Annotated in this window: 57 protein-coding genes (1 of these 57 cut by a window edge); 20 read left to right on the forward strand and 37 right to left on the reverse strand. The window is 66.9% G+C overall.

Annotation, left to right across the window (positions count from 1 at the left end; all coding sequences use genetic code 11):
• The 4 genes from ACK4E3_RS11790 to rpsL all read right to left on the reverse strand — a co-directional run.
• On the reverse strand, positions 1–121 hold a 121-nt coding region (locus ACK4E3_RS11790; protein ID WP_293535829.1), incomplete at its 3' end, for a GTP-binding protein.
• Between the two features lie 114 nt (positions 122–235).
• Positions 236–2,314, reverse strand: coding sequence for an elongation factor G (gene fusA, locus ACK4E3_RS11795; protein WP_409701303.1), 2,079 nt, complete (start codon positions 2,312–2,314; stop codon positions 236–238).
• Between the two features lie 118 nt (positions 2,315–2,432).
• Entirely contained in the window at positions 2,433–2,906 is a 474-nt protein-coding gene (gene rpsG / locus ACK4E3_RS11800) for a 30S ribosomal protein S7 (RefSeq protein ID WP_409701306.1), read from the reverse strand.
• Between the two features lie 80 nt (positions 2,907–2,986).
• Entirely contained in the window at positions 2,987–3,361 is a 375-nt protein-coding gene (gene rpsL, locus ACK4E3_RS11805; RefSeq protein ID WP_409701309.1) for a 30S ribosomal protein S12, read from the reverse strand.
• A gap of 417 nt (positions 3,362–3,778) precedes the next feature.
• Here rpsL and ACK4E3_RS11810 point away from each other — a divergent pair, with 417 nt between their 5' ends.
• From ACK4E3_RS11810 to ACK4E3_RS11825, 4 genes are all read left to right on the forward strand, one after another.
• Positions 3,779–5,392, forward strand: coding sequence for an efflux RND transporter periplasmic adaptor subunit (locus ACK4E3_RS11810; RefSeq protein WP_409701312.1), 1,614 nt, complete (start codon positions 3,779–3,781; stop codon positions 5,390–5,392).
• A 3-nt stretch (positions 5,393–5,395) separates the two neighbouring features.
• A complete protein-coding gene (locus ACK4E3_RS11815; protein ID WP_409701315.1) occupies positions 5,396–6,076 on the forward strand; it encodes an ABC transporter ATP-binding protein in 681 nt (226 codons plus the stop codon).
• Entirely contained in the window at positions 6,073–7,293 is a 1,221-nt protein-coding gene (locus ACK4E3_RS11820) for an ABC transporter permease (protein ID WP_409701318.1), read from the forward strand. Before ACK4E3_RS11815 ends, ACK4E3_RS11820 begins: the two co-directional genes overlap by 4 nt.
• 124 nt (positions 7,294–7,417) lie before the next feature.
• On the forward strand, positions 7,418–8,158 hold the full coding sequence (locus ACK4E3_RS11825; protein WP_409701321.1) for a hypothetical protein: 741 nt from the start codon (positions 7,418–7,420) through the stop codon (positions 8,156–8,158).
• Positions 8,159–8,241: 83 nt separating this feature from the next.
• On the opposite strand, the gene rpoC is transcribed toward ACK4E3_RS11825, so the two are convergent.
• From rpoC to ACK4E3_RS11840, 3 genes are all read right to left on the reverse strand, one after another.
• The gene (rpoC, locus tag ACK4E3_RS11830; RefSeq protein WP_409701324.1) at positions 8,242–12,447 is read right to left on the reverse strand and encodes a DNA-directed RNA polymerase subunit beta'; all 4,206 of its coding nucleotides are present in this window, start codon (positions 12,445–12,447) and stop codon (positions 8,242–8,244) included.
• Positions 12,448–12,549: 102 nt separating this feature from the next.
• Positions 12,550–16,629 (reverse strand): DNA-directed RNA polymerase subunit beta, encoded by a 4,080-nt coding sequence (gene rpoB, locus ACK4E3_RS11835; RefSeq protein ID WP_409701520.1) that lies wholly within the window; start codon positions 16,627–16,629, stop codon positions 12,550–12,552.
• Positions 16,630–16,954: 325 nt separating this feature from the next.
• The gene (locus ACK4E3_RS11840; RefSeq protein ID WP_409701326.1) at positions 16,955–17,305 is read right to left on the reverse strand and encodes a hypothetical protein; all 351 of its coding nucleotides are present in this window, start codon (positions 17,303–17,305) and stop codon (positions 16,955–16,957) included.
• 104 nt (positions 17,306–17,409) lie between these two features.
• On the opposite strand from ACK4E3_RS11840, the gene ACK4E3_RS11845 reads away from it, so the two are divergent.
• The 3 genes from ACK4E3_RS11845 to ACK4E3_RS11855 are packed head-to-tail and all read left to right on the forward strand — an operon-like array spanning position 17,410 to position 19,121.
• A complete protein-coding gene (locus tag ACK4E3_RS11845; RefSeq protein ID WP_409701329.1) occupies positions 17,410–18,273 on the forward strand; it encodes a thymidylate synthase in 864 nt (287 codons plus the stop codon).
• Between the two features lie 9 nt (positions 18,274–18,282).
• Positions 18,283–18,582 carry a phosphoribosyl-ATP pyrophosphohydrolase gene (locus ACK4E3_RS11850; RefSeq protein ID WP_409701332.1) on the forward strand — a complete coding sequence of 100 codons (300 nt, stop codon included), beginning with the start codon at positions 18,283–18,285 and terminating at the stop codon, positions 18,580–18,582.
• Entirely contained in the window at positions 18,579–19,121 is a 543-nt protein-coding gene (locus tag ACK4E3_RS11855) for a dihydrofolate reductase (RefSeq protein ID WP_409701335.1), read from the forward strand. Before ACK4E3_RS11850 ends, ACK4E3_RS11855 begins: the two co-directional genes overlap by 4 nt.
• On the opposite strand, the gene ACK4E3_RS11860 is transcribed toward ACK4E3_RS11855, so the two are convergent.
• Complete coding sequence (locus ACK4E3_RS11860; protein WP_409701338.1) at positions 19,087–20,145, reverse strand: Mrp/NBP35 family ATP-binding protein; 1,059 nt, start codon at positions 20,143–20,145, stop codon at positions 19,087–19,089. The genes ACK4E3_RS11855 and ACK4E3_RS11860 overlap by 35 nt on opposite strands.
• A gap of 167 nt (positions 20,146–20,312) precedes the next feature.
• Here ACK4E3_RS11860 and miaA point away from each other — a divergent pair, with 167 nt between their 5' ends.
• Complete coding sequence (miaA, locus tag ACK4E3_RS11865; protein ID WP_409701341.1) at positions 20,313–21,182, forward strand: tRNA (adenosine(37)-N6)-dimethylallyltransferase MiaA; 870 nt, start codon at positions 20,313–20,315, stop codon at positions 21,180–21,182.
• Positions 21,183–21,286: 104 nt separating this feature from the next.
• Entirely contained in the window at positions 21,287–21,589 is a 303-nt protein-coding gene (locus ACK4E3_RS11870) for a hypothetical protein (RefSeq protein WP_409701344.1), read from the forward strand.
• Between the two features lie 3 nt (positions 21,590–21,592).
• On the opposite strand, the gene thiS is transcribed toward ACK4E3_RS11870, so the two are convergent.
• Complete coding sequence (gene thiS, locus ACK4E3_RS11875) at positions 21,593–21,790, reverse strand: sulfur carrier protein ThiS (RefSeq protein WP_409701347.1); 198 nt, start codon at positions 21,788–21,790, stop codon at positions 21,593–21,595.
• Between the two features lie 84 nt (positions 21,791–21,874).
• On the opposite strand from thiS, the gene aroQ reads away from it, so the two are divergent.
• From aroQ to aat, 4 genes are read left to right on the forward strand one after another with little or no spacing between them, the layout of a single operon-like run.
• Positions 21,875–22,318, forward strand: coding sequence for a type II 3-dehydroquinate dehydratase (gene aroQ / locus ACK4E3_RS11880; protein WP_409701350.1), 444 nt, complete (start codon positions 21,875–21,877; stop codon positions 22,316–22,318).
• Between the two features lie 54 nt (positions 22,319–22,372).
• Positions 22,373–22,921 (forward strand): acetyl-CoA carboxylase biotin carboxyl carrier protein, encoded by a 549-nt coding sequence (gene accB / locus ACK4E3_RS11885; RefSeq protein ID WP_409701353.1) that lies wholly within the window; start codon positions 22,373–22,375, stop codon positions 22,919–22,921.
• A gap of 5 nt (positions 22,922–22,926) precedes the next feature.
• Positions 22,927–24,276 (forward strand): acetyl-CoA carboxylase biotin carboxylase subunit, encoded by a 1,350-nt coding sequence (gene accC, locus ACK4E3_RS11890; RefSeq protein WP_409701356.1) that lies wholly within the window; start codon positions 22,927–22,929, stop codon positions 24,274–24,276.
• A gap of 2 nt (positions 24,277–24,278) precedes the next feature.
• The gene (gene aat, locus ACK4E3_RS11895) at positions 24,279–24,944 is read left to right on the forward strand and encodes a leucyl/phenylalanyl-tRNA--protein transferase (protein WP_409701359.1); all 666 of its coding nucleotides are present in this window, start codon (positions 24,279–24,281) and stop codon (positions 24,942–24,944) included.
• Here aat and ACK4E3_RS11900 read toward each other — a convergent pair.
• Both ACK4E3_RS11900 and ACK4E3_RS11905 read right to left on the reverse strand, forming a co-directional pair.
• The gene (locus ACK4E3_RS11900; RefSeq protein WP_409701362.1) at positions 24,911–25,561 is read right to left on the reverse strand and encodes a DUF2155 domain-containing protein; all 651 of its coding nucleotides are present in this window, start codon (positions 25,559–25,561) and stop codon (positions 24,911–24,913) included. The two genes, aat and ACK4E3_RS11900, sit on opposite strands and share 34 nt — an antisense overlap.
• A complete protein-coding gene (locus ACK4E3_RS11905; protein WP_409701365.1) occupies positions 25,561–25,959 on the reverse strand; it encodes an NADH:ubiquinone oxidoreductase subunit NDUFA12 in 399 nt (132 codons plus the stop codon). The genes ACK4E3_RS11900 and ACK4E3_RS11905 overlap by 1 nt, the downstream gene beginning before the upstream one ends.
• A 228-nt stretch (positions 25,960–26,187) precedes the next feature.
• Here ACK4E3_RS11905 and ACK4E3_RS11910 point away from each other — a divergent pair, with 228 nt between their 5' ends.
• Positions 26,188–29,130: a TSCPD domain-containing protein gene (locus ACK4E3_RS11910; protein ID WP_409701368.1), complete on the forward strand. Its 2,943-nt coding sequence runs from the start codon at positions 26,188–26,190 to the stop codon at positions 29,128–29,130.
• 59 nt (positions 29,131–29,189) lie between these two features.
• Positions 29,190–29,696, forward strand: a complete 507-nt coding sequence (locus tag ACK4E3_RS11915; RefSeq protein WP_409701371.1) for a pentapeptide repeat-containing protein — start codon at positions 29,190–29,192, stop codon at positions 29,694–29,696.
• 7 nt (positions 29,697–29,703) lie between these two features.
• Here ACK4E3_RS11915 and ACK4E3_RS11920 read toward each other — a convergent pair whose 3' ends face one another.
• Positions 29,704–30,807: a helix-turn-helix transcriptional regulator gene (locus ACK4E3_RS11920; RefSeq protein WP_409701374.1), complete on the reverse strand. Its 1,104-nt coding sequence runs from the start codon at positions 30,805–30,807 to the stop codon at positions 29,704–29,706.
• Positions 30,808–31,088: 281 nt separating this feature from the next.
• Between ACK4E3_RS11920 and ACK4E3_RS11925 the strand changes: the two genes are divergently transcribed.
• Complete coding sequence (locus ACK4E3_RS11925) at positions 31,089–31,565, forward strand: hypothetical protein (RefSeq protein ID WP_409701377.1); 477 nt, start codon at positions 31,089–31,091, stop codon at positions 31,563–31,565.
• A 38-nt stretch (positions 31,566–31,603) separates the two neighbouring features.
• Here the strand turns inward: ACK4E3_RS11925 and ACK4E3_RS11930 are convergent, their stop codons facing one another.
• The 6 genes from ACK4E3_RS11930 to crcB form a co-directional block, all read right to left on the reverse strand.
• Positions 31,604–33,136, reverse strand: coding sequence for an acyl-CoA carboxylase subunit beta (locus tag ACK4E3_RS11930; protein WP_409701379.1), 1,533 nt, complete (start codon positions 33,134–33,136; stop codon positions 31,604–31,606).
• Positions 33,137–33,205: 69 nt separating this feature from the next.
• Positions 33,206–33,502 carry a winged helix-turn-helix domain-containing protein gene (locus ACK4E3_RS11935; RefSeq protein ID WP_409701382.1) on the reverse strand — a complete coding sequence of 99 codons (297 nt, stop codon included), beginning with the start codon at positions 33,500–33,502 and terminating at the stop codon, positions 33,206–33,208.
• On the reverse strand, positions 33,499–33,945 hold the full coding sequence (locus ACK4E3_RS11940; RefSeq protein WP_409701385.1) for a hypothetical protein: 447 nt from the start codon (positions 33,943–33,945) through the stop codon (positions 33,499–33,501). The genes ACK4E3_RS11935 and ACK4E3_RS11940 overlap by 4 nt, the downstream gene beginning before the upstream one ends.
• A 75-nt stretch (positions 33,946–34,020) precedes the next feature.
• Positions 34,021–34,755, reverse strand: a complete 735-nt coding sequence (locus tag ACK4E3_RS11945) for an ATP12 family chaperone protein (RefSeq protein WP_409701388.1) — start codon at positions 34,753–34,755, stop codon at positions 34,021–34,023.
• The gene (locus tag ACK4E3_RS11950; RefSeq protein WP_409701391.1) at positions 34,752–35,744 is read right to left on the reverse strand and encodes an RluA family pseudouridine synthase; all 993 of its coding nucleotides are present in this window, start codon (positions 35,742–35,744) and stop codon (positions 34,752–34,754) included. Before ACK4E3_RS11950 ends, ACK4E3_RS11945 begins: the two co-directional genes overlap by 4 nt.
• A gap of 50 nt (positions 35,745–35,794) precedes the next feature.
• A complete protein-coding gene (gene crcB, locus ACK4E3_RS11955) occupies positions 35,795–36,217 on the reverse strand; it encodes a fluoride efflux transporter CrcB (RefSeq protein WP_409701394.1) in 423 nt (140 codons plus the stop codon).
• Positions 36,218–36,322: 105 nt separating this feature from the next.
• Between crcB and ACK4E3_RS11960 the strand changes: the two genes are divergently transcribed.
• A complete protein-coding gene (locus tag ACK4E3_RS11960; protein WP_409701397.1) occupies positions 36,323–36,766 on the forward strand; it encodes a DUF2214 family protein in 444 nt (147 codons plus the stop codon).
• Positions 36,767–36,873: 107 nt separating this feature from the next.
• Complete coding sequence (locus ACK4E3_RS11965) at positions 36,874–38,124, forward strand: hypothetical protein (protein WP_409701400.1); 1,251 nt, start codon at positions 36,874–36,876, stop codon at positions 38,122–38,124.
• A 6-nt stretch (positions 38,125–38,130) separates the two neighbouring features.
• Here ACK4E3_RS11965 and ACK4E3_RS11970 read toward each other — a convergent pair whose 3' ends face one another.
• From ACK4E3_RS11970 to ACK4E3_RS11995, 6 genes are all read right to left on the reverse strand, one after another.
• The gene (locus ACK4E3_RS11970; RefSeq protein ID WP_409701402.1) at positions 38,131–38,622 is read right to left on the reverse strand and encodes a CC0125/CC1285 family lipoprotein; all 492 of its coding nucleotides are present in this window, start codon (positions 38,620–38,622) and stop codon (positions 38,131–38,133) included.
• Between the two features lie 65 nt (positions 38,623–38,687).
• Positions 38,688–39,458 (reverse strand): RluA family pseudouridine synthase, encoded by a 771-nt coding sequence (locus tag ACK4E3_RS11975; RefSeq protein ID WP_409701405.1) that lies wholly within the window; start codon positions 39,456–39,458, stop codon positions 38,688–38,690.
• 39 nt (positions 39,459–39,497) lie between these two features.
• Positions 39,498–39,965, reverse strand: coding sequence for a hypothetical protein (locus tag ACK4E3_RS11980; protein WP_409701408.1), 468 nt, complete (start codon positions 39,963–39,965; stop codon positions 39,498–39,500).
• Between the two features lie 71 nt (positions 39,966–40,036).
• Complete coding sequence (locus ACK4E3_RS11985; RefSeq protein WP_409701410.1) at positions 40,037–41,359, reverse strand: replication-associated recombination protein A; 1,323 nt, start codon at positions 41,357–41,359, stop codon at positions 40,037–40,039.
• A 40-nt stretch (positions 41,360–41,399) separates the two neighbouring features.
• Positions 41,400–42,818, reverse strand: coding sequence for a Do family serine endopeptidase (locus ACK4E3_RS11990; RefSeq protein ID WP_409701413.1), 1,419 nt, complete (start codon positions 42,816–42,818; stop codon positions 41,400–41,402).
• A 132-nt stretch (positions 42,819–42,950) separates the two neighbouring features.
• Entirely contained in the window at positions 42,951–44,216 is a 1,266-nt protein-coding gene (locus ACK4E3_RS11995) for an ectonucleotide pyrophosphatase/phosphodiesterase (protein WP_409701416.1), read from the reverse strand.
• Between the two features lie 120 nt (positions 44,217–44,336).
• On the opposite strand from ACK4E3_RS11995, the gene ACK4E3_RS12000 reads away from it, so the two are divergent.
• Complete coding sequence (locus tag ACK4E3_RS12000; RefSeq protein WP_409701419.1) at positions 44,337–45,281, forward strand: ABC transporter ATP-binding protein; 945 nt, start codon at positions 44,337–44,339, stop codon at positions 45,279–45,281.
• Positions 45,271–46,107 (forward strand): hypothetical protein, encoded by an 837-nt coding sequence (locus ACK4E3_RS12005; RefSeq protein ID WP_409701422.1) that lies wholly within the window; start codon positions 45,271–45,273, stop codon positions 46,105–46,107. The genes ACK4E3_RS12000 and ACK4E3_RS12005 overlap by 11 nt, the downstream gene beginning before the upstream one ends.
• A gap of 3 nt (positions 46,108–46,110) precedes the next feature.
• On the opposite strand, the gene ACK4E3_RS12010 is transcribed toward ACK4E3_RS12005, so the two are convergent.
• The 13 genes from ACK4E3_RS12010 to rpsH all read right to left on the reverse strand — a co-directional run.
• A complete protein-coding gene (locus ACK4E3_RS12010; RefSeq protein WP_409701425.1) occupies positions 46,111–46,599 on the reverse strand; it encodes a GNAT family N-acetyltransferase in 489 nt (162 codons plus the stop codon).
• Positions 46,600–46,680: 81 nt separating this feature from the next.
• On the reverse strand, positions 46,681–47,094 hold the full coding sequence (gene rplQ, locus ACK4E3_RS12015; protein ID WP_409701428.1) for a 50S ribosomal protein L17: 414 nt from the start codon (positions 47,092–47,094) through the stop codon (positions 46,681–46,683).
• Between the two features lie 44 nt (positions 47,095–47,138).
• On the reverse strand, positions 47,139–48,155 hold the full coding sequence (locus tag ACK4E3_RS12020) for a DNA-directed RNA polymerase subunit alpha (RefSeq protein ID WP_409701431.1): 1,017 nt from the start codon (positions 48,153–48,155) through the stop codon (positions 47,139–47,141).
• A gap of 85 nt (positions 48,156–48,240) precedes the next feature.
• Positions 48,241–48,630 carry a 30S ribosomal protein S11 gene (gene rpsK, locus ACK4E3_RS12025; RefSeq protein ID WP_409701434.1) on the reverse strand — a complete coding sequence of 130 codons (390 nt, stop codon included), beginning with the start codon at positions 48,628–48,630 and terminating at the stop codon, positions 48,241–48,243.
• 13 nt (positions 48,631–48,643) lie between these two features.
• A complete protein-coding gene (rpsM, locus tag ACK4E3_RS12030; protein WP_409701437.1) occupies positions 48,644–49,012 on the reverse strand; it encodes a 30S ribosomal protein S13 in 369 nt (122 codons plus the stop codon).
• Between the two features lie 136 nt (positions 49,013–49,148).
• Positions 49,149–49,712 (reverse strand): adenylate kinase, encoded by a 564-nt coding sequence (locus tag ACK4E3_RS12035; protein ID WP_409701440.1) that lies wholly within the window; start codon positions 49,710–49,712, stop codon positions 49,149–49,151.
• Between the two features lie 39 nt (positions 49,713–49,751).
• A complete protein-coding gene (gene secY, locus ACK4E3_RS12040; RefSeq protein ID WP_409701443.1) occupies positions 49,752–51,137 on the reverse strand; it encodes a preprotein translocase subunit SecY in 1,386 nt (461 codons plus the stop codon).
• An 80-nt stretch (positions 51,138–51,217) separates the two neighbouring features.
• On the reverse strand, positions 51,218–51,703 hold the full coding sequence (gene rplO, locus ACK4E3_RS12045; protein WP_409701446.1) for a 50S ribosomal protein L15: 486 nt from the start codon (positions 51,701–51,703) through the stop codon (positions 51,218–51,220).
• Positions 51,704–51,782: 79 nt separating this feature from the next.
• A complete protein-coding gene (rpmD, locus tag ACK4E3_RS12050) occupies positions 51,783–51,983 on the reverse strand; it encodes a 50S ribosomal protein L30 (protein WP_409701449.1) in 201 nt (66 codons plus the stop codon).
• 2 nt (positions 51,984–51,985) lie between these two features.
• Positions 51,986–52,585: a 30S ribosomal protein S5 gene (gene rpsE, locus ACK4E3_RS12055; RefSeq protein WP_409701452.1), complete on the reverse strand. Its 600-nt coding sequence runs from the start codon at positions 52,583–52,585 to the stop codon at positions 51,986–51,988.
• A 23-nt stretch (positions 52,586–52,608) separates the two neighbouring features.
• Positions 52,609–52,965, reverse strand: a complete 357-nt coding sequence (gene rplR / locus ACK4E3_RS12060; protein ID WP_409701455.1) for a 50S ribosomal protein L18 — start codon at positions 52,963–52,965, stop codon at positions 52,609–52,611.
• Positions 52,966–52,968: 3 nt separating this feature from the next.
• Complete coding sequence (gene rplF / locus ACK4E3_RS12065; protein WP_409701458.1) at positions 52,969–53,502, reverse strand: 50S ribosomal protein L6; 534 nt, start codon at positions 53,500–53,502, stop codon at positions 52,969–52,971.
• 1 nt (position 53,503) lies between these two features.
• Positions 53,504–53,833, reverse strand: the 3' portion of a protein-coding gene (rpsH, locus tag ACK4E3_RS12070) for a 30S ribosomal protein S8 (RefSeq protein ID WP_409701461.1). It continues 69 nt past the right edge of the window; only the last 330 of its 399 coding nucleotides appear in the window; the start codon falls outside the window, past its right edge — the gene reads right to left on this strand; its stop codon occupies positions 53,504–53,506.

The following is a 53,833-nucleotide window of genomic DNA, read 5'->3' on the forward strand; positions in this document are numbered from 1 at the left end:
CGCCAGACTTCGCCAGCGTCATCGTGATCGCCGCCGTCAGCGTCGTCTTGCCGTGGTCAACGTGACCAATCGTGCCGATGTTGCAGTGCGGCTTGTTCCGTTCAAACTTTTCCTTGGCCATTTTTCTCTAGCTCCAGCCCCAGAAGGGGGCGTCAGGGTTTCTGGGGTGAGATGCCCGGACCATGCGAGGCACGGACCGGGCGACATCAGGGGACTTTCCAGAGGTCGGAAAGCCTTACGCGTACTTCTTGATCACCTCGTCGGCGACGTGCTGCGGCACGCCTTCGTAGTGATCGTATTGCATGGTGAACTGGGCGCGGCCCTGGGACATGCCACGCAGGGTGTTCACATAGCCGAACATGTTGGCCAGCGGCACGAAGGCGTTGACCACCGTGGCATTGCCGCGGATGTCCTGACCCTGGATCATGCCCCGGCGACCGTTCAGGTCACCGATGACCGAACCGAGATATTCCTCGGGCGTGACCACTTCCACGGCCATGATCGGCTCGAGCAGCTTGGGCCCGCCCTTCTCGCGCAGTTCCTTGAACGCGGCACGCGCCGCGATCTCGAACGCCAGCACCGAGGAGTCCACGTCGTGGAAGGCGCCGTCGATCAGGGTCGCCTTGAAGTCGATCAGGGGGAAGCCGGCCAGCAGACCGTTTTCCTTGGCCGACTCGAGGCCCTTCTGGACACCGGGAATGTATTCCTTGGGCACCGCACCGCCGACGATGGCGGATTCGAACACGAAGCCCGAGCCGGGCTCACCGGGCTCGAACACCAGCTTGACGCGGGCGAACTGACCGGTGCCGCCGGTCTGCTTCTTGTGGGTGTAGTCGATCTCGGCCTTGCGGGTGATCGACTCGCGATAGGCCACCTGCGGCGCGCCGATGTTGGCCTCGACCTTGTAGGTGCGCTTGAGGATGTCGATCTTGATGTCGAGGTGCAGCTCGCCCATGCCCTTCAGGATCGTCTGGCCCGACTCGTGGTCGGTCGAGACGGTGAATGAAGGGTCTTCCGAGGCCAGCTTGGCCAGGGCCACGCCCAGCTTTTCCTGATCGGCCTTGGACTTGGGCTCCACGGCGATCTCGATCACCGGCGCGGGGAACTCCATGCGCTCCAGGATCACCGGCGACTTGATCGGATCGCACAGGGTATCGCCCGTGCGCGTGTCCTTCAGGCCGGCCAGGGCGACGATGTCACCGGCATAGGCTTCCTTGATGTCCTCGCGGTTGTTGGAGTGCATCAGCAGCATGCGCCCCACCCGCTCCTTCTTGTCGCGGGTCGAGTTCAGCAGGCCCATGCCCGTTTCCATCTTGCCCGAATAGATGCGGCAGAAGGTGATCGAGCCGACGAACGGGTCGTCCATGATCTTGAACGCCAGCACCGACAGGGGCTCGTCATCGGACGCCCTGCGCTCGACCTCGGCCTCGGTCTTGTAGTCGATGCCCTTGGTCGGCGGGATGTCCACCGGCGAGGGCAGATAGTCGACCACCGCGTCCAGAAGCGGCTGCACGCCCTTGTTCTTGAATGCCGAGCCGCACAGGATCGGATAGAAGGCTCCGGTCAGCACGGCCTTGCGGATGCACTTCTTGAGGGTCTCTTCGGACGGCTCGTTGCCCTCGAGATAGGCCTCCATGGCCTCGTCATCGAGTTCGACCGCGTTGTCGATCAGGTACTGGCGCGCCTCGTTGGCCTTGTCGACCAGATCGGCGGGGATTTCCTCGTCGCGGAAAGAAGCGCCCAGGCCATCGTTGTCCCAGACCACCGCCTTCATGCGGACCAGGTCGACCAGGCCCTTCAGGTTGGACTCCGAACCGATCGGCAGCTGGATCGGCACGGCCTTCACGCCCAGGCGGTCGCGGATCGACTCGACCGACTTGTCGAAGTCGGCACCGATCTTGTCCATCTTGTTGACGAAGATGATGCGCGGCACGTTGTACTTGTCGGCCTGACGCCAGACGGTTTCGGTCTGGGGCTCGACGCCCGCATTGCCGTCCAGCACCGTCACGGCACCGTCCAGCACGCGCAGGCTGCGCTCCACCTCGATGGTGAAGTCCACGTGGCCGGGCGTGTCGATGATGTTCAGGCGCTTGTCGTTCCAGAACGCGGTCGTGGCAGCCGAGGTGATGGTGATGCCACGCTCCTGCTCCTGCTCCATCCAGTCCATGGTGGCAGCGCCGTCGTGCACTTCGCCGATCTTGTGGCTCTTGCCGGTGTAGTAAAGGATCCGCTCGGTCGTCGTCGTCTTGCCCGCGTCGATGTGGGCCATGATGCCGAAGTTGCGGTAGTCCTCGATTTTATGGGTGCGGGGCATGGTCTAACTCGGATGTCCGAAGCGCCTGGAGACAGGCAAAGGGGAGGTCTTGCAAATACGCGGGCGGTCTAACGCAAACCGCCCGCGACTTAAAGGCTTTGACGGCGGGCGCCGCGGCTTACCAGCGATAGTGCGAGAAGGCGCGGTTGGCCTCGGCCATCTTGTGGGTGTCTTCGCGCTTCTTCACGGCCACGCCGCGGTTGTTGGAAGCGTCGAGCAGCTCTGCGGCCAGCTTTTCGGTCATGGTGTTCTCGCCGCGCGCGCGCGCAGCATTCACCAGCCAGCGGATCGCCAGGGCGCGGCGGCGGTCGGGGCGCACCTCGACTGGAACCTGATAGGTGGCACCACCGACGCGGCGCGAGCGCACTTCGACGGCCGGAGCCACGTTGTCGAGGGCGGCGTGGAAGGTGGCCAGCGGCTCCTGATCCTTCTTCTTCTCGGCGAGAATGTCGAAGGCGCCATAGACGATGTTCTCGGCCACGGCCTTCTTGCCCTCGTACATGACGTAATTCATGAACTTGGTGACGACCAGATCGCCGAACTTGGGATCGGGGAGAACTTCTCGCTTCTGGGCGCGGTGACGACGGGACATGGGTATCTCTTCTTCGTTGGGCTGGGCCCGGCCCCGGGACGACGCCGGAGCGGGCGATGTTCGCTATTGCGGGGTCAGGATCACTTCGGACGCTTGGCGCCGTACAGCGAGCGGCGCTGCTTGCGGTTCTTGACGCCCTGGGTGTCGAGCACACCGCGCAGGATGTGGTAGCGCACGCCGGGAAGGTCCTTCACGCGGCCGCCGCGGATCAGGACCACCGAGTGCTCCTGAAGGTTGTGACCCTCGCCGGGGATGTAGCACACCGCCTCGACGCCCGACTTGGCCAGGCGCACCTTGGCGACCTTACGAAGCGCCGAGTTCGGCTTCTTGGGGGTCGTGGTATAGACGCGCGTACAGACGCCGCGCTTCTGGGGGCATCCTTCCAGCGCGGGCACCTTGTTGCGCACGGGCTTAGGCTTGCGGGGCTTGCGGATAAGCTGGTTGATCGTAGGCATGGTTCTTTTCGTCTTCTGTCTCTTGGGGCGGGCGTGTGCCTTTCGGCCGGTGCGCCTGCGGTTCCTTCTTTTGGACCCTTGAGGGCCCGGGCTGTTTTGAAGACCCGTCGAGGCGTTGCGCAGACCGGTGTCATTGCAACAAAACGAGCCGGAACGCGCGCTAAGGACGCTCCGGCGGGCACAGCCCCTTGGGTCTTCGAATGTCTGCGAGATCAGCAAGCGGCGAACCGCCCATGCCTCGAAGTGCGCGCCCTTTACGCTCCATTGCCTGCAAGGTCAAGGCTTTCCCAGCGCCCGTCCAAGGGCGATAGTCGCACACCAGCGATACATAAAGCGCGCCCTGCACCGACGGATCGGGCACCTGTGGCACGTTCAAACGCTTAGAACCCTCACGCCCAACAAGAAGAAACAGCCGTCATGAAATTTCCGACCTTCGGTGCAAGGCCCGGCACGCCCCGGAACGCTGCCAAGATCAAACGTCCTCGCGGCCGCATGCTCTGGCTGGCACTGGGCGGGATCATCGTTGCACTGGTGGCCGTCTGGTTCTTCTTCCTTCGCGGCGGCGACGAGGCCGATCCCTATCGCACCGAGACCGTCTCGCGCGGCGACATCACCCAGTCCGTCTCGGCCTCGGGCACGCTGGGCGCGCTGGTTACGGTACAGGTCGGCTCACAGCTCTCGGGGCAGGTGACGCAGGTGCTGGTCGATTTCAACGACCGGGTACGCCGGGGACAGACGCTGGCCGTGCTCGATCCCCAGACCTACGATTCTCGTATCGAGCAGTCGCGCGCCCAGGTCGCCTCCTCCGCCGCCAGCGTCGCTCAGGCCGAGGCGAACGTGGCCCTGGCCCAGGCCGAATACGACCGCCAGCGCTTCCTGTTCGAGCGCCAGATCATCGCTCAGGCAGCCCTCGACACCGCCAGCGCCCAGCTTGCCACCGCCCGCGCCAGCTTGCAGAGCGCGCGCGCCAATGTCGCCCAGCAGCAGGCCGCCTTGCGTGCCAATCAGGTCGAGCGTGGCCGCACCGTCATCACCTCGCCCATCGACGGCGTGGTCATCGACCGTCAGATCGAGCCTGGTCAGACCGTGGCCTCGGGCCTCAATGTCGCGGTGCTGTTCACCGTGGCCGAGAGCCTTTCGCGCCTGAAGGCCGAGATCAGCGTCGACGAGGCCGACATCGGCCAGGTGCGTGAAGGCCAGGCGGTGCGCTTTACCGTTGATGCCTTCCCCAGCGACACCTTCACCGGCGTCGTCACCCAGGTCCGAAGCCTGCCGCGCACCGAGGCCAATGTGGTTGCCTACACCGTGGTGGTCGAGGCCGACAATCCGGGCGAGCGCCTGCTGCCGGGCATGACCGCCAATGCCGACATCATCCTGGAGCGCCGCGCCAATGTGCTGCGCGTGCCCTCGGCTGCGCTGCGCTTCACGCCCGCGAACATGCAGGCACCGCGCGGAGCGCGCGGCGCGGGCGGACCGCCCGGCTTCGGCGGGGCGCCCGGCGTGGGCGGCGGCGGCTTTGGCGGTGGCGGGGGCCGCCAGATGAACCGTCAGGGTCAGGGTGACATGAGCGTGCGCATCCTCGAGGAACTGCAGCTTGACGATGCCCAGCGCAATCAGGTGCGCCCCATTCTGGATCGCGCTGCGGCCCAGGCCCGCGCTAGCGGTGGGGGCGCAGGCGCAGGCGGACGCGGTCAGGGCGGTGCCCGGCGCGCGGCCATGGCGGCTGCTTTCAACGAGGCGTTTGACGAGATCCGGCCCCTGCTGCGCCCCGACCAGCAGGCCCGCCTAGAGACCGCACGGGCACGCTTTGCGGGCGGCGGCGGCCAGCGCGGCGTGGTCTGGGTGCTGCGCGATGGTCAGCCCGTGGCCGTGCCGGTCCAGATCGGCGCGTCGGACGGCAGCTTCACCGAGGTGCTGAGCGGCGAGCTGCGCGAGGGCGATCAGGTGATCGTGGGCGGTGGTCCGCGTCCCCCGGCCAGCATCCAGCAACAGGGCCGGGGCGGTCCTGGCGGTGTTCGGGTGAAGATGTAGGCCATGATCGAGATCGACACCCTCACCAAGACCTACATCATGGGCGAGGAGAAGGTCGCGGCCCTGGCCGGCGTCTCGCTGGGCATCGCGCGCGGCGAGCACGTTGCCATCGTCGGGCCTTCGGGCTCGGGCAAGTCCACCTTGATGAACATTCTGGGCGGCCTCGACCGGCCCACCTCGGGCACCTACAGCTTCGAGGGCGAGCCGGTGGCCCAGTTCAATGACGATGCGCTGGCCGATTTCCGCAACCGGCGCATCGGCTTCGTCTTCCAGAGCTTTCAGCTTCTGCCGCGCCTGAGCGCGGTCCAGAATGTCGAGCTGCCGATGATCTACGGGGGTGTGCCCGCCAGCGAGCGGCGCGAGCGCGCCGTGGCCCTGCTCGAGCGGGTCGGCCTTGGCAATCGCCTCGTCAACAAGCCGACCCAGATGTCAGGCGGTCAGCAGCAGCGCGTGGCCATCGCCCGCTCTCTGGCCAATCAGCCCGACCTGCTGCTCGCGGACGAGCCCACCGGCGCGCTCGATCAGGCCACGGGGCAGGAGGTGCTGGCCCTGTTCGACGAACTGAACAGCCAGGGCATCACCTTGTGCATCGTTACCCACGACCTCGAGGTGGCCGCGCGAGCGCGCCGCCGCATCACCTTCCGCGACGGCCTGATCATCTCTGACGAAGGATCGACCTCATGATCCGCGAACTGGTCCGCTTTGCCGTCGGCGCCATTCTGGCCCACCCCATGCGCAGCGCCCTGACCGCGCTGGGCGTGGTCATCGGCGTGGCCGCCGTGGTCATGATGACCTCCATCGGCCTTGGCGCACAGCAGCGCGTGACCCAGGCCATCGCGGGCCTCGGCACCAATATGCTGATCGTCACCCCCGGCACGGGTGGCGGACCCGGTTTTGCCCGGGGTGCGGCGGGCTCCAGAGCCAACCTCACCGATCGCGATGCCGAGGCCCTGCGCCAGATCGATGGTGTGGTGGCGGTCTCTCCTGCCGTGCGGGGCAACCAGCAGATCATTGCCGGAGGCACCAACTGGAACTCGCGCGTCGAGGGCGTGACGCCGGAATATCTGATCGCGCGCGACATGAGCATCGCCACCGGCCAGATGTTCGATGCGGGACAGGCGCGACAGACCGTTGCCGTGCTGGGCCAGACTGTTGCGCGGGAACTGTTCGGCGAACAGGATCCGGTCGGAGAGCGCATCCGGCTCGGGCGCGTGCCCTTCACCGTGGTCGGCGTGCTGGAAAGCAAGGGCCAGACCGGCGTGGGTCAGGATCAGGACGACATCGTGCTGGTACCCCTTCAGTCCGGTCGCTCGCGTCTGTTCGGCCGCCGCCTGCGCGGGGACGAGGTCCAGCAGATCTACGTCAAGGCGGCGGACGAGAACGTGCTCTATCGCGTCGAGGAGGACGTGAAGACCGTCATGCGCGTGCAGCACCGCCTGCAACCGGGCCAGGACGATGACTTTCAGGTCCAGAACATGGCCTCGATCCTGGAGGCGGCTGGCTCGGCCACCCAGACCTTCACCATCCTGCTGGCCGCCGTGGCAGGGGTGTCGCTGATCGTGGGCGGGGTGGGCATCATGAACATCATGCTGGTCAGCGTGACCGAGCGGACGCGCGAGATCGGCCTGCGCATGGCCGTGGGCGCGCGGCGCGGCGACATCCTCACCCAGTTCGCGCTGGAATCCATCGCCCTGTCGCTGGCGGGCGGCATCATCGGCCTGACGCTGGGCGTCGGCGGTGCCATGCTGATGTCGCATCTGGGCGACTGGCCGACCGCGATCCCGAGCTGGGCGGCGCCCGTCTCGCTGGGCTTTTCGGTGTTCGTGGGCGTGGTTTTCGGTGCCTATCCTGCATGGCGCGCCGCCCAGCTGGACCCAATCGAGGCGCTGCGGCGCGAGTAGAGCATCAGCTTCTCCCCGCACCGTGACTGTCCGCATTGTAATGATAGCAGGGCTGGTCGCTGCCATGGCCGTCCGCTAGGCTTCGCGCCGGCTGGGGAGCCGGGCGTTCGGGTGTGGGGCTTTCATGAGCGCACGCGCCTTGCACTATCTGAGACTGCGCCCGTCCCTCACCGGCGGACAGGTCAAGGCGATCGTGCTGGCGCTCTCGGTGCTTGTGCATGCGCTGGTGCTGGGCCTGTGGGCCGTGCGCACCCTGACCTTGCCCCCGGTGCCGCTCAGCCAGCCCACCCTCTATCTCGACATCATGCCGCGCGCGCCCGTCTCTGATCTGGTGGAGCGCGAGACACTCACGCCTCCGGCGGACGCCCGCAGCGCAGCTGTCAGCCGCAACGAGGCCGCGCCCGAGGTGGGCACCATCTTCGAGGAAAGGGCCCCGGCACTTCCCACCGAGACCCTGCCGCCGCCTGAACAGACCCGCCCTCCGGTCGCCACCGCTGATCGGGACGCGCGCATCCGCTGGGGTCTGAACAACCGCATGAACTGCAACCTGCCCGCCGCGCAGCAGACCACAGAGCAGCGCGAGGCCTGCGCCGCCTGGCTGGGCCGCGATCGCGATCAGGCCACGGTCATCACCGGATCGGGCAATGCCGCGCGCGATGCCGCCTTTGCCGAGCAGGGTGCGCGCAATCTGGCGCGTCACGAGGCCATGCGCGCAGCCCCCGCCGGATCGGTGGGCGTCAGCGGCGCATCGCCCGACTGCGTGGGCGGCAATCTTCGCGGCACCTGCGCGGGAGCTTATCTTCGTGACAGCTTCCAGCGCCCCGAGGAAAACTTCCGCTCCGGCGGGCGATCGGCTCCGCAGTAATCTGCCGAAGAATTCCGGGCGGCGCAGAAAAAAGGCGGCCCGCGCTGCGAGCCGCCTTTTCAGTTCACCTTGAAGGCAGCGCCCTATTCGGACGTCTGCTCGCCTTCCAGTTCCAGCGCCAGGTCGGCAGGCAGGGCCTCGACGGCATCCTCTCGCGCCTGGGTCAGCTCGGCATCGCGCTCGTTGGCGATGCGTTGCAGACCGCGCAGGAACGAGCCCGTGCCCGCCGGAATCAGGCGACCCACGATCACGTTCTCCTTCAGGCCCTCCAGAGTATCGATCTTGCCGTTGACCGAGGCATCGGTCAGCACGCGCGTCGTCTCCTGGAACGAGGCCGCAGAGATGAAGCTGCGGGTCTGCAAGCTGGCCTTGGTGATGCCGAGCAGGACCGGCTGGGTGACCGCAGGGCGACCGCCGCGCTTCTCGGCCTTGATGTTTTCGGCATCGACCTCGACCTTGTCGAGGTGGTCGCCCTTGATGAGACCGGTATCGCCCGGCTCGAGGATTTCCACCTTCTGCAGCATCTGGCGAACGATCACCTCGATGTGCTTGTCGTTGATCGGCACACCTTGCAGACGATAGACCTCCTGCACCTCGTTGACGAGGTACTCGGCCAGCGCCTCGACACCCTGAATGCGCAGCAGATCGTGCGGATCGGGGTTGCCGTCGATGATGTAGTCACCGCGCATGACCATGTCGCCGTCCTGAACCGAGATGTGCTTGCCCTTCGGAATCAGGAACTCGACCGCCTCGGCCTGATTGCCGTCGGCATCGGGCTCGGGCGTGATCTTGATGCGGCGCTTGTTCTTGTAGTCGCGGCCGAATTCGACGCGGCCGTCCATCTCGGCGATGACCGCACAGTCCTTGGGCCTGCGGGCCTCGAACAGCTCCGCCACCCTCGGCAGACCGCCGGTGATGTCGCGGGTCTTGGCCCCTTCGGTCGGCAGACGCGCCAGCACGTCGCCGGGCTTGACCTCATCGCCGTCGCCCACCGACAGGATCGCGCCGACCGGCAGCAGGTAGCGCGCATCCGAGCCCGAGGCGAGCTTGAGATAAGCCCCGTCCTGACCGGCCAGGCCCATGGCCGGACGCAGGTCCGCGCCGCGCGGGCTGGCACGCCAGTCGCTGATGACGCGCTGGGCGATGCCGGTGGCCTCGTCCGTTTCCTCGCGCACCGACAGGCCGTCCACGATGTCCTCGAAGCGGACCTTGCCGCCCACTTCGGTCAGGATCGGGGCGGTGTAGGGATCCCACTCGGCCAGGCGCTGGCCCTTGGTGACTTCCTGACCGTCCTTGACGCGCAGGCGCGCACCATACGGCACCTTGTAGGACTCGCGGTCCTTGCCATCGACCACTACGGTGATCTGCAGGTTGCGGCTCATGGCCACCAGATCGCCGTGGGCGGCCTTGACCGTGGGGCCGGTGATGCGGATCGCACCCGCATTGGTCGCCTCGTAGAAGGACTGCTCGGCCACCTGAGCGGTGCCGCCGATGTGGAAGGTCCGCATGGTCAGCTGGGTGCCCGGCTCACCGATGGACTGGGCGGCGATCACGCCGACGGCCTCACCGATGTTCACATGGGTGCCGCGCGCCAGATCACGGCCATAGCAGCTGGCGCACACGCCCGTCTCGCTCTCGCAGGTGAGGACCGAGCGCACCTTGACCGACGAGACACCCGCGGCCTCGATCTGCTCGATGACGTTCTCGTCGCAATAGGTGTCGGCGGGCACGACGACATCGTTGGTGCCGGGCTCCTTGACGTCCTCGGCCGTGTAGCGGCCCAGGATGCGCTGGCCGAGGCTGACCAGAACGTCACCGCCCTCCACGACAGCACGCAGGGTGATGCCGCGCGTGGTGCCACAGTCCAGTTCGGTGATGATCGAGTCCTGCGCCACGTCCACCAGACGGCGGGTCAGATAACCCGAGTTGGCAGTCTTGAGCGCGGTGTCGGCTAGGCCCTTGCGCGCGCCGTGGGTCGAGTTGAAGTACTCGAGCACGGTCAGGCCTTCCTTGAAGTTCGACACGATCGGCGTCTCGATGATCTCGCCCGAGGGCTTGGCCATCAGGCCGCGCATACCGCCGAGCTGCTTCATCTGGGCCTGGGAGCCACGGGCGCCGGAGTTGGCCATCATGTAGATGGAGTTGATCTCGGCCTCGCGACCGTCCTTGCCGGCCTTCTTCTGGGCGATCTCGGCCATCATCTCGTCGGCGACGCGATCGGTCGCCTTGGCCCACGCGTCGACCACCTTGTTGTACTTCTCGCCCTTGGTGATCAGACCGTCGGCATACTGCTGCTCGTATTCCTCGACCAGTCGGCGCGTTTCCTCGACGATCGGCGTCTTCTTGGCGGGGATGACGATGTCGTCCTTGCCGAAGCTGATGCCCGCCTTGGCGGCCTCGCGGAAGCCCAGGCCCATCATCTGGTCGGCAAAGATCACCGTCGCCTTCTGGCCGCAGTGGCGATAGACCACGTCGATCAGATTACCGATTTCCTTCTTGGTCAGGTTCTTCTCGATCAGCTTGTGGCCGATGGCCGGATGACGCGGCAGCAGAGCGCCGATCTTCATGCGACCGGGCGTGGAGTCGATCACGCGGGTGACCGTCTCGCCGCTGTCGTCCATCTCGGTCCAGCGGGCCTTGATCCTGGTGTGCAGGCTGACCACGCCGGCATCGAGCGCTGCATCGATCTCGCCCATGTTGGCGAACAGCTTGCCCTCACCGGGCTCGCCGTCCTTGACCAGCGACAGGTAGTAGAGACCCAGCACGATGTCCTGCGAGGGCACGATGATCGGGCGGCCGTTGGCGGGGCTGAGGATGTTGTTGGTCGACATCATCAGCACGCGCGCCTCAAGCTGGGCTTCCAGCGAGAGCGGAACGTGCACGGCCATCTGGTCGCCGTCGAAGTCGGCGTTGAAGGCGGCGCAGACCAGCGGGTGAAGCTGGATCGCCTTGCCCTCGATCAGCTTGGGCTCGAACGCCTGGATGCCGAGGCGGTGCAGGGTCGGCGCGCGGTTAAGCAGAACCGGATGCTCGCGGATCACCTCGTCGAGGATGTCCCACACCTGCGGCTGCTCGCGCTCGACCATGCGCTTGGACTGCTTGACGGTGCCCGACAGGCCCTTGGCGTCGAGGCGCGCATAGATGAAGGGCTTGAACAGCTCCAGCGCCATCTTCTTGGGCAGGCCGCACTCGTGCAGCTTCAGCTCGGGACCGACCACGATCACCGAGCGGCCGGAATAGTCGACGCGCTTGCCGAGCAGGTTCTGGCGGAAGCGGCCCTGCTTGCCCTTGAGCATGTCGGCCAGCGACTTCAGCGGGCGCTTGTTGGTGCCGGTGATGACCCGGCCGCGGCGGCCGTTGTCGAACAGGGCGTCGACCGACTCCTGCAGCATCCGCTTTTCGTTGCGGATGATGATGTCAGGCGCGCGCAGCTCCATCAGGCGCTTGAGGCGGTTGTTCCGGTTGATGACGCGGCGATAGAGGTCGTTCAGGTCCGAGGTGGCGAAGCGGCCACCGTCCAGCGGCACCAGCGGGCGCAGCTCGGGCGGGATCACCGGCACGACGGTCAGGATCATCCACTCGGGCTTGTTGCCCGACTCGATGAAGGCTTCCATCAGCTTGAGGCGCTTGGACGCCTTCTTGGCCTTCATTTCCGAGGGGCTGTCGGCCAGCTCGGCGCGATGCTTCTCGGCCTCGGCGTGCAGGTCGATGGCCATGAGCAGGTTGCGCACGGCCTCGGCACCGATCTCGGCGGTAAAGCCGTCATCGCCGAACTCTTCCTGGAAGCGGTAGTACTCGTCCTCGGTCAGCAGCTGACCCTGCTTCAGCGAAGTCAGGCCCGGCTCGGTGACGATGTAGTTCTCGAAGTAGAGCACGCGCTCCACGTCCTTGAGCGCCATGTCGAGCATCAGCGAGATGCGCGAGGGCAGCGACTTCAGGAACCAGATGTGCGCGACCGGCGCGGCCAGCTCGATGTGGCCCATGCGCTCGCGGCGAACGCGCGCCAGGGTGACTTCGACACCGCACTTCTCGCAGATGATGCCCTTGAACTTCATCCGCTTGTACTTGCCGCACAGGCACTCGTAGTCCTTGGTCGGACCGAAGATGCGCGCACAGAACAGGCCGTCACGCTCGGGCTTGAACGTGCGGTAGTTGATGGTCTCGGGCTTCTTGATCTCGCCGAACGACCACGAGCGGATCTTTTCGGGCGAGGCCAGGGCGATGCGGATCTGGTCGAAGGTCGGCGTGACCGGGACCGGGTTGAAGATGTTCAGGACTTCCTGGTTCATCTTGGTTCCTCAATGCGGGACGTCCCCCGCGAAAATCATGAAAGAGCTGGGCTGGGGCGGCTGCGCCCTCCCCCGCGCGGGCGGGAGAGGGCGGACTTCGCGTCAGCTGTTCTCCAGCTCCACGTTCAGGCCCAGCGAGCGCATCTCCTTGACGAGCACGTTGAAGCTCTCGGGAATGCCGGCCTCGAAGCTGTCGTCACCGCGGACGATGGCTTCATAGACCTTGGTGCGCCCGGCCACGTCGTCGGACTTCACCGTCAGCATTTCCTGCAGGGTGTATGCGGCGCCATAGGCTTCCAGGGCCCAGACCTCCATCTCGCCGAAGCGCTGGCCGCCGAACTGCGCCTTGCCGCCCAGCGGCTGCTGGGTCACGAGCGAGTACGGGCCGATGGAGCGGGCGTGGATCTTGTCGTCGACCAGGTGGTGCAGCTTCAGCATGTAGATGTAGCCCACCGTGACCGGACGCTTGAAGCGCTCTCCGGTCTGACCGTCATACAGGATCGACTGACCCGAACGCTCCAGTCCAGCATCCTCGAGCAGGCGCTCGATGTCGGCGATGTGCGCCCCGTCGAACACGGGCGTGGCGAACGGCACACCCTTGCTGAGGTTGCGTGCCAGCTCGAGCAGTTCGTCCTCGCTCTCCGGCAGGGGCGTGTCCTTGCCGTAGATGTCGGTGAGCCGCTCGATCAGGGCCTTCTTCTGCCCGCCGTTCTGCCAGTCTTCCATGAGCTGGTTGATCTGGCGGCCCAGGCCGGCTGCGGCCCAGCCGAGGTGGGTCTCGAAGATCTGGCCCACGTTCATGCGCGAGGGCACGCCCAGCGGGTTCAGCACGATGTCCACATTGGTGCCGTCCTCGAGGTGCGGCATGTCCTCGATCGGCAGGATCTTGGAGATGACACCCTTGTTGCCGTGACGGCCGGCCATCTTGTCGCCGGGCTGCAGCTTGCGCTTCACGGCCACGAACACCTTGACCATCTTCATGACGCCGGGGGGCATCTCGTCGCCGCGCTGGAGCTTCTCGACCTTGTCCTCGAAGCGACGGTCCAGCGCCTTGCGGGCGTCTTCGAACTGGCGCTTCATGGCCTCCAGCTCGCCCATGGCCTTCTCGTCGTCCAGCGCGATCTGCCACCACAGGCCACGGCTGATTTCCGAAAGCTTCTCGGCGCTGATCTGGCCACGGCCCAGACCCTTCGGGCCCGAGGTGGCGTTCTTGCCGACCAGCAGGGTGTTGAGACGCCCGTAGACGTTGCGCTCAAGGATCGCCAGCTCGTCGTCGCGGTCCTTGCCGAGGCGCTCGATCTCGGCGCGTTCGATGGCCAGGGCGCGCTCGTCCTTGTCGACGCCGTGACGGTTGAACACGCGCACCTCGACCACCGTGCCCGACACGCCCGGCGGCAGGCGCAGCGAGGTGTCGCGCACGTCCGACGCCTTCTCGCCGAAGATGGCGCGCAGCAGCTTCTCTTCCGGCGTCATGGGGCTTTCGCCCTTGGGCGTGACCTTGCCCACCAGAATGTCACCGGGGTGAACCTCGGCGCCGATGGCCACGATGCCCGCCTCGTCGAGGTTGCGCAGGGCCTCCTCGCCGACGTTGGGGATGTCGCGAGTGATTTCCTCCGGCCCCAGCTTGGTGTCGCGGGCCATGACCTCGAACTCGTCGATGTGGATCGAGGTGAACACGTCGTCGCGCACGATGCGCTCGGAGATCAGGATCGAGTCCTCGAAGTTGTAGCCGTTCCAGGGCATGAACGCGACCAGCACGTTGCGGCCCAGAGCCAGCTCGCCAAGGTCGGTCGAGGGGCCGTCGGCGATCACGTCGCCGGCCTTGACCTTGTCGCCCACGCGCACCAGCGGACGCTGGTTGATGCAGGTCGACTGGTTCGAGCGCTGGAACTTGGACAGACGGAAGATGTCCACGCCGGGCTTGTTCGGATCGGTCTCGTTGGTGGCTCGAACCACGATGCGCGTGCCGTCGATCTGCTCGACCACACCGTCGCGGCGCGCCACGACCACGGCACCGGAGTCGCGCGCCACGACCGCTTCCATGCCCGTGCCCACGAGGGGCGCGTCGGCCTGGACCAGGGGCACGGCCTGACGCTGCATGTTCGAGCCCATCAGCGCGCGGTTGGCGTCGTCGTTCTCAAGGAAGGGGATCAGGGCCGCGGCCACCGACACCACCTGCTTGGGGCTGACGTCCATGAAGTCGACCTGCTCCTTGGGTGCCAGCGTCACATCGCCGTTGATGCGCACCTGAACCAGGTCGTCCTGAATCTCGCCCTTGGCGCTGAGGCCGATGTTGGCCTGGGCGATGACGTGCTTGGCCTCCTCCATCGCCGACATATAGACCACTTCCTCGGCGGCCTTGCTGTCGGAGACGCGGCGATACGGGCTCTCGATGAAGCCGTACTTGTTGACCCGCGCGTGGGTGGCCAGAGAGTTGATCAGGCCGATGTTCGGGCCTTCGGGCGTCTCGATCGGGCAGATGCGGCCATAGTGCGTCGGGTGCACGTCGCGCACCTCGAAGCCGGCGCGCTCGCGCGTCAGACCGCCCGGACCAAGGGCCGACAGGCGGCGCTTGTGGGTGATCTCGGACAGCGGATTGGTCTGGTCCATGAACTGCGACAGCTGCGAGCTGCCGAAGAACTCGCGCACCGCCGCCGCCGCAGGCTTGGCGTTGATCAGGTCGTGGGGCATGACCGTGTCGATGTCGACGCTGGACATGCGCTCCTTGATGGCGCGCTCCATGCGCAGCAGGCCGACGCGGTACTGGTTTTCCAGCAGCTCGCCCACCGAACGCACCCGGCGGTTGCCCAGGTTGTCGATGTCGTCGATCTCGCCGCGACCATCGCGCAGGCCGACCAGAATCTTCAGAACCTCGAGGATGTCTTCCTTGCGAAGCACGCGGATCTCGTCGGACACGTCCTGCTCGAGGCGCATGTTCATCTTCACGCGGCCCACCGCCGACAGGTCATAGCGGTCGGCATCGAAGAACAGCGACTGGAACATGGCCTCGGCGGCCTCGGGCGTGGGCGGCTCGCCGGGGCGCATGACGCGATAGATGTCGAACAGGGCGTCTTCGCGGTTGGTGTTCTTGTCCACGCGCAGGGTGTTGCGCATGTAGGCGCCCACGGTCACATGGTCGATGTCGAGCACGTCGATGGTGGTGAAGCCCTGGGCCTCCAGCGCCTCGATCAGGGCAGCATCCAGCTCGTCACCGGCTTCGGCATAGATCTCGCCGGTCTGCATGTTGACCGCATCGGCAGCCAGATAGCGGCCCACCAGAGCATCAGGCGCCAGCGACAGCGACCTGACGCTCTCGCCCAGCTTCTTGGCGGCGCGCGCACTGATCTTCTGTCCGGCCTGGGCCACGACCTCGCCGGTATCGGCATCGACCAGATCGAACTCGGGCTTCACACCGCGCCAGCGCTCGGGCTTGTAGGGCGTGACCCAGCCGTCCTTGCGCTTTTCGTAAGGCACCGAGTCATAGAAGGTGCGCAGGATTTCCTCGCCATCCATGCCCAGCGCCATCAGGAAGGTGCTGGCAGGCAGCTTGCGGCGGCGGTCGATGCGGACATAGACGATGTCCTTGGCGTCGAACTCGAAGTCCAGCCACGAGCCGCGATAGGGGATGACGCGCGCGGCGAACAGAAGCTTGCCCGACGCATGGGTCTTGCCGCGGTCGTGATCGAAGAACACGCCCGGCGAGCGGTGCATCTGCGAGACGATCACCCGCTCGGTGCCGTTGACGACGAAGGTGCCCTTGTCGGTCATGAGCGGAATGTCGCCCATGTAGACGTCCTGCTCCTTGATGTCCTTGACCGAGCGCGCACCGGTCTCCTCGTCGATCTCGAACACGATCAGGCGCAGCGTCACCTTCAGCGGCGCCGCATAGGTCATGTCGCGCTGGACGCACTCCTCGACGTCGTACTTGGGCGGCTCGAACTCGTAGGACACATATTCGAGCACCGAGCGCTCGTTGAAGTCCTTGATCGGGAAGACCGAGCGGAACACCGCCTCGATGCCTTCGATCCGGCGGTCCGCCGCGCGGACCTCACGCTGAAGAAACTGTTCGTAGGAGCTGCGCTGAACCTCGATGAGGTTCGGCATCTGCACCGCCTCGGGGATGCGCCCGAAGGATTTGCGGATGCGCTTCTTGCCCGTGAAGGAGTCGTGGCCATTCAGCATGAGGCCGTTCGATTGAGCCATTTTGCGTTCCCAATGCGCGAAGGCCGCCCGTGTGCGACCCCGCAGTGTCCAATGCACATGACGGCGCGCAGACGCTGGCCGCGTCCGTCACGCCGTGATCGACTTGGCATCCACCCTCGGGCGAAACGCCCAGGACACCTGATTTTTGAAAGCTCCCTTGGGCAGGAGCGCACCTTCGCATCGTCGGGGGCGGACGGGCCTCGGTGCCGGTCCGGGCGCTTTCGCAGGCCCGGACGAAGGCGTGCTTATATACCCTTTTCGGGCGAAATAAAGACCCCGGCGCCGCTAATCGTTGGCCCGTCGGTCAGGGCGCGCCTGCATCATGCTCGTAGCGGCTGATGGCCGAGCGGGCGCGGCTGCGCGCGATGCCCGGATGGCTGCGGCGCAGGGCCTCTACAGCCGACTTCCTGTCGCCGCGCGCCAGGTGATGGCGGACCCGCCCCGGCATGCGGTGGGCGATGCGCTCCACGTCATAGGCGACGCCGAAAGGTGCCCAGCGCTCGAAGCGGCGCGCGCGCGGCACCGTGTTGTCGGCCCGGATCAGCCTCCGCCTGCGCCCGCCGGGCCGCTCGGGGTCGAGGTTTTGCGAATACATCCAAAGAAGCGCCAGCGCAGCGAGGCAGGTCAAGGCAATGGTCATCATGAGGGGCGACACGGCGCTCCTCCATCCACAGGACAGCGAACTGGCTTGTGCATAGCTAACCCTCACAGGCCAACGAGGTTGCCCGGTCGCGGCGCGAATCAGGCAAGCTGATGGTCATGAGCGCCCTCGCCACCCCCCTGCTGTCGTCCGCGCCCGCCTCCGTGGCGAGCCCACAGGCGGAGCATCCCGAGTGGCAGTATCTGAACCTGCTGCGGGACATTCTCGACAACGGCGCGCGTCGCTCGGACCGCACCGGCACGGGCACGCTGGGCGTGTTCGGCCGCCAGATGCGCTTTGACCTCTCGCAGGGCTTTCCGCTGCTGACCACCAAGAAGCTGCACCTGCGCTCGATCATCGTGGAGCTTCTGTGGTTCCTGCGCGGCGAGACCAACATCGGCTGGCTGCGCGACAACGGCGTCAGCATCTGGGACGAGTGGGCCGATGCCCAGGGCGAGCTTGGCCCCGTCTATGGCAAGCAGTGGCGCTCGTGGAGCGCGCCGGACGGGCGCGTGATCGACCAGATCACCCGCGTGGTCGAGAGCATCCGCACCAATCCCGACAGCCGCCGCCACATCGTCACCGCCTGGAACCCGGCCGATGTGGACGACATGGCCCTGCCGCCGTGCCACTGTCTGTTCCAGTTCTTCGTGGCGGACGGGAAGCTGAGCTGCCAGCTCTATCAGCGCAGCGCCGACGTGTTTCTGGGCGTGCCCTTCAACATCGCCTCCTATGCCCTGCTGACGCACATGATGGCGCAGGTGACGGGCCTTGAGCCCGGCGAGTTCGTGCACACCTTCGGCGATGCGCACCTTTATCTGAACCACATCGAGCAGGCGCAGACCCAGCTCTCGCGCCAGCCGCGCGCCCTGCCCCGCATCAGCATCGCCCCGCGCGACGACCTGTTCGCCTTCGCCCGCGAGGACTTCGTTCTGGAAGGCTATGAGCCGTGGCCGCACATCAAGGCCCCGGTGGCGGTGTAAGCGCTCGTCATGACGCTGTCCCAGCTTTCCGCCGCCGTGCTTGAAGTCTCCGACATCTATGCCGCCAGGTACGGCATCAATCGCGACCGGGACTGGGCGCTGCTGAAGATGCAGGAGGAGCTGGGCGAGCTGACCGCCGAGCACCTGCGGCTGTCGGCGAGGGCACGCGGCGAGGGCGACCCTGCGGCCCTGGCGCGCGAGGCGGCGGACGTGCTGGGCATGCTGCTGATCTATTGCGATCACGCGGGCATCGATCTTGAGGCTGCCATGGCCGAAAAGTGGCTCAAATGGCTGGAGCCCGCACGGTGAGCAGCCTCGCCCCTGCCCTTCCGCGTCTGGTGCTGGTGGTGGCGCGCGCTAAAAACGGCGTGATCGGGCGCAACGGCGACCTGCCGTGGCGCCTGCGCAGCGACCTTCAGCGCTTCAAGCAGATCACCATCGGCAAACCCTGCATCATGGGCCGCAAGACCTGGGACAGCCTGAACCTGCGCCCCCTGCCCGGCCGGCTGAACGTGGTGCTGAGCCGCGACGAGACCTGCGCTCCCAAGGGGGCTCTGGTGTGCCGCACCTTTGCCGAGGCACTGGGCATCGCGCGCGATCAGGCCCGCGACGACGGCGTTGACGAGGTTTGCGTGATCGGCGGCACCGCCCTGTTTGCTTCAGCCCTGCCCAAGGCGCAGCGGCTCTACATCACCGAGGTGGAGGCCGAGGTCGAAGGCGACGCCCTGTTTCCCGCCTTCGATGAAGCCGCCTTCGAGGAGGTGGCGCGCGAGCACCACGGCCCCGGCGAGAAGGACGATCACGCCTTCACCTTCAGGGTGCTGGAGCGGCGCGCACGGCCTTTGTGATCGGATCGAAGGCCGCGGCGATGGCCTCATCGCTCATCACCACCGGAACACCCGAATCGCCCGCAAGACGCACCGTGGCATCCAGCGGCAGCGATCCCAGGAACGGCACGCCGAGGCGCTGCGCCTCCTCGCGCGCGCCGCCCTCGCCGAACACCGGCCCGCTCATGTTCTCGACCAGACCGAGGGTCGGCACGCCAATCTTCTCGAACAGGGTATGGGCGCGGCGCGCGTCCGCCAGCGCCACCTCCTGCGGGGTCGAGACGATCACCACGCCGTCCAGCGGCGTCTTCTGGATCAAGGTGAGCTGCACATCGCCCGTGCCCGGCGGAAGATCGACGATCAGCACATCGAGCGGCTCGCGCTCGCTGCCCCAGCGCGTCTGGGTCAGCATCTGGGTCAGGGCCTGGCTGGCCATGGGGCCGCGCCAGATCATCGCATCGCGCGCCTTCATCAGCAGGCCCACCGACATGGCCAACATGCCGTGGGCGCGATGCGGCACCAGCGCGCCATCGACATAATCCGGGGCGCCGGACAAACCCAGCATGGTCGGCACGCTGGGACCGTGTACATCCGCGTCCAGCAGGCCCGTGCGCAGGCCCTCGCGCGCAAGGCTGGCCGCCAGATTGACCGCCACCGTCGACTTGCCCACGCCGCCCTTGCCGCTGGCCACCGCGATCACGCGCCGGACGTGGGCGGGACGGGCCTCGGGACGCGGCGCTGCCTTGCGGTCCTGATCGCGGGCGGCGGGCGAGAGCGACGCCTTGCGCGCGCGCGCCTGCGGCTGCTCGACCGTCAGCACCACCGAGACCCGCTCCATGCCCGCCATGGCCCGCAAGGCGTGCTCCGCGGCATCGCGCACCGGGGCATAGAGCGTCGCCTGATCGGGCCTTACCTCCATGACGAACCCGGCGCGGCTCTCGGCGACCACCAGCCCCAGCACCTTGCCCGACGCGTGCAGGCCCCGGCCCGTCTCAGGGTCGGTGATCTGATCGAGGGTTTCGATGACCGCGTCCAGGCTGGGCAAGGGCGGGCTCCTGTAAGGGGTTGGGCGCGTGCGCGTTCTGGCGCACATATAGAGGCTGCGCGCTCAAGAGCCAGCGGCTACAGACCGACAACACGGGCCAACAGCGCGGGCCAACAGCGCGGGCCAGCAGCGCGGGCCAGCAGCCACAGGGAACTCTCGCCATTTCGATGTCCGCCATCACCCTGATTGCCGGTCCGACCGCCTCGGGCAAGTCCGCTCTGGCGCTTGCGCGTGCCCGCGAAAGCGGCGCGGTGATCGTGAACGCGGACAGCCAGCAGCTCTACGCCGACCTCCGGGTGCTCAGCGCGCGCCCGTCTGCGCTCGAGGAAAGCCTGGCCCGGCACCGGCTTTATGGCACCGCCGACGGGGCCGAGGCCTGGTCGGTGGGCCGCTGGCAGCGCGCGGCCATGGAAGAGATCGAAACGGCCCGAAGCGAAGGCAGGCCCGTCATCATCGTGGGCGGCACGGGGCTGTATTTCCGCGCCCTCACCCTCGGGCTCGCCGAGGTGCCCGCCGTGCCCGATGCGCTTCGCGACGCCCTGACCCGAGAGTTCGACGTGCGCGGAGAGGATGCCATGCGCGCAGAGCTTCGGATCGCGGACCCCGCCGCAGAAGCCCGGATCATGAGGGGAGACCGCCAAAGGCTGGTCCGCGCAGCGGCCGTTGCACGCCACACCGGACGCTCGCTGTCTGAGTGGCAGAACCAGACCACGGCGCCCCTGCCGGAAAACAGCTATGAAACCCTGCTGCTGCTGCCTGAACGCGAAGCGCTCTACGCCCGCTGTGACCTGCGCGCAGAACAGATGATGCAACAGGGTGCCCTGGAAGAGGTCGAGCGCCTGCTGGCCCGCGAACTGTCCGCGGAAGTGCCGGTCATGAAGGCGGTCGGCGTGCGCGAGCTGGCCGCGTACCTCAAGGGCGAGATCACCAAGGCCGAGGCCCTCGATCGACTGAAGACCGCCACGCGCCAGTATGCCAAGCGCCAGATGACCTGGTTTCGCAACCAGACGCCGCACTGGCCGCGCGCTTCACCCTGAGAGACCCGACGTTCAGGGCTCCGGGGCAAAATTTAATGAAAGCGGAGGTTGTCATCTGTGCCCCGCTCTGTGACATTAAGCCTCAACCCTGAGGGACACATTACATGTTTGTAACGCTTTTCTCCGTGCTGGCCCTGCTCGCCTTTGACGAACAGCACCAGAACCACACACCGACCGCACCGCAGACCGCCGAACAGACCGAGGCCGATCGCGTGAGTGCCGAACGCGAGGCGCGCGACAACGAGCAGGTCTGCCGTCGCGAGCACGTGGTCGGCTCGAACCGGCCCCAGCGCATCTGCATGACGCGCCGCGAATGGGAAGAAGTGCGCCAGAACTCGCGCGACATGATCGACCGCGCCAATCGCGAGCAGGGCGTGGTGCTCGAAGGAACGACCGGCGGGAACTGAGGCTCAGCCTCCGCCGACAAACTGCACGATCTCGAATCGGTCCCCGTCCTCGACGGGGATCGTTTCATATAGAGAGCGCGGCACGATCTCGCGGTTGCGCTCGATGGCGACCTTGCGCGCATCGAGCCCCAGCTCGGCCACCAGAGCCGCCACGTCCTGCGCTGCAACCTCGCGGGACTGACCGTTGACTTCGATGTGCATGACGCTAGGGCACCTTTCCCACGATCGCGGCTTGTGAAGGCTGGGGACAGCGGGCTAAAAGCGCCCGGCAAAGTCCGGATCGATATGTCCAAACCTCTCTACGTCCTGAACGGGCCCAATCTCAACCTGCTTGGCACGCGCGAGCCCGAAGTCTATGGCCGCACGACCCTGGCCGAGATCGAGGCCGCCTGCTGCGCACGTGCGGACAACACGCCGGTCGTGTTCCGCCAGTCCAACATCGAGGGCGAACTGGTGGACTGGATTCAGGAGGCCGGCCGCGAGGCCTGCGCCCTGATCATCAATCCGGCGGCCTACACCCACACCTCTGTCGCCCTGCATGATGCGCTCAAGACCTTGGACATCCCGGTCATCGAGTGTCATCTAAGCAATCCTCTGGCGCGCGAGGCGTTTCGCCATCACTCCTTCGTGACACCTGTCGCGGACGGCATGATTTCGGGGCTAGGCCCCAAGAGCTATGAACTGGCCGTTGATGCGGCCCTGTCGCTGGTCGCGCGGCGCGTGCCCTGACGATCCGCGACCTCACTGATGCCAGAACTTGCAAGAGAAGGTTCCTGATTTCCCATGGCAACATCCTCCAAGACCGGCGCCGGCAAGGCGGCTCCCGCCCCGAGACGCAGCGACAAGGCCGAGGGCGGCACGGATGCGACCTTCGTGCGCCAGCTGGCCGAGATCCTCAATGACACCGACCTGACCGAGATCGAGGTCGAGCGCGGCGACCTGCGTGTACGCGTGGCGCGAGAGGTGACGGTGGCGGCCGCTCCCGTGGCCATGAGCGCGCCTGGCGTGCCGATGATGTCCCAGCCCGCTCCCCCGGCCACGCCCACCACTGCCCCGGCTGCTGCTGCTCCCGCAGCTTCCGAAGCTCCTGCCCAGCGCGGCGAGCCGGTGAAATCGCCCATGGTCGGCACGGCCTATCTGCAGCCCCAGCCCGGCGCCGATCCTTTCGTCAGTGCAGGCGACCGCGTGAAGTCGGGCCAGACCCTGCTGATCGTCGAAGCGATGAAGACCATGAACCCCATCACCGCCCCGCGTGACGGCGTCGTGCTCGAAGTGCTGGTGGGCGACAGCCAGCCGGTCCAGTTCGGCGAGCCCCTGGTCATTCTCGAGTAGCCCTGATGTTCGACAAGGTTCTGATCGCCAATCGCGGCGAGATCGCGCTGCGGGTCCACCGGGCCTGCAAGGAAATGGGCATCTCGACGGTGGCCATCCACTCCGAGGCCGACGCCAGTGCCATGCACGTCCGCCTGGCCGACGAGAGCGTGTGCATCGGGCCTGCGCCTGCGGCCAAGAGCTATCTCAACATTCCCTCGATCATTGCCGCTGCCGAGATCACGGGGGCCCAGGCGATCCACCCCGGCTATGGCTTCCTGTCCGAAAACGCGCGCTTTGCCGAGATCGTCGAGGCGCACGGCATGACCTTCATCGGCCCGCGCCCCGACCACATCCGCATGATGGGCGACAAGATCACGGCCAAGCAGGCCGCGCGCGATGCCGGCATCCCCGTGGTGCCCGGCTCGGACGGCGGCGTCGCCACGCTCGATCAGGCCCGCAAGGCCGCGGCCGAGATCGGCTATCCGGTGCTCATCAAGGCCGCTGCGGGCGGGGGCGGACGCGGCATGAAGGTGGCCCGCACCGCCGACGATCTGGACGAAGCCTTCCAGACTGCCCAGGCCGAGGCCGCCGCCGCCTTCGGTGACGGCTCCGTCTATATGGAGCGCTACCTCCAGAAACCGCGCCACATCGAGCTTCAGGTCGTCGCCGACAGCCACGGCAATGTCATCCATCTGGGCGAGCGCGACTGCTCGCTCCAGCGCCGCCACCAGAAGGTGCTCGAGGAAGCGCCCTCGCCGGCCCTCGACGGCCCCGGTCGCGAAGCCATCGGCAAGGTTGTGGTCGATGCGGTCAAGGCCATCGGCTATCTGGGCGTCGGTACCATCGAGTTCCTGTGGGAGGACGGCGAGTTCTTCTTCATCGAGATGAACACCCGCCTTCAGGTGGAGCACCCCGTGACCGAGATGATCACGGGCGTCGATCTGGTGCGCGAGCAGGTTCGCATCGCTGCGGGCCTGCCCCTGTCCGTTCGCCAGGACGAGGTGGTGTTCGAGGGCCATTCCATCGAATGCCGCATCAATGCCGAGAACCCGGTCACCTTCACGCCGTCTCCGGGCACGGTGACGAACTTCCACGCCCCCGGCGGGCTGGGCGTTCGCCTCGATAGCGCGCTTTACTCCGGCTATTCCATTCCGCCCTATTATGACAGCCTGATCGGCAAGCTGATCGTGCATGGCCGTGACCGTGCCGAGTGCATCGCGCGCCTGCGCCGCTCACTGGCCGAGATGGTCGTCGAAGGCGTGGACACCACCATCCCGCTGTTCCAGCGCCTGCTGGCCGAGCCGGACATCCTGTCGGGCGAGTACGACATTCACTGGCTGGAGAACTGGGCCAGGGCCGCCAGCGGTAACTGACCATGGCGACGGACTTCGGTCCCGAGGCTCTGCTGGAGTGTTATGCGCGCGGTCTCTTTCCCATGGCCGAGAGTCATGACGATCCGCGCGTGTTCATCATCGATCCCGACGAGCGCGCGGTGCTGCCTCTGGACCGGTTTCGTGTGCCGCGCAGGCTGGCGCGCACGCTGAGGGGCGATCCGTTCACGCTGCGCTTCAACACCGCCTTCGGGCAGGTTCTGGACGCCTGCGCCGCGCTGGACGAGCGGCGCAGCGAGACGTGGATCAATGCACCCATACGCGCGCTCTATCTTGAACTGCACGCCATGGGCCATGCCCACAGCCTCGAGTGCTGGCAGGGCGAACGCCTGGCGGGCGGACTCTACGGCGTGTCGCTGGGCGGCGCCTTCTTTGGTGAGAGCATGTTCAGCAGGGTGCGCGATGCCTCCAAGGTCGCGCTGGTGCACCTGGCCGCACGCCTTCGCGCGTCAGGCTTCGTGCTGCTGGATGCCCAGTTCGAGAATCCGCATCTCGACCAGTTCGGGCCGCAGATCATGAGCCGCAGGGTCTATCACCAGCGCCTTACCGAGGCACTGCGCCTTGAGGGCGATCTGGCCGCGCTTGCCCGACCCATGAGCGGGGCCGAGGCGCTGGATCAGCTGCGGCAGCCCACCACCCAGGCGTCATAGAGCGGGTGCTCCAGCGGGCTGACCGAAGGCGTCGAGGCGAACATCCAGCCGCGATAGACCTGGCGGGTCTGGGGCTGGCCCTGCTGGACCAGCTCGGGCGGGCGGGCCGAGATTTCGAGATAGGCTGCCGCATCGCGCACACGCTCGCCTTCCGCAGAGGTCTCGCAGGCCCGCGCAGTGAAGATCAGGCCGCGCGAGCGCACCGGGCTGCCGCCTACGCGCACCTCGAAGCGCTCGGTCTCGGCGGAGACCTTGTCGAGGATCTGCACCACCACCACGCCGTGGCGCGCACGCGGCCCGGCATCCTGAACTTCCTCGGTGATGGTCGTGACCTCCCCCGTGACCTCGGCCTGGGTCACCTCGTCGACCACATCTGGCTCTCGCACCACCTCTGCGGTCTCTGCGGGTGCGGGGGTCGGTGCAGGCACAGCCTCGGGCGCGGGGGGAGCAGGCTCGGGCTCGCTGCTGCGCTGCTGTTCGGCCTGACGGGCCGCCTCGCGCAGGATTTCGCCGATGGGATCGGGCGGCGCGGGCGCGTTCTCGGTCTGGGCCACGACAACGCCCGAACCGACGACCGCCAGGGTGAACAGGGCCAGGCTGACGCGGCGTCTGATCATCACCGGCCCTCGGGCGTCCAGGCTTCGTAATCCCCAGTGGCGGCGGGGCGCTGCCCCTCGCCAGCCAGCGAGCCGCTCGGGCGCCAGGCCATGGGCGTGCCGGTCAGATTGGGCAGGTGATCCTTTTCCCAGGCACGGCGCACCAGAGGCTCCTCGGTAGGCGGCAGGTCGAAGGTGTAGTGCAGCCAGCCGTACCAGTCGGCCGATACCTTGGAGGCCTCGGCATAGCCGTTGTAGATTACCCAGCGGCGCCTGCGCCCGTCATAGGAGGTGGCATCGCGCGACTCGTAATAGCGGTTGCCGAACTCGTCCTGCCCGACCAGACGCCCGCGGCGCCCGACGGTGAACAAGGTTCCAAGCGTCGCACCGTTCCACCAGGTAAAGATCTTGCTGAGCACTGAAAGCCGCCAGGTCCGAAAAGCAGAAAGCCGAAATCAGCCGAGGCCCCGGTGCGGAAGGGCTTGCGGTGCCACCCCCGTTCACGGACCTCGACGGCCGCGACTATAGAAATCCGCCGCCGCCGCGTCCAGCGATTCACACGAGCCCTGCGACGTCAATATCTTGGGGGTAAGTCAGGCTCCATACCCCATATCTATTGAAGCACCTGCGCCACATTGGCCATTGTCATGGCCGGTGCCCCGCACGGGATCGGCCAAGGGATCGGCCAGAGGATCAGCAAGGCGAGATCGCTCATGCGCTTCGACAGCCAGTTTGCGAGGGAATCGGCCCACAGGCTCGCGCTCAGCCTGCGTGAATGCGACGGGGCCTCGCGCCTGGAGAAGGTGCTGGCGCCGTCCCGCTGGACCAACGCGCGCATCGACGCCTGGCGCGGTTTCTGCGACGGCTTGCCGCGCGATCTGCCCAACCTGGCGGCCAGCAAGGGCGGCTGCCTGACCCGTTGCGACGACGATGGTGCGCCCCTGGGCGGAGGTCTGCATCGCTGGGCAGGGCGTCTGGCGGCCTGGGGCCACGCCACGGGCCTTTTCGAGAGCCGCCGCGATGCCGAGCACTTTCGCGACGAGCTGATCGGGGCGGCCCTGCTGGATCTGATCGCGCCCGGCCCGGTTCTGGCCAGCGGTCACCGCATCCACCCCATCGCCGACGATGTGCAGGGCGAGGCCGATCAGCCGCTGGCCCTCGATCTGGCCGACTTCGCCACTCTGGGCCGTGCCGAAGCGCTTGCCGCGACGATCCGCGCCCGTCACAGCGCGCGAGGTCTGCTGGAGGCCGCCCACAGCGCCCTGATGGCCGTGCATGACGCGCACCACCGCTGCGAAGGCAGCGAGGACGCCTGCGCCGACCCCCTGCGCAATGCCGCCCTGGCGCGCGCCATAGTCGCCGCCCGCAGGCAGGGTCTCGGCGATGACCTGATCGCGCGCGCGATTCATCTGCGCCCCGAGCCCGCCACGCTCGACGATACTCCCCTGCCCCATCTCGCCATCCACGCCGCCCGCGACCAGATCGCCGCGGGCACGCCAGAGGCTGCGCGCCTCGCCCGGCTGAGCGCGGAATGCGGACACATCACGCTCAGCTTCGATCCCCTCGATGCCGAAAACCTGTCCCGCCGCACCCTCGCGCCCCTGATGACCATCAATCTGGCCAGCCTGTCCGATCGCGAGGGCCGGATCGATCCGCAGCGCTTTTCGCACCTGATGCGCCTTGTCGTCTGTGCGCTCGACATCGAGGTCGGCTGCGGCTTCAGCATCAGCCCCGAAGCCGCCAGAGCCCGCGCCGGAGCCCGCCAGATCGCCCTCGCCATCCATGGCGTCGTGCCCTGGCTGCGCCGACGCTCGACACCACACGCCGATGCGGATGCGACGGTTCTGTCGCTGTTCGCCGAGGTGCGTGCGCATGCGCTGCTGGCCTCGTGCGAGCTGGCACGCATGGGACGTGCCGCTCCCGATTTTGCCGTCCTGCGCGACGAACTGCTGCGTCGCCTCGCCCGCGAGAGGGCGGTGCTGGCCGAGCATGGCCCCGGCCCCGCCCTCTGCCTGTTCGATGAAGCCTTGGCGGCTGTCTCGCGCGATGGTCTGCGCCACTGCGCGCTCGATCTTCTGGCGTCCAGCCCCGAGGCGGCGCTGATGGCGGGCTGCCCCTGCCCGCGCACGCCCATCGACGCGCCCGCACCCCTCGCAGCCTTCGAGACCGAGGACGGCGAGATTTTTCATGGGCTGGAGGCCAGCGCTGCGGCTCTGCTCGCCGAGGCGGGCGCCGATCTGGCTGCCGCCGAGCGCTGGCTGGCGGGGCACAGATCTCTGGAGCACGGCGGCCCCATCGACGACGCGGCTCTGCGCGCCAAGGGTTTCACCGATCACGAGCTGGCGCTGATCGGCGCGCGCATGGACACTGCCACCAGCCTGGAAGACGCCATCAATCTGGCAGGCCTCGACGAAGGGTTCCTGCGCGATGTGCTGGGCCTTGGCCTGGAACAGGTCCGCGCCAGCGACTTCAGCCTGCTGCGCGCGCTGGGCTTTGACGACAACGACATCAGCGAGGCCGACGCCCGCCTGTTCGGCCATGCTGACCTGACCGCCTGGCCCGCCCTGCCAGAGGCGCTCAAACCCCTGCTCGCACCGCTCGACGCGGCCATGCGCGAGCACATCGAGACCCTGATCGCCACATTCAGCGATGCGCCCGCCGTCGTGGTGCGCGAGGTCGGCCCTTCTGCCGTAGCGGCCCAGCGCACCCAGTCCGCCCTGGCGCTGGCGGGTGCGCGAGCCGTGCGCCTCGCCCCTGCGCCCGCGACCGCCCTGCCTGCATCTGACACCATGCCTGCACTGGGCGGCGATATGGCGGCCAGCGCGCCCCCGCGCACGGCCGAGCCCGAAACCGTGCGCACCGTCGAAAAGGTGGTCGAGCGCGTCATCGAGCGCGATCGCGTGCGGCGCAAGCTGCCCGACCGGCGCAAGGGCTATATCCAGAAGGCCTCGGTGGGCGGCCACAAGGTCTATCTGCACACCGGCGAATACGAGAACGGCGAGCTGGGCGAGATCTTTCTCGACATGCACAAGGAAGGCGCGGCCTTCCGCTCGCTGATGAACAATTTCGCCATCGCCATCTCGATCGGCCTGCAATACGGCGTACCGCTGGACGAGTTCGTCGAGGCCTTCGTCTTTACCCGCTTCGAGCCTGCGGGCCGCGTCTCGGGCAACGACTCGATCAAGTCCGCGACCTCGATCCTCGACTACATCTTCCGCGAGCTGGCCGTGTCCTATCTGGACCGCAGCGACCTGGCCAATGCCGATCCCGAGGCGCTGAACGCCGATGGCCTGGGCGGTGACAGGACGGGCGAGACCGAGCCCCTGCCTGCGGCCCGGTTCATCTCCAAGGGCTTTGCCAGGGGAAGCGCGCCTGACAACCTCGTGGTCCTGCCCTTTTCTGCGAGAGCGCCGCGCGAAGATGTCATGTCGGGCGATCAGGCCATCACCGCAGACGCCTGCCCGGCCTGTGGCGACTTCACCTGGCAAAGGCGCGGCGGCGAGGCGACCTGCGACGCCTGTGGCCATGCAGGCGATATGCCCTCGCGCCCGATGGACAGCCCCTCCTCGCCGCGCTCGGGCAGCGCGTGAACCCATTGTTCAGGGGCGTGGCGATAGGGTGGGGCCCTATCGCTCAGGGAGCCAACCGCGTGACCCGATCAGCCGCCCACCAACGCATCACGGCAGCCCTGCTCGCCGCCCTTCTCGTGGGCGCAGGCCCGGCCCTGGCCCAGAACGCCGGACAGATCGCCAGTGCCCGCCGCGGGGCGAGCTGTCCCGGATGCAACCTGTTTCAGGCCGACCTGACGGGCCTGTCGGCACCGGGGCGCAACTATGCCCGCGCACGCCTGCGCCAGAGCGATCTCAGCCTCACAATCATGACGCGCGCGAACTTTTCGGGCGCGGACCTGCGCGATGTGAACGCCTATGGCGGCGTGTTCTCGTCTGCGAACTTTTCGGGTGCCAACCTGACCAACGCCAGCTTTGTGGGCGCGCATCTGGATGGTGCCAGCTTCGCGGGCGCGACACTCGACGGGCTGAACCTGTCAGGCGCCAGCCTGATGGGCGTGCGCGGTCTTACCCAGCGCCAGCTGTCCCGCGCGTGCGGCGATGTGGACACGCGCCTTGCGCCCGGGCTCTCGATCCCGGCCTGCTAGGCTCCGGTCAGGACCATAGGCCTGCGCCGGTGCTCCTGATGCGCTGCACGAGGCTGGCGACCTGCAACTGTCCGCTGCACTGCATCTTGGCGTAGAGGGGCTTGAACTGGGAGCGAACCGTGCTGACGTTCACCCCGCGGGCCTGAGCGATATCGTGCGGCGAGACCCCCTCCGACAGACGAACCGCCAGATCGGCCTCCGCCGCCGTGAGGCCGAACAGTGTGCGAAGCTGGCGGGCCAGAGTGTCGCTGCGCGCGCCCAGGCCCAGCAGAAGCGTGACGCGCCTCGGCCCACCCTCGACCGCAAGGGGCAGCACCGTGACCTGCAAGCCCTCGCGCCCGCCGCCTCGCAGGGTCAGGGTCGAGCCTGACGGATTGCGTGGCCGCGCCGCCATGGCTATCGCGCCGGACAGTCGCAGCGCATCGTTCGGATCAACCACCTCAAGGCGTCCGCATCGCACCGCAAGCAGGCTGCCCTCACTCAGGACGGCCTCGGCAGCAGCGTTGGCACTGACCAAGGTGCCGTCCGGGTTGAGCGCAATCACCCCCTGGGCCACGGCGTCCAGCATCTCTGCCGAGGTCCTGCGCGCGATCTGTTCCACCGTGAGCCGCCCGCGCACCGCGAGCAGCTTGCGTATGTGCAAGACATCCCTGGAAAAGCCATCGAGGCTTTCCTGATCGAACCCGCCTTGGCTGCGTCCCTTGTGAAAGCCAATCAGTCCGGTGCCCCAGCCGGTCTGAACCATCATGCCCGCGCAATAGTAGGTATCGTCGCCGATGGCGCGAATCCACTCGTTGTAGAAGGCGCTGTTTTCATACTCGTCAGCGCTGACGAACTCTTCGCAGTTGTGGGCCCGGTTCACCCGGTCGGGAGTCAAGGCCCTCTGGGCCCACAGATCCTTGTCTGTGAACCCTTCTGCATAAAGCGCCATGTGCTCGGGGAGGAAATGCCCGCACTGGCCGACGATCTGGTGTGCCCCGTCAGGCAGCTGCCAGACCATGTTGCAGGATCGTGCGCCGTAGTGGCTCGCCATCATCCGGGGCAGATGCGCAAACCAGTCGTCGTCAAGGATGGCGTCGTAGAACGCCTCCGCACTCAGAACACTACTCAAGCCACCCCCCGCCAATTGACACCAGCGATCCCCGCACCCAAAGTCAACCATCGCGCGACAGGTTGCAAGCTTCGCCTCACGCGAGCTTCAGTGGCTTTAGCATCACGCTTGCAGGGCCTGAAATCGTCATTACCGGCAAGGCCGAGCTTGGCCATTGTCGAGGCGTTAGAACTCGCGTAACCGGATTATGTTTAGTGCCCGTTGCGCGCGGCCTTGCCTCCCCGGCTTGGGATGGCGGCCAGCACGGATCATTTATCAGTTCAGATTTCGGGGCGTTGGATATGAAAACATTCGCTTTTCTGGCCGCCAGCGGCGTGATCGCCGCCACCGGTGCCGCTCTGGCCAGCGGCCCCGCCGCCGATGTGCCGCCCGGCCTGCCGGCCTCGGCACCCGTGGCCCGCATCATGGCGGCCGACGCCAGCTTGCGCGTGGATCGCGGCAGCGGCTTCGAGGCAAGCGGCCCGGTTGCCATGCTGCGCGCCGGTGACGTGGTCGTGGCCACGAGCGAGACCCGGATCGTCTATGGCGACGGCTGCGCGGTGCAGGTGGCATCCAACGTGCCCATGACCGCCCTGGCCTCTTCTCCGTGCGGCGACAGCGCCGGCGTCCACCGCGCCTCCATGGCCCGGAGCGACCAGACCGGTCAGGATGACGGCTTCAACACCATCCTCGTGCTGGGCGGAGCGGCGCTGGTGGTGGCCGTCATCGCCCTGGCAGGCGGCGATGGAGATGACAGCAATCCACCCTTCACCCCCTGATCGGTCGGATCGGGCCCGCAGCCAAAAGGGCGGCGCGCCTAGAGCGGGATGTTGTCGTGCTTTTTCCAGGGGTTTTCGAGCGTCTTTGACTTGAGGGTACGCAGCGCCCTCACCAGCCTGCGGCGCGTGCCGTGAGGCATGATGACATCGTCGATATAGCCCAGTGACGCCGCCACGAACGGATTGGCGAAGCGCGCCTTGTACTCGGCCTCGCGCGCGGCCAGGGCCTCGGCATCGCCGGCCTCCTTGCGGAAGATGATCTCGACCGCGCCCTTGGCGCCCATCACCGCGATCTCGGCGGACGGCCAGGCATAGTTCACGTCACCGCGCAGGTGCTTGGAGCTCATCACGTCATAGGCCCCGCCATAGGCCTTGCGGGTGATCACGGTCAGTTTCGGCACCGTGGCCTCGGCATATGCGAACAGGAGCTTGGCGCCGTGCTTGATCAGGCCGCCGTATTCCTGGCGCGTGCCCGGCATGAAGCCCGGCACATCGACGAAAGTCAGAAGCGGGATGTTGAAGGCATCGCAGAAGCGCACGAAACGCGCGGCCTTGCGGCTGGCATCAATGTCGAGCACGCCCGCCAGAACCTGGGGCTGGTTGGCCACCACGCCTACGCTCTGGCCTTCCAGACGCCCGAAGCCGGTAATGATGTTGCGCGCATAGTCGGGCGCGATCTCGAAGAAGTCGCCCTCGTCCACGACCTTGAGGATCAGCTCCTTCATGTCATAGGGCTGGTTGGGATTGGCAGGGACCAGGGTATCAAGGCTTGGCTCGTCGCGCTCGGGCTCGTCGAAGCACTCGCGGACAGGGGCCTTCTCGCGGTTCGACAGGGGCAGGAAGCCGATCAGGCGGCGCACCTCGGACAGGGCCTCCAGATCGTTCTCGAACGCACCTTCCGCCACGCCGGACTTGCCTGCGTGCACGCGCGCGCCGCCCAGATCCTCATGGCTGACCACCTCGTTGGTGACCGTCTTCACCACGTCGGGGCCGGTGACGTACATGTAGCTGGTGTCCTTCACCATGAAGATGAAGTCGGTGATGGCGGGCGAATAGACATCACCGCCCGCGCACGGGCCCATGATCACGCTGATCTGGGGGATCACGCCGCTGGCGAGCGTATTCTGCAGGAAGATGTCGGCATAGCCCGCCAGGCTCTCGACCCCCTCCTGAATGCGTGCGCCACCTGCATCGAACAGGCCGATGATCGGTGCCCCGTTGGTCAGGGCCATCTTCTGCAGCTTGACGATCTTGGCCGCGTGAGCGCCCGAAAGACTGCCGCCAAACACGGTGAAATCCTTGGAGAACACATAGACCAGACGCCCGCCGATGGTGCCCCGCCCCGTCACCACCCCGTCGCCGGGGATGCGCTGCTGATCCATGCCGAAGTCCGTGCAGCGGTGCTGGACGAACATGTCGGTCTCCTCGAAGCTGCCTTCGTCGAGCAGCACGTCGATGCGCTCGCGCGCCGTCAGCTTGCCCTTGGCGTGCTGGGCGGCGATGCGCTTTTCCCCGCCGCCCTGACGGGCCGCCTGACGGCGTTGTTCCAGCTCTTCGAGGATGTGCTGCATGGCAAGCTCCGTTACGGGTTTCGCCTGGCAGGCTTAGGAGCGGACGCGCGCGGTGGCAAGCACTGACCCTCAGCCCGCAAGGCCCGCCAGCCGCTGCAACTCCCGCACATGGGCCGAGAAGGCTTCGCGTCCGGCTCTGGTCATGGACAGCCAGGTGCGCTGGCGCCCATCGCGCGCGGCCTTGCGGATAGAGATATAGCCTGCCTCCTCAAGAAGGCGCAGGTGCTTGGAGAGCACCGAGTCCGATGTTTCAAGCTTCTCGCGCAGCATGGCGAACTCGGCCTCGTCGAGCCGGGACAGGATCGCGCACAGCTGCAGGCGCCCGGGCGCATGGATCACGGGATCAAACACCGGCAACTGTGTCACTGCGCTTCCTCGGCCAGCTCCCGCTTCCAGACGGCCATCCAGATACGGCTGCCAACAATGGCCAGCACAAAGCCCGCCGCACCGGTCGCCAGAGGCGTCCAGCCGATGCCCGCCGCCTTGCCCCAGATCGAAAGCCCCATGAGCCCGACAAGACCAGCCGCCATGGCTATGGCGACCCAGCGCGCTTTTCTGGGGGAATAACCGCTGACCCACCAGCCGTACTTTCTGCGCCAGAGATGGACGAACACGAACAGCCCGGTGAGCGACACGACCAGAGCCACGAACGACCAGGGCCTGTCCAGACCCTGCCCGGCCACCAGCAGGCCACAGACAAGCCCATAGGCCACGTCATCCAGCAGGGAATGGCGGATTTCGCCGGGCACGCTCTGCCGGGCTGCTGCAATGGCGTCGAGCGCTTCGCGCGGGTCGGGTCTGTCGGTCATGCCGTCCTCACTTTCCATGATGGAAAATGACACGGCTTTCCAGATCGTCAAGTCATAACTTTCCAGATTGGAAAATTATGACTCCGCCAGCAGCCATCGTCCCAGCATGGCGGCCTCGTCGTGGTGAAGGCGCGTGCGCTCGGCGGCCTCCTCGTCCACGCCCCAGCGCGCCTGCTGGTATAGTTCGTCGATGCGCGACAGCTCATAGGCCTCGACGGCATCGAGCGCGCCGCGCTGCACCGCAAAGGCCAGCACCGCCGAGCCAAGGAGACTGGTCAGGGACGCCAGCGCCGCAAGATCGAAGTCGTCCAGTTCCAGCGCCAGCACGGAAAGGCGCTCGAGCGCCGCCGCGTCCTGTGGCTGATGAAGCAGGCCCTGCACGGGCACCAGCGGGGCACCGAGCCTCTCGCTCGCCCATTGGCGCCAGGGCGCCCAGCCCGCCTCCTGCCTGTCCCTCAGGGCTTCGGGGCCGTCCGCGAGGTAGCAGATCACATCCGAGCCGCCATAGCGCGCCACCTCGGCGGCGACCGCCTCGCGCGCGCCGCGCACACGGGCGATGGCGGTCTGTGCGAGGCGCGTGGCGGGCATGGAGGCCATGGCGACGATCTCGCCCTGCGCCCGCCATTCATCGGCCACCATGTCTGCCTTGGCACGCGTGGGCAGGACCAGCGCCGCGCCCGCAGGCGTCTTCAGGCGGCGAGTGTCCAGCATCACGGCAAAGCCATCGCGTTCCTCGGCGATGCTGACCTCTTTCCAGAAGCGGCGCACCACATCGGCGCCGGGCTCGATGAATCGTGCAGGCGGTTTCATCGGCGGCGGCGCTCCGGCGGAAACGGCTCGGCCTCGGCCTCGTCCTCGGAGAAGCCGAAATGGGCGAAACCGGCCTTCATCTGCGCGCTCAGGGGGGCCTCGACGATGAACATGCCCCCGCCCGGATGCTCCAGCTCGATGCGCCGCGCGTGCAGTTGCAGGCCCAGCGCACCGGACAGCTCGGTCGAGGCCTCGTCGCCATATTTGGGATCACCCAGAATGGGATGGCCCAGCGCGCTCATGTGCGCTCTCAGCTGATGGGTGCGCCCGGTGTAGGGGCGAAGCGCCACCCATGCGGCACGGTGCGCGGCGCGGCTTATGGTGACATAGCCCGTCTCGGCGGGCTCGGCGCCATGCTCCTTGGGATCGGCAGGGCGCACCTTTTCAAAGTCGTTGATGCCGGATTTCTTGAGCGCCATCTCGATCAGGCCGGCGGGGGGCTTGGGATTGCCCGCCACGATGGCCCAGTAGGTCTTTCGAGCGCGCCGCCGCGCAAAGGCCCCAGCCAGACGCTTGGCCGCTTCAGGCCCCTTGCCCAGCAGCAGCACGCCCGAGGTGTCACGGTCGAGGCGGTGCACCAGGCGCGGGCGCTCCATTCCCTCGCCCCAGGCCGACAGCAGGCGATCGATATGTCTGGTGGTCTTGGTGCCGCCCTGCACGGCGAGGCCGGCAGGCTTGTTCAGGGCGATGACCATCTCGTCCTCGTGCAGGACCAGCGAGCGGGCATAGGCCTTGTCGCGATCGCTCAGACCACCTTCACGGCTCGGGGCTTCACTGGCATCGGGCAGGGGCGGCACGCGCACCTGCGCGCCCGCGCTCAGCCTCGCGTCGGCTCTGGTGCGCGCTCCGTCGACACGGATCTGACCGCTGCGGGCCAGCTTCTGCACCTGCACATGGCTGATATGCGGCCAGCGGCGCTTGAACCAGCGGTCGAGACGGATGCCGTCTTCGGCCGCGGCCACGGTGAGGGTCTTGACGTCTCGGCTCATGCACGGGCCTTAGCGCGCCCGGCCCGGACGTGGCAATGCGGATCGGGCTGCTAGCCTATGTCCCCGAACACCTGTCGGCCCAGCGCGAGTCCGGCCAGCAGGCCGCCGACACTGAAGATCACCGAAGCGCCGATGTAGAGGGCAGCAATCGTCCATTCCTTGCGCTGAAGCATCAGCATGACCTCGAGACTGAAGGCCGAGAAGGTCGTGAACCCGCCCAGCAGGCCCACGCCCAGAAACAGGCGGATCTGCTCATTGCCCGCCGATCCGCGGTGCGAGAGCCAGCCGACCAGCAGTCCCATCAGAAGGCCGCCGATCACGTTCACGCTTGCCGTCGCCCACGGCCAGCCCGACAGGGCCCCCGTCGAGGGCAGCCAGCCCGCGCGGGAGGCGCGAAGCATCATCAGGCTCATGCCATAGCGCGCCATGGAGCCCAGTGCGCCGCCTGTAGCCACCAGAAGAAAGGATGTCATACTCGCCCTGTAATCCGCTGCATGAAGGCGTGTCGTGTCTGCGCCTCGCGCCCTCACTGTGCAAGAGGGCAGCGCAAGGGGGCAGCGCCAAGGGGAGAACGGCTCATGTCTGTCGATCTGTGGCTGGCGGTGCTGCACCACCTGCTCTTTCTGGGCCTGATCGCCATGCTGGTCAGCGAGGCGACCTTGCTGCGCAGCGTCGATGTGGATGTGGCGCGTCTGTCGCGCATTGACCTGGGATACGGGCTTGCGGCCCTGCTGGTTTTCGGGGTCGGGCTGGCGCGGGTGTTCTACGGCGGCAAGGGCTGGGCCTTCTATCAGGACAATCCGTGGTTCTGGGCCAAGATCGCAACCTTCGTGCTGATCGGGCTCATTTCGATCCTGCCGACCATGAAGTTCACCGCCTGGGCGAAACGGCGTCGGCACGAGCCCGGCTGGAGCCCGCCCGCCAGCGAGCTTCGCCCCGTGCGCCGCGCGGTAATGGTGTCCATGGTCCTGCTCGCACCCCTACTGGGTTTCGCCGCTGCCATGGCCCGGCACGCGAGTTAGGCCATGTCGCAGCGCCCCGCTTTCCCCCGTCAGGCGAAGGGCTGTGGCCCTGAGCGCTCCGACCGCTTACATAGTCACGCTTAACCGTTGCGAGCTGAGAGGCCGTCATGTCGCACGAAACCGATCCCCACGCGCCCCGGCCGCCCCAGCCCGCCGCCGAACCGGCGCCGCAGTACGATCCCCATGCCAGCCCTCTGAGCGCACCTGCCGTAGCGCCTTCTGGCGCACCTTCGCATCTGCCCCCCTCCACGCCGCCGCCGCCCGGAGCCAGCGATGTGGCCGACCGCGCAGCTCCGGCCCCGACGCCGCCGCGATCGGATGCCCCGACCACCGCGCGTGAGGGCATCCTGCGGCCCATTCAGGAAAGCGACTATTTCTCGCTCGATCCGGCGGCTCAGGAGCATATCTCGGCGCACATCGACGAGTATTTCAACCAGCCGCTCGACATCTTCCCCTTCTGGGAGACCGAGGGCAAACCCGACCGCTTCCACGTCCTGTTCGCCCGCCAGATCGAAGAGCGCTTCCCCGCCGATCAGGATATGCGCAGCCGCATCCATGACTATGGGCGGCGCGTGTTCGCAGCCCTGTGCGTGCACGTCAGCGTCAAGCGCATGAACCAGGCGCTGGCGCTGGCCGCCTTCTCGCTGCTGGCGACGCTCGGCCCGGCGTGGCTGGCGGGCCTGACCGGCTCGGCAGAGATCGGAGCGGGGCTCGCGCTGGGGGCCATGCTGCTGGTGGTGGTGATCTATTGGGTGCTGAACGCCATCTTGTTCACACAGTATCGCTTCCGGCTGGAGAACGACTCCTACGAGCTGTCGCGCGAGATCGTGCAACGCACGCGCGAGCTGCAGAACCTGTTCACCCATTCGCGCGCCATGGCCGATCAGGCCGAGACCCACTATCAGACCGACGGCAGGGGCTGGGGGGCGCGGGCCATGTTCCTGACCCGCCTGACCATGTGGCTGGGCGCGCGCACCGAGTACCTCGAGAAATACATCCAGATGGAGCTGTGGCGCGTGCGGCGCGAGCGCTACTGGATGCGCTGGTTCTCGCGCTTCATGACCCCGCTGGTGTTCATCGCCTGGGTCTGGCTGTGGTTCGCGATCTCGCCGCCCGTGGCGGGCTCGGCAGCGGGTCTTGGCCTGGTGCTGGTGGGTCTGGCGCTGCTGCTCGGGGTAGCAGTGTCGTGGCTGTCCTATTTCCGCTGGCAGACGCCGGTGTCAGCCATACAGGACAAGCTGGGTATCGACGGCTGGGTCCGCTACGCCTCGCTCGACGTGGACAACACCGTGGGCGATCAGGTGCGCCGCGACAAGGAGCGGCTAGTCGAGTACCGCCACCTCACGCGCGGGCGCTGAGCCCGCTCAGCGCGGCCCCGACAGGTTGCGGGCGATCTCGCGGGCGTCATAGGCGTCGGCCCGGTCGGGGCGCGGCCCGCTTCCCGTGCGGATTTCAAGCACGGCAGTCGAAGGCTGCTGCCCGCCGAAGTTCAGACCCACGCCGACGCCCACGCCCGATGTCGACCAGCGCCCGTAGCGCGAGGTGCCTGCGCCGACGCTGAAGGTGGGGCGCACGGCGCTGGCGGGCCTGCCGTCCACGAAACGGCTGTCGACGATGAACCAGTCCTGCGACTGGCCCAGCGTCAGTTCCGCCGCGCGCAGCAGGGCATAGTCGCTGGCCATCTCCGGCCCGCCCAGGGAGCGATAGCTGACGCGCCAGCGGTTCTGCTCGATGCGCTGCTCGGAAAAACCCTGGGCGGCATTGCTGGTGGCCGGGCCATACGGGGCGACGCTGGCGCAGGCACCCAGCACGGCACAGGCAGACAGGACGGGCAGTAGCTTCAGGGCAGTTTTCATGACGGGCCTCGGCTTCAGGCGTGACTGTTCACCAAGAAAGCGTCCGCACACGCCCCCGGTTCCGTTCAGCCCGCATGGCCCTCGCCCGCTCCGGCCAGAGCGTGCTCCAGCCCCAGCGCCTCGCACAGCCGCACGAAGTCCTGCGGGACGGGTGCCTCGATGACTCTCTCCCCGCCCTCGGGATGGGGAAACCGCAGGGTGCGGGCGTGGAGCATCAGGCGCGCCACCGCCTCGTCTCCCGCCCGCAATGGCCCGCCATAGCGCGCATCGCCCAGCAGCGGCGCCTTGAGATGCGCCATATGCGCGCGGATCTGGTGCATGCGCCCCGTCAGGGGCTCGGCCTCGATCAGGGCGCCCAGACCCGATGAAGCGAGCGTGCGATAGCGGGTGTGGGAGGCCTTGGCCTCGGGCGTATCGTCGGGGACGACGCGCATGTGACTTTCGCGGCCGATCTCGGCACGAAGCAGTGCCGCCCTGACATCGCCGCTCGCAGGCTCGGGAGCCTGGGCGACAAGCGCCAGATAGCGCTTGTGAAAGCGCCGCGCCTGCAAGGCCTTGCCCAGAAAGCTGGCCGCCGGATGGGTTTTGGCGGTCAGGATCACGCCCGAGGTGTCCCGGTCCAGCCGGTGCACCAGGCGCGGGCGCTTGCCGTTCGAGCGCGCAAACGCCCACAGCAGGTCATCAAGCGTGTGGGCACGGATGCGCCCGCCCTGGCTGGACAGGCCCGAAGGCTTGTTGAAGGCGATCACGTGGGCATCCTCGAAGATCACCCACGCGCGCACCTGCGCCACCTCCTCGGCGCTCAGCTCGACAGGCGGCACGAACACGGCGGCCAACACCCCTTCCTGCGGGGCCAGACCCCGGATCAGCCGGTGTTAGCGCAGCACGCCCTTCTTGCCCATGCTCCATGCGTACCAGGCCAGGAAAGCGGCGATCAGCACGATCAGCCAGGGCATCCAGGTCATCATGGTGGCCATGTCGCTGGCGGGGTCGATGGGCGGAGGGCTTATCACCTTGCCATAGATCAGGCTCACCACCGCGCCGAGCAGAGAGGCGGCAAAGGCCCAGACCGCCCAGCGCCTGCGCGCCAGCAGCAGGATCGAGCCGATCACAGCCCCCCAGACCCCGAGAATCCACGGCGCCCACATCCATGCGGGCATGGCCAGATAATAGTCGATCATGGCCTGCGAGAAGCCGACCTCGCGCATATAGGCCTCGCCGCGCGCCGTGGTCATCACGAAGTCAAAGGCCCCGAACCCGTTCCAGAGCAGCGAGAGCACGCCCACCAGCCACAGATGCCAGGGTGCCTTGCCAGCCTCGGCCGGCGTCATATCCTCGGTCATGGTTTCCTCCCCCTTGTGTCCGATGACGCTGGGGAAGCTACGCCGATTATTCGATCCGGCAACGGAAATGTTCAGCGCTCGCCTGCGCCGTGTCCCGCACGGGCCTGCGCACGCAGGGCCGCCCAGCGCTCCAAGCGCTCGCGCACCCGCACCTCGTGCCCCTGATCGCCCGGCTGGTAGAAGCTGGCGCGCTCCATCCCGTCGGGAAAATAGTTGGCCCCGGAAAAGCCGTCGGGCGTGTCGGGGTCGTACTGGTAGCCCTGCCCGTAACCCAGCGACTTCATCAGCTTCGTGGGCGCATTGCGGATGTGGGCAGGCGGCATCAGGCTGCCGGTCTCGCGCGCCGCGCGCGCGGCGGCCTTGTAGGCACGATAGACACTGACCGACTTGGGCGCGGTCGCCAGGTGCACCACGGCCTGCGCCAGTGCCAGTTCACCCTCGGGGCTGCCCAGGAAGTCGTAGGTATCCTTGGCGGCATTGGCGATCACCAGCGCCATGGGGTCGGCCTGTCCGATGTCCTCGACCGCCATGCGCACGATCCGGCGGGCAAGAAACAGCGGGTCTTCGCCCCCCGCCAGCATCCGCGCCAGCCAGTAGAGCGCCGCGTCCGGGTCCGAGCCGCGCACCGATTTGTGCAGGGCCGATATGAGGTTGTAGTGCTCCTCGCGGTTCTTGTCATAGGCGGGGCTGCGCTTCTGGAGCAGAGCGCCCAGAGCGCCGACATCGAGCGTCTCGTCCCCGCCTATGGCCTGCAAGGTCTCGACCATGCTTAGCAGGTAGCGCCCATCGCCATCGGCCATGGCGATCAGGGCGCCGCGGGCCTCGTCCGTCAGCTTCACCGGGACACCGCCCTGTTCCCCGGCCCGCACGATCAGGGTCGACAGGGCTGCATCGTCCAGTCGCCTGAGCACGAAAACCTGGGTGCGCGACAGAAGCGCGCCGTTCAGCTCGAAGGAGGGATTCTCGGTCGTCGCCCCGACCAGAGTGACGATCCCCTCCTCCACGAAAGGCAGGAAGCCGTCCTGCTGGGCCCGGTTGAAGCGGTGGATCTCGTCCACGAACAGCAAGGTCGCCTGACCGGCGGCGCGACGCGCGCGCGCGCTCTCGAACGCCTTCTTGAGATCGCTCACTCCCGAAAAGACGGCCGAGAGCTGCTGGAACTGATAGCCGGCTTCTCTGGCGAGCAGGCGGGCAATGGTGGTCTTGCCCGTGCCCGGCGGCCCCCAAAGAATCATGGACGACAGCCGCCCGCCCGCCACCATGCGCCCGATGGGGCCGCCCTCTGCCAGCAGGTGATCCTGGCCCAGCACCTCCGACAGGCGCGCGGGCCTCAGCCGGTCGGCAAGCGGCGCGTCAGGGGGCACGATGCCCGAGGCCTCGAACAGATCGCTCATGGCACCACTTAGACCCAAAACGCGGTGCGGGCCTAGCGGCCTATCCCCACCGCCCGGTGATCAGCTGACCATTGCGCTCGATGGTGATGGCCCAGCCCTGCTGTGCCGACAGAAGCTGTTCGAGCTGGCGTGTCGTGGTCACGCGCTGGCCATTGACCTGACGCACGATATCGCCGGGGCGAAAGCCCACTGACGCCGCGCTGCCGCGCCCCGAAACCGCCGTGATCAGCACGCCCTCGCCGATCAGGGGATCGAGCCCCAGCTCGTCCGCCACGGCCGGGGACAGATTGACCACCTGCGCGCCGCTGAGCGGGTTGCGCCCCTCGATCACCCTCTGGTCACGCGCAGGCGTGGCAGGAGGCTCGTCCACGCGCACGTTCAGGGTCTGGGCATTGCCGCCGCGCAGGATGGCCACGCGCGTGGTGTCGCCCGGACGCCGCGTGCCGATGCGGAAGTTGAGCCCGCCGGGATCATTGACCTCGGCCCCGTCGATGGCGGTGATGATGTCGCCTTCGCGAAGTCCTGCGCGCGCCGCCGGGCCGCCGGGATAGAGGTCGGTGACGATCACGCCCTGGGGCCGTGACAGGCCGAGACTGCGCGCCGCATCCGCGGTCACCGCCGTGGTGCGCGCACCCAGCCACGGACGCACGACCGAGCTGGCCCCGCCCGTGGCGCTCTCGACCACCCGGCGCACCATGCTGGCAGGCACGGCAAAGCCCACGCCAGACGACGTGCCCGAGCGCGAGAAGATGGCGGTATTGATGCCGATCAGGCGCCCGTCCATGTCCACCAGTGCGCCGCCCGAGTTGCCCGGATTGATGGCCGCATCGGTCTGGATGAAGGACGAGGCGTCGGTAATGCCGGTCTCGGTGCGGTTCAGGGCCGAGATGATGCCGTTGGTCACGGTCTGGCCGACACCGAAGGGGTTGCCGATCGCCAGCACCAGATCACCGACCTGCTGGTCCTCGGTCTCGTCGATGGGCAGCACGGGCAGGCGCTCGCCGCCCGTCTCAACCTGAAGCACCGCCAGGTCCGAGCGCGGATCGGACAGGATCACGCGGGCCGGAAACTCGCGCCGGTCGGCCAGCACCACGCGGATCTGCTGGGCGCGGTCCACAACGTGGTGGTTCGTGACGACGATGCCGTCAGCGCGCACGATCACGCCCGAGCCGACCGACTCGGCCACACGCGCCTGGGGCACACCGCCGCCGAAGAACTCCCAGAACGGATCGCGCTGACGCTCGACCCTGCGCGCGGCGATATTGACCACGGCAGGCGCGGCCGAGCGCACCACGGGCGCGAACGAGACCCGCATCTCGCTGGCATCGGACGGGGCGATGCGGTTCTGGGCGTTGAAGGGCGGATCGCTTTCCTGGGCCTTGGTGGCATCAGGATTGCCGCAGGCCGCAAGGGCGAGGCAGGCCACAAGGGCGAGGCGTGAGGGAGTGTGTCTGTTCATGCGCGATGAAGGGCTCGGTCATGCAAAAGGTTCACGGGCTGGATCAGCCTGCGCCATTCGGACCGAGATTTTCGACCAGATCAAGGCCTTGATCCGGCGCTGGCCGGGCCGCTCATGAGCGCGATGAAATCCCTATCGGACCAGGGCCGGGCGCAGCGCGTCGAGGCTGCCGTCACCGCGCGGCACCTCAAGGTCCAGCAAGGCTCCCAGCAAGGGATGCACGTCCACCGCACTGACACCCGACAGCCTGACACCTGAGCGCACGCCGGGGCCATGGACCAGCACGATGGCCGCCATGTCGGGATGGCGCGGGTCATAGCCGTGCGCCCCGCCCACGCGCGTGATCGGGCGCGCCCGCGATGCGATCAGCCAGCCGTTCTCGGCCAGACAGACATAGGGCGGCACGCGCGGGTGACGGCCATAGTTCAGATGGGCCGGAATCTGGTCCTTGGCCCAGCAGTCCATGTTCGCATGATCGCGCAGCAAGGCGGCCCGCACCTCGGCTTCGCGCTCCGCGCGCGGATAGATGCCGCTGAAATAGCCCCAGGTGAGCACCTCGACGCTCTCCAGATCGATCACGTCGTCCAGATAGATGGCGCGCTCGGGCGAGGTCTCGGCCATGCCGTGATCGGACACGATCACCAGCACCACCTGATCGTTCAGGCCGCGTGCTTCCAGCCCCGCCAGCAGGCGCGCCATGGACGCATCTACAGAGGCCATCGCCTCGTTCACCTCGGCCGAGTCCGGTCCGTGATTGTGACCGGCGGTGTCGACGATGTCGAAATAGAGGGTGGCAAAGCGCGGGCGCTCGCCCTCGGGCAGATCGAGCCACGAGAGCAGCCGGTCGACACGCGCATCGCCGGGCAGGGACTGGTCGAACACGCTCCACAAGCTGGGGCGCACGCCGCGAATGTCGGCTTCCGAACCCGGCCAGAACATGGTGCCGGTGATGATCCCTGCGCGCTCTGCCGTGACCCAGATGGGCTCGGCATCATCCCACCAGCGACGGTCGCTCACCGCGTCGCGATTGCCCAGCGAGAAGCGGCCCAGCGCCTCGTCACGCATGGTGTTCGACACGATGCCGTGGTTGTCCGGGTGCAGCCCCGTTACCTGAGTGTAGTGGTTGGGAAAGGTCGCGCTGGGAAAGGACGGCGTCATGGGGCCGAACGCGCCTTCGTCCGCCAGCCGCCGCAGCACCGGGGTCACGCCCCGCTCTATGTAGTCGGGACGGAAACCGTCGATCGAGATCAGCACGACGATGGGCCGGGGTTCCTCGCGACTGGCCTCGGCGGTTGCCGCTGCAGCGGGCCGGGCCACCGGCGCAAGATTGCAGGACGCCAGAAACAGGGCAGCGCCAAGCGCCAGACCGAGGGAAGCAAGTTTTCGGATAGGGCTCATGGCGGCAATCTCGCAATCAGAAGGATGTGGCCTCTGCCTCTTGGCTTAGGCGCAAAACATGACAGGTCGTTAATCCACGCTGCTCTTGCCAAAGGCACGCTGCCGCCGCAACCTCACTGCATGAGTGCGGTGATCGCCACGCGCGGGCTGACGCGCACCTTCGGACAGGTGAGAGCCCTCGACGGGCTCGATCTGGAGATACCCGCCGGGGGTGTCTTCGGCATCCTCGGTCCCAATGGCGCAGGCAAGAGCACGCTGTTCCGCATCCTGCTCGGCCTGATCCACCCCACCAGCGGAGAGGCCAGCATCCTGGGCGATGCCCGGCGCAGCGCCAGCACGCTCAGGCGCACAGGTTCCATGATCGAGAGCCCGCGCTTTCCCCATGGCATGAAGGCGCGCGATGTCCTGATCTGGCTGTCGCTGATGCACGGCACACCCGCCCCGCGCGCCCGGATCGACGCATGGCTGGAGCGCGTGGGTCTGGCCACAGCCGCCGACCGGCCCGCTCGCGGCTTTTCGGTGGGCATGATGCAGCGCCTGGGTGTGGCAGCCGCCCTGATCAGCGACCCCGAGGTCGTCATTCTCGACGAGCCCACCTCGGGCATGGACCCCATCGGTATTGTGGAAATGCGCAAGCTCATCCGCACCATGGCCGACGAGGACGGGCGCACCGTCATTCTCGCCAGTCACCAGCTTGCCGAGGTCGAGCGCATCTGCGACCGGGTGGCCATGCTCAGTCAGGGCCGCCTGATCAGCAGCGGCCGCGTCGCTGACATCCTGCACGGTGAGAGCGCCCTTCGCATCGAGGCCGAGCCCATTGCCCGGGTGCTGGATGTGCTCGGTGCGCGCGGCTCACGCGAAGGCAGTGCCGCCATGGCCCGCATCACCCGCGAGGAAGCGCCAGAACTGCTGCGCCAGCTTGTCGGGCAAGGCATCGACATCACCGAGGCGCGCTGGATCGGCTCCAATCTCGAGAACTTCTACATGGAGGGCGCGAGCCGGCGCGATGATCCCGGGCCGCAGGCGGCAACCGAGTCCCACACAGGCGGCTCCGATGCTGATTGACGCCCTGCGCGCCGAATTCTGGCGCCTGCTTCACCATCGCGCGGCCCTGGTCTGGGGATTTGCCTTCCTGCCTGTCGTGATTCTTGTGGGCCTGATGGCCACTGCGATCTGGGCGCGCGCGAACGGCATTCTGGTTGACAACATGGAGTCCATGAACGCGCTCGATCTGCCTCTGTCCACGCTGGAGCACCTGCCCGGCCCATGGCTGATGTTCTTCAGCCTGATCGGTGCGGCCAACATGTTTGCTGCCGACTATCGCTTCGAGACATGGCGCCTCACTGTGCCACGGAACGCGCGCGCACTGATCATTGTGGCGCGGCTGACCGTGTTTGCCGCAGCGGTCCTGGCATCCATAGCAGCCATTCTGCTGGCTCAGTTTCTGGGCACAGTCTTCGCGCTGATGCTGGCAGGCACCGCACCGAGCCTGAGCGCGCCGGAGCTGGTGGCCACCAATCTGGCATCGCTCGTCGGACTCGGAATCTGGCGCCTGCTCCAGTTCTCGCTCATCGTGCTGCTGGTCGCCATACTGACGCGCTCGATCATGGCGGCGGTGCTGTTACCACTGCTGTTCCTCGGCATCGAGTACACCCTGATCGGCATGATGGGCACAGGCGCAGCCAACCCCGACTGGCGCTCGGCTCTGGCCCTGCCGACGCTCGCATTCAACATACTCTCCGCCCACGCCCAGAGCATTGCTGCCGCGCCCGGTTCGGTCGTGGGGACGGGTGCCGTATCCAAGGCCCTTGTCAGCATGGGCCTGTGGACGCTGGGGCCGCTGGCGCTCGCCCTGACGCTGTTCCAGCGTCAGACCCTCTCGCGCGAATAGGCTTCAGAGCCGCTTTTCCATCCAAACGTCGCAGCGCGCATAGTCCGTCGCCTGCGGCGCAAGCGCCCGAAAACCGAACCGCTCATAGAGGGCTATGGCGGTCCTGAGGCTGCTGTTGGTCTCGAGATAAAGCCGCCGGTGCCCGCTCTCCCGCGCACGCCGCTCGCACGCGTGCAACAGCGCCATGCCGATGCCCCGGCCGCGGTGCGCGGCACTTACGGTCATCTTGGCCAGCTCCAGAGTCTCGCCATCGCCCCTGTCCAGCAGGGCACAGCAGCCAACCACCTCACTCCCGGCCTCGCTCCCGGCCTCACGATCAATCTCGGCCATGAAAATGTGCCCGCCCCGCGCCAGGATAGCGCCCTGCGGATCGTCCAGCACCGCCTGATCGCGCGCCTCGATGGCAAAACCCCCGTCGCGCAGCCAGGCCTCGTTGAGCCTGCGCCAGTCCGGTCCGTGATGCGGGACAAAATCGCGTATCGTCACGCTCATTTTCAGCCCCCGAATGAGAAAAGGGCGGGCGGATCGCTCCGCTCGCCCCTTTTCAGGTCTCGCATTCCCAAAACCCGGCGATCAGTCCTCGGCGTCCTGATCGAACACCGGGCCGGAGTCCTTGCCCTTGGCATCGACGTCGCGGTCGACGAACTCGATCACGGCCATGGGCGCATTGTCGCCGTGGCGGAAGCCCGCCTTGAGCACGCGGATATAGCCGCCGTTGCGCTCGGCATAACGCGGGCCAAGCGTCGAGAACAGCTTGCCGACCTGATCCACGTCGCGGATCTGGCTGATGGCCTGACGGCGCGCATGAAGGTCACCCTTCTTGGCGAGCGTCACCAGCTTCTCGACGAAGGGACGCAGTTCCTTCGCCTTGGGCAGGGTGGTCGTGATCTGCTCGTGCTTGATCAGCGACGCCGCCATGTTTGCGAACATGGCCTGACGGTGGCTGCTCGTCCGTCCGAGCTTGCGATGGGCTACGCCGTGGCGCATCGGGGTCTCTCCTTGGGACCGGGCCGGCCGGTCCGCTTACACGGTCAAATCTGGTCTTCGAACTTCTTGGCCAGCTCGTCGATGTTCTCCGGCGGCCAGTTGGGCACGTCCATGCCCAGCGACAGCCCCATCGAGGCCAGCACTTCCTTGATCTCGTTCAGCGACTTGCGGCCGAAGTTCGGAGTGCGAAGCATCTCGCTTTCCGTCTTCAGGATCAGGTCGCCGATATAGACGATGTTGTCGTTCTTCAGGCAGTTGGCCGAACGCACCGACAGCTCCAGTTCGTCCACCTTCTTGAGCAGGGCGGGGTTGAACGGAAGGTCGGGCTTGCCTTCGTCGGCCACGGCCACCTTCGGCTCTTCGAAGGTGATGAAGATCTGCAGCTGGTCCTGAAGGATGCGCGCGGCATAGGCCACGGCATCGACGGGCGTGACCGCGCCGTTGGTCTCGACCTCGAGGATCAGCTTGTCATAGTCTAGCGACTGGCCCTGGCGGGTGGGCTCGACACGATAGGCCACGCGCTTCACCGGCGAATAGAGCGCATCCACCGCGATCAGGCCGATGGGCGCGTCCTCGGGGCGGTTCTGCTCGGAGGGCACATAGCCCTTGCCGTTGTGCACGATGAACTCCATGCGCACCGAGGCGCCGTCATCGAGCGTGCACAGGACGTGATCGGGATTCAGGATCTCGATGTCCGAAGGTGCATCGATCTGACCAGCCGTCACCGGACCGGGGCCGGTGGCGCGCAGGGTCATGCGCTTGGGGCCTTCGGCGTGCAGGCGCAGGGCCAGCTGCTTGATGTTGAGGACGATGTCCACGACATCCTCGCGCGCGCCTTCCAGCGGCGAGAACTCGTGCACCACGCCGTCGATCTGCACCGCCGTGACGGCAGCGCCCTGAAGCGAGGAGAGCAGAACCCGGCGCAGAGCATTGCCGAGCGTCACACCAAAGCCGCGCTCGAGGGGCTCGGCCACCAGACGCGCCTTGCGCGACGGATCGGTACCGGTCTCGACCTGGGGCTTTTCGGGACGGATGAGTTCCTGCCAGTTTCTTTCGATCATCGATGTCCCTCGAACGGGTTTCGCCGACCCCGCGATCGGCCCGCATGGGGCGTCGGGGTCGGCGGTATAGGAGATAGGCGAAGTATCAGACGCGACGACGCTTGGGCGGACGGCAACCGTTGTGCGGCATGGGGGTCACGTCACGGATGGTGGTGATCGTGAAGCCCACCGACTGCAGCGCACGCAGCGCCGACTCACGGCCCGAACCGGGACCGGCAACGTTGACTTCCAGCGTCTTGACGCCGTGCTCCATCGCCTTGCGCCCGGCGTCCTCGGCAGCGACCTGGGCGGCATAGGGCGTCGACTTGCGCGAGCCCTTGAAGCCCATGGCACCGGCGGACGACCACGAGATGGCATTGCCCTGCGCGTCGGTGATGGTGATCATGGTGTTGTTGAACGAGGCGTTCACGTGCGCCACGCCCGAGGTGATGTTCTTGCGCTCGCGACGTTTGACGCGTGCCGGTTCCTTGGCCATCGGGGTTCAGCCCTTACTTCTTCTTGCCGGCGATCGGCTTGGCGGGGCCCTTGCGGGTCCGTGCGTTGGTGTGGGTGCGCTGACCGCGGACCGGCAGGCCCTTGCGGTGACGCAGGCCGCGATAGCAGGCCAGGTCCATCAGACGCTTGATGTTCATCGAGGTTTCGCGGCGCAGGTCGCCTTCCACCGTGAAGTCACGGTCGATGGTCTCACGGATCTGCAGCACTTCGGCGTCGGTCAGTTCGTTGACACGGCGAGAGCTGTCGATGCCGACCTTGGCGATGATGTCCTTGGCGGACTTCTGGCCAATGCCATGAATGTATTGCAGCGCGATCTCAACGCGCTTGTTCGTCGGGATGTTGACGCCAGCGATACGGGCCACGGTCTCGTATTCTCCAAACACGCGTTACAGACGCGAACGACGCCCCGGTCTGAACAGACCAGAACGTGTCGCGCCCTTTCGCGGAAGCGGCCCCTTATAAGGAGGAATCAGCTTCCGTCAATGGGTTTCACAGCCCTCAGAGGTCGAGCTGCGCGTTGATGGCCGAAGCCACCGCCTCGATGGTGCCCATGCCGTCCACATCAACCAGCTTGCCCTGCGCTTCGTAGTAAGGAAGCAGCGGAGCCGTCTGGGCGTTGTAGGCGCCGAGGCGCACCTTGAAACTGTCAGGGTTGTCGTCCGCCCTGCCCTGCTCGGCAAAGCGGGTGGCAACCCTTTCGATGAGCGCCGTATCGTCCACCTTGAGGCGGATGACACGATCGATCTGCGAGCCGCGCGCGGCGAGCATGGCATCCAGCGCCTCGGCCTGGGCCAGGGTGCGCGGAAAGCCGTCAAAGATCGCACCGCCTCCGGCATCGGCCTCGGGCAGGCGCGCCTCGATCAGGCGCACGACGATGGCATCGGTGACCAGATCGCCGCGATCCATGATCGCCTTGACCTCCTGGCCAAGCTCCGAGCCGGACGCGATGGACGCGCGCAGCATGTCGCCAGTGGACAGCTGCACCATGCCGCGCTCTGCGACCAGCCGCTTGGCCTGGGTGCCTTTGCCCGCAGCAGGAGGGCCGAACAGGATGATGTTCATGACGCGCCTTCCTCTACGCCCTGAGCCAGCCGGTCACGATCACCGCCGACCCGTCGGGCGGCCGGTGGTGAGCGCTCCGCGCCCGCGCAGCTTGGCCTTCTTGATGAGGCCTTCGTACTGGTGCGCCAGCAGGTGCGACTGGATCTGCGAGACCGTATCCATCGTCACCGAGACCACGATCAGCAGCGACGTGCCGCCGAAGTAGAGGTTGTTGCCGAACTCCGAGACGAAGAACTCGGGCATCAGGCACACCAGCGTCATATAGGCGGCGCCGATGGTGGTGATGCGCGTCAGCACATAGTCGATGTACTCGGCCGTGCGCTTGCCCGGGCGGATGCCCGGCAGGAAGCCTCCGTACTTGCGCAGGTTGTCCGCCGTATCCTCGGGATTGAACACGATCGAGGTGTAGAAGAAGCAGAAGAAGATGATCAGCGCGCCATAGAAGATCATGAAGGCGGGCTGGCCATGCTGCATCTGGGCGGTCACGACCGGCAGCCACCCCGCCATCCAGTCGGGCAGATCGGCATTGGCCGTCATGGCCGCAACCGTGGTCGGTAGCAGCAGCAGCGACGAGGCGAAGATCGCCGGGATCACGCCCGCCGTGTTCACCTTCAGCGGCAGGAAGGAGTTCTCACCGCCAACCATCCGGTTGCCTTGCTGGCGCTTGGGATACTGGATCAGCAGCCGGCGCTGGGCGCGCTCCATGAACACGATGAAGACCACCACGGCCACCGCCAGCACGGCGATGAAGAACAGCATGAAGGCACCGATCTGACCCTGCTGGGCCAGACCCAGAAGGCGTGCGATGGTGCCCGGCAGAACCGCCACGATGCCCGCGAAGATGATCAGGGAGATACCGTTGCCGACCCCGCGCGCCGTCACCTGCTCGCCCAGCCACATAAGGAACATGGTGCCCCCGGTCAGGGTCACGACCGTCGAGACCATGAAGAACCAGCCGGGCTGATCGACCAGACCCTCCGAGGCATTCAGGCCCGCAGCGATGCCAAGCGACTGAAGCACGGCCAGCAGCACCGTCAGATAGCGGGTGTACTGGTTGAGCTGCTTGCGGCCTGCCTCCCCGCCTTCCTTCTTGAGCTTCTCCCACGGGCCATAGACCGCCGAGAGCAGCTGCACGATGATCGACGCCGAGATGTAGGGCATCACGTTCAGCGCAAAGACGGCCATACGCTCGACCGCACCGCCCGAGAACATGTTGAACATGTCCAGGATGCCGCGCTGCTGGTCCGGGTTCTGGAAGAACTGGAGGAACGCCTCCGAGTTGATGCCCGGAATCGGAACGTAGGTACCGATGCGATAGACGATAAGCGCCCCCAGGGTGAACAGGAGGCGCTTGTGCAGTTCGGTCGCCCTGGAGAAGGCACCGAAGTTCATATTGGCTGCGAGTTGTTCGGCGGCGGACGCCATCTAGATACCCCGAGACTTGTGACTCGCCATCAAATAGGCGAAAGGCGGCCCCTTTGCGAGGCCGCCCGTTACGAGCCTTGTCAGGCCTCGACTTTTTCGGCTGCGACGGGGCGCTGCTGGGTGACCTTGCCGCCCGCGGCCTCGATGGCCTTCACGGCCGACTCGCTGGCCGACCAGCAGATGATGTTCAGCTTGGCCTTCAGCTCGCCCTTGCCGAGCAGGCGCACACCGTCACGTGCGCGGCGGATCACGCCGGCGGCGATCAGGGCTTCGGCATCGATATCGGCCTTGGGGTCCAGCTTCTTGGCGTCGACCGCATCCTGCAGACGCCACAGGTTCACTTCGACCAGCTTGCGCGTGTTGGGCGCGTTGAAGCCGCGCTTGGGCATACGCATGTAGAGCGGCATCTGGCCGCCCTCGAAGCCGCCGATGGCGACGCCCGAGCGGGACTTCTGGCCCTTGACGCCGCGACCGGCGGTCTTGCCCTTGCCCGAGCCGGGGCCGCGGCCCACGCGCATGCGCTTCTTGGCTGCGCCTTCGTTGTCACGGATTTCGTTGAGTTTCATGTGCCTGATCCTTTCGGGTTCTCGCGCCCGGCCGGGATGAACCCGGCGCGGACTCGGCGTTTGGTGTGAGGGTGCGGTCTTACTTCTCGACCACTTCGACCATGTGCGCGACCTTGGCGATCATGCCGCGCACCGCAGGGGTGTCTTCCAGGGTCGCTTCGCGGCCCACGCGGTTGAGGCCGAGGCCGATGAGGGTGGCGCGCTGGTCATTCTTGCGGCGGATGGGGCTGCCCACCTGGCGCACGGTGACGGTCGCGGACTTGTCTTTCTTCGGGGCCATGATCAGCTCTCGATGGCTTCGGGTGCGGAGGCACCGTCGTTGCGGCGACCCATGATGTCACCGACCTTCTTGCCGCGCTTGGACGCGACCTGACGGGGCGAGGACTGGACCTTCAGCGCTTCGAAGGTGGCGCGCACCATGTTGTAGGGGTTGGACGAGCCGGTGGACTTGCCCACCACATCCTGCACGCCCAGGCTCTCGAGCACGGCGCGCATCGGGCCGCCCGCGATGATGCCGGTGCCGGGAGGGGCCGCGCGCATCATGACCTTGCCCGCACCCCAGCGGCCGTTGCCGTCGTGGTGCAGGGTGCGGCTCTCGCGCAGGGGCACGCGGATCATCGACTTCTTGGCTTCCTCGGTCGCCTTGCGGATGGCCTCGGGCACTTCACGCGCCTTGCCATGACCGAAGCCCACGCGGCCCTTCTGGTCGCCTACCACCATCAGGGCGGCGAACGAGAAGCGGCGGCCACCCTTCACAGTGGCGGCCACGCGGTTGATGTGGACCAGCTTTTCGATGAACTCGTTCTGCTCCTCGACGGGAGCGGAACGGTCACGGCGGTCACGGCGGTCGCCGCCACCGGAGCGTTGAGGTTCACGAGCCATGAGATCTTTTCCTTTTCCGGCTCTTAGAAGGACAGACCGGCTTCACGCGCGGCTTCAGCCAGCGCCTTCACCCGCCCGTGATAGATGTACGAGCCGCGATCGAACACGACTTCCTTGACGCCCTTGGCCACGGCACGCTCGGCCACCAGCTTGCCGATGCGCTCGGCAGCGGCCTTGTCCGAGCCCTTCTGGCCCTTGCCGCCCTCCAGCGTGGAGGCGGAGGCCAGGGTGACGCCGTTGATGTCGTCGATGACCTGGGCCGAGATGTGCTTGTCGGAGCGGTTGACCGACAGGCGCGGACGACCGTTGGCGACGCTCTTGAGGTGACGCCGGGTGCGCTGCTTGCGACGCGCGGCGGTTTCGCGAGGAGAAAGAGCCATGGCTTACTTCTTCTTGCCTTCCTTGCGACGCACGGTCTCGCCGGCGTAGCGCACGCCCTTGCCCTTGTAGGGCTCGGGGGGACGAATCTTGCGGATGCGGGCGGCGGTCTCGCCGACGGCCTGCTTGTCGATGCCGGAGATCTTCACTTCCGTCTGCTTGGGCACCGCAAAGGTGATGCCCGGAGGCGGCGGAATGTCGACGTCATGGCTGAAGCCGAGCTGCAGCGAGAGCGACTGGCCCTTCATGGCAGCGCGGTAACCCACGCCGACCAGCTCCAGCGTCTGCTCGAAGCCTTCGGTGACGCCCGTGACCATGTTGGCCACCAGCGAGCGCGAGAGGCCCCACATGGCGCGGGCACGGGCCGTGTCGTCACGCGGCGAGAGCGACAGCTCGCCGTTCTCGTGGCTGAGCGTCACCTCGTCGGCAACGGTCCAGGACAGCTGGCCCTTGGGGCCTTTCACGCTGACGGTCTGGCCATCGAGGCTGAGGGTGACACCGTTCGGAACGGGGATGGGTTTCTTGCCGATACGGGACATGTCAATACACCCGGCAGAGGACTTCGCCGCCCACCTTCGCGTCGCGCGCGGCAGTGTCCGACATCACGCCCTTGGACGTGGACAGGATCGAGATGCCCAGGCCGTTCTTGACCGGCTTGAGATCCTTGATCGACGAATAGACCCGGCGGCCCGGCTTGGACACGCGGCTGATCTCGGCGATGACGGGCTGGCCGTCATAGTACTTCAGCTCGATCTCGAACTGAGGGAACTCGCCGGGGTTCTGCACCAGGCTGTAGCCACGGATGTAGCCCTCGTCCTTGAGCACGTCGAGGACGCGCTGACGAAGACGCGAGGCCGGTGTCAGGACCGT

Source organism: Brevundimonas sp. (assembly GCF_046299595.1).
Classification (GTDB): Bacteria; Pseudomonadota; Alphaproteobacteria; order Caulobacterales; family Caulobacteraceae; genus Brevundimonas.

Coding starts and splice junctions, on each gene's coding strand:
- fusA (WP_409701303.1), bottom strand. CDS start 2,314: ATGCCCCGCACCCATAAAATCGAGGACTACCGCAACTTCGGCATCATG.
- rpsG (WP_409701306.1), bottom strand. CDS start 2,906: ATGTCCCGTCGTCACCGCGCCCAGAAGCGAGAAGTTCTCCCCGATCCC.
- rpsL (WP_409701309.1), bottom strand. CDS start 3,361: ATGCCTACGATCAACCAGCTTATCCGCAAGCCCCGCAAGCCTAAGCCC.
- ACK4E3_RS11810 (WP_409701312.1), top strand. CDS start 3,779: ATGAAATTTCCGACCTTCGGTGCAAGGCCCGGCACGCCCCGGAACGCT.
- ACK4E3_RS11815 (WP_409701315.1), top strand. CDS start 5,396: ATGATCGAGATCGACACCCTCACCAAGACCTACATCATGGGCGAGGAG.
- ACK4E3_RS11820 (WP_409701318.1), top strand. CDS start 6,073: ATGATCCGCGAACTGGTCCGCTTTGCCGTCGGCGCCATTCTGGCCCAC.
- ACK4E3_RS11825 (WP_409701321.1), top strand. CDS start 7,418: ATGAGCGCACGCGCCTTGCACTATCTGAGACTGCGCCCGTCCCTCACC.
- rpoC (WP_409701324.1), bottom strand. CDS start 12,447: ATGAACCAGGAAGTCCTGAACATCTTCAACCCGGTCCCGGTCACGCCG.
- rpoB (WP_409701520.1), bottom strand. CDS start 16,629: ATGCTGAATGGCCACGACTCCTTCACGGGCAAGAAGCGCATCCGCAAA.
- ACK4E3_RS11845 (WP_409701329.1), top strand. CDS start 17,410: ATGAGCGCCCTCGCCACCCCCCTGCTGTCGTCCGCGCCCGCCTCCGTG.
- ACK4E3_RS11850 (WP_409701332.1), top strand. CDS start 18,283: ATGACGCTGTCCCAGCTTTCCGCCGCCGTGCTTGAAGTCTCCGACATC.
- miaA (WP_409701341.1), top strand. CDS start 20,313: ATGTCCGCCATCACCCTGATTGCCGGTCCGACCGCCTCGGGCAAGTCC.
- ACK4E3_RS11870 (WP_409701344.1), top strand. CDS start 21,287: ATGTTTGTAACGCTTTTCTCCGTGCTGGCCCTGCTCGCCTTTGACGAA.
- thiS (WP_409701347.1), bottom strand. CDS start 21,790: ATGCACATCGAAGTCAACGGTCAGTCCCGCGAGGTTGCAGCGCAGGAC.
- aroQ (WP_409701350.1), top strand. CDS start 21,875: ATGTCCAAACCTCTCTACGTCCTGAACGGGCCCAATCTCAACCTGCTT.
- accB (WP_409701353.1), top strand. CDS start 22,373: ATGGCAACATCCTCCAAGACCGGCGCCGGCAAGGCGGCTCCCGCCCCG.
- accC (WP_409701356.1), top strand. CDS start 22,927: ATGTTCGACAAGGTTCTGATCGCCAATCGCGGCGAGATCGCGCTGCGG.
- aat (WP_409701359.1), top strand. CDS start 24,279: ATGGCGACGGACTTCGGTCCCGAGGCTCTGCTGGAGTGTTATGCGCGC.
- ACK4E3_RS11900 (WP_409701362.1), bottom strand. CDS start 25,561: ATGATCAGACGCCGCGTCAGCCTGGCCCTGTTCACCCTGGCGGTCGTC.
- ACK4E3_RS11910 (WP_409701368.1), top strand. CDS start 26,188: ATGGCCGGTGCCCCGCACGGGATCGGCCAAGGGATCGGCCAGAGGATC.
- ACK4E3_RS11925 (WP_409701377.1), top strand. CDS start 31,089: ATGAAAACATTCGCTTTTCTGGCCGCCAGCGGCGTGATCGCCGCCACC.
- ACK4E3_RS11930 (WP_409701379.1), bottom strand. CDS start 33,136: ATGCAGCACATCCTCGAAGAGCTGGAACAACGCCGTCAGGCGGCCCGT.
- ACK4E3_RS11940 (WP_409701385.1), bottom strand. CDS start 33,945: ATGACCGACAGACCCGACCCGCGCGAAGCGCTCGACGCCATTGCAGCA.
- ACK4E3_RS11945 (WP_409701388.1), bottom strand. CDS start 34,755: ATGAAACCGCCTGCACGATTCATCGAGCCCGGCGCCGATGTGGTGCGC.
- ACK4E3_RS11950 (WP_409701391.1), bottom strand. CDS start 35,744: ATGAGCCGAGACGTCAAGACCCTCACCGTGGCCGCGGCCGAAGACGGC.
- crcB (WP_409701394.1), bottom strand. CDS start 36,217: ATGACATCCTTTCTTCTGGTGGCTACAGGCGGCGCACTGGGCTCCATG.
- ACK4E3_RS11960 (WP_409701397.1), top strand. CDS start 36,323: ATGTCTGTCGATCTGTGGCTGGCGGTGCTGCACCACCTGCTCTTTCTG.
- ACK4E3_RS11965 (WP_409701400.1), top strand. CDS start 36,874: ATGTCGCACGAAACCGATCCCCACGCGCCCCGGCCGCCCCAGCCCGCC.
- ACK4E3_RS11970 (WP_409701402.1), bottom strand. CDS start 38,622: ATGAAAACTGCCCTGAAGCTACTGCCCGTCCTGTCTGCCTGTGCCGTG.
- ACK4E3_RS11980 (WP_409701408.1), bottom strand. CDS start 39,965: ATGACCGAGGATATGACGCCGGCCGAGGCTGGCAAGGCACCCTGGCAT.
- ACK4E3_RS11985 (WP_409701410.1), bottom strand. CDS start 41,359: ATGAGCGATCTGTTCGAGGCCTCGGGCATCGTGCCCCCTGACGCGCCG.
- ACK4E3_RS11990 (WP_409701413.1), bottom strand. CDS start 42,818: ATGAACAGACACACTCCCTCACGCCTCGCCCTTGTGGCCTGCCTCGCC.
- ACK4E3_RS11995 (WP_409701416.1), bottom strand. CDS start 44,216: ATGAGCCCTATCCGAAAACTTGCTTCCCTCGGTCTGGCGCTTGGCGCT.
- ACK4E3_RS12000 (WP_409701419.1), top strand. CDS start 44,337: ATGAGTGCGGTGATCGCCACGCGCGGGCTGACGCGCACCTTCGGACAG.
- ACK4E3_RS12005 (WP_409701422.1), top strand. CDS start 45,271: ATGCTGATTGACGCCCTGCGCGCCGAATTCTGGCGCCTGCTTCACCAT.
- ACK4E3_RS12010 (WP_409701425.1), bottom strand. CDS start 46,599: ATGAGCGTGACGATACGCGATTTTGTCCCGCATCACGGACCGGACTGG.
- rplQ (WP_409701428.1), bottom strand. CDS start 47,094: ATGCGCCACGGCGTAGCCCATCGCAAGCTCGGACGGACGAGCAGCCAC.
- ACK4E3_RS12020 (WP_409701431.1), bottom strand. CDS start 48,155: ATGATCGAAAGAAACTGGCAGGAACTCATCCGTCCCGAAAAGCCCCAG.
- rpsK (WP_409701434.1), bottom strand. CDS start 48,630: ATGGCCAAGGAACCGGCACGCGTCAAACGTCGCGAGCGCAAGAACATC.
- ACK4E3_RS12035 (WP_409701440.1), bottom strand. CDS start 49,712: ATGAACATCATCCTGTTCGGCCCTCCTGCTGCGGGCAAAGGCACCCAG.
- secY (WP_409701443.1), bottom strand. CDS start 51,137: ATGGCGTCCGCCGCCGAACAACTCGCAGCCAATATGAACTTCGGTGCC.
- rplO (WP_409701446.1), bottom strand. CDS start 51,703: ATGAAACTCAACGAAATCCGTGACAACGAAGGCGCAGCCAAGAAGCGC.
- rpmD (WP_409701449.1), bottom strand. CDS start 51,983: ATGGCCCCGAAGAAAGACAAGTCCGCGACCGTCACCGTGCGCCAGGTG.
- rpsE (WP_409701452.1), bottom strand. CDS start 52,585: ATGGCTCGTGAACCTCAACGCTCCGGTGGCGGCGACCGCCGTGACCGC.
- rplR (WP_409701455.1), bottom strand. CDS start 52,965: ATGGCTCTTTCTCCTCGCGAAACCGCCGCGCGTCGCAAGCAGCGCACC.
- rplF (WP_409701458.1), bottom strand. CDS start 53,502: ATGTCCCGTATCGGCAAGAAACCCATCCCCGTTCCGAACGGTGTCACC.